General features: G+C 54.3%; 55 protein-coding genes, 1 tRNA gene and 1 other RNA gene (2 of these 57 cut by a window edge). 43 read left to right on the top strand and 14 right to left on the bottom strand.

The window, feature by feature from the left end:
• The 4 genes from yqgG to speB form a co-directional block, all read left to right on the top strand.
• A protein-coding gene (gene yqgG, locus OGV67_RS14220) for a small protein YqgG (RefSeq protein ID WP_269475138.1) crosses the window boundary here: on the top strand, window positions 1–72 show its 3' portion. Its footprint begins 66 nt before the window's first position; only the last 72 of its 138 coding nucleotides appear in the window; its start codon lies beyond the left edge, outside the window; it ends in the stop codon at window positions 70–72.
• Window positions 73–169: 97 nt separating this feature from the next.
• The gene (gene yqgB / locus OGV67_RS14215) at window positions 170–301 is read left to right on the top strand and encodes an acid stress response protein YqgB (protein ID WP_047463939.1); all 132 of its coding nucleotides are present in this window, start codon (window positions 170–172) and stop codon (window positions 299–301) included.
• An 8-nt stretch (window positions 302–309) separates the two neighbouring features.
• Window positions 310–2,286: a biosynthetic arginine decarboxylase gene (gene speA / locus OGV67_RS14210; RefSeq protein WP_024130934.1), complete on the top strand. Its 1,977-nt coding sequence runs from the start codon at window positions 310–312 to the stop codon at window positions 2,284–2,286.
• A gap of 230 nt (window positions 2,287–2,516) precedes the next feature.
• Window positions 2,517–3,437, top strand: coding sequence for an agmatinase (speB, locus tag OGV67_RS14205; protein ID WP_012135054.1), 921 nt, complete (start codon window positions 2,517–2,519; stop codon window positions 3,435–3,437).
• Window positions 3,438–3,476: 39 nt separating this feature from the next.
• Here the strand turns inward: speB and OGV67_RS14200 are convergent, their stop codons facing one another.
• The gene (locus OGV67_RS14200) at window positions 3,477–4,745 is read right to left on the bottom strand and encodes an OprD family outer membrane porin (protein ID WP_012135053.1); all 1,269 of its coding nucleotides are present in this window, start codon (window positions 4,743–4,745) and stop codon (window positions 3,477–3,479) included.
• 321 nt (window positions 4,746–5,066) lie between these two features.
• On the opposite strand from OGV67_RS14200, the gene OGV67_RS14195 reads away from it, so the two are divergent.
• Window positions 5,067–5,486, top strand: a complete 420-nt coding sequence (locus OGV67_RS14195) for a hypothetical protein (protein ID WP_286465665.1) — start codon at window positions 5,067–5,069, stop codon at window positions 5,484–5,486.
• Window positions 5,487–5,735: 249 nt separating this feature from the next.
• Here OGV67_RS14195 and loiP read toward each other — a convergent pair whose 3' ends face one another.
• The gene (gene loiP, locus OGV67_RS14190) at window positions 5,736–6,494 is read right to left on the bottom strand and encodes a metalloprotease LoiP (RefSeq protein WP_049010274.1); all 759 of its coding nucleotides are present in this window, start codon (window positions 6,492–6,494) and stop codon (window positions 5,736–5,738) included.
• A 277-nt stretch (window positions 6,495–6,771) separates the two neighbouring features.
• Here loiP and tkt point away from each other — a divergent pair, with 277 nt between their 5' ends.
• From tkt to fbaA, 10 genes are all read left to right on the top strand, one after another.
• Window positions 6,772–8,763: a transketolase gene (gene tkt, locus OGV67_RS14185; RefSeq protein ID WP_024130933.1), complete on the top strand. Its 1,992-nt coding sequence runs from the start codon at window positions 6,772–6,774 to the stop codon at window positions 8,761–8,763.
• Between the two features lie 313 nt (window positions 8,764–9,076).
• The gene (cmtB, locus tag OGV67_RS14180; RefSeq protein ID WP_115614427.1) at window positions 9,077–9,517 is read left to right on the top strand and encodes a PTS mannitol transporter subunit IIA; all 441 of its coding nucleotides are present in this window, start codon (window positions 9,077–9,079) and stop codon (window positions 9,515–9,517) included.
• Window positions 9,518–9,544: 27 nt separating this feature from the next.
• Window positions 9,545–10,927: a PTS mannitol transporter subunit IIBC gene (locus OGV67_RS14175; protein WP_012135047.1), complete on the top strand. Its 1,383-nt coding sequence runs from the start codon at window positions 9,545–9,547 to the stop codon at window positions 10,925–10,927.
• A 24-nt stretch (window positions 10,928–10,951) separates the two neighbouring features.
• Window positions 10,952–12,229: a zinc-binding dehydrogenase gene (locus OGV67_RS14170; protein ID WP_012135046.1), complete on the top strand. Its 1,278-nt coding sequence runs from the start codon at window positions 10,952–10,954 to the stop codon at window positions 12,227–12,229.
• Window positions 12,226–13,197 (top strand): class II fructose-bisphosphatase, encoded by a 972-nt coding sequence (gene glpX, locus OGV67_RS14165; RefSeq protein WP_115614428.1) that lies wholly within the window; start codon window positions 12,226–12,228, stop codon window positions 13,195–13,197. Before OGV67_RS14170 ends, glpX begins: the two co-directional genes overlap by 4 nt.
• A 15-nt stretch (window positions 13,198–13,212) precedes the next feature.
• The gene (locus OGV67_RS14160) at window positions 13,213–13,722 is read left to right on the top strand and encodes an MltR family transcriptional regulator (protein WP_047461374.1); all 510 of its coding nucleotides are present in this window, start codon (window positions 13,213–13,215) and stop codon (window positions 13,720–13,722) included.
• On the top strand, window positions 13,719–14,471 hold the full coding sequence (locus OGV67_RS14155; RefSeq protein ID WP_115614429.1) for a nucleoside/nucleotide kinase family protein: 753 nt from the start codon (window positions 13,719–13,721) through the stop codon (window positions 14,469–14,471). The genes OGV67_RS14160 and OGV67_RS14155 overlap by 4 nt, the downstream gene beginning before the upstream one ends.
• A gap of 289 nt (window positions 14,472–14,760) precedes the next feature.
• A complete protein-coding gene (gene epd, locus OGV67_RS14150) occupies window positions 14,761–15,780 on the top strand; it encodes an erythrose-4-phosphate dehydrogenase (RefSeq protein ID WP_012135037.1) in 1,020 nt (339 codons plus the stop codon).
• 81 nt (window positions 15,781–15,861) lie between these two features.
• Entirely contained in the window at window positions 15,862–17,025 is a 1,164-nt protein-coding gene (gene pgk, locus OGV67_RS14145; RefSeq protein ID WP_024130932.1) for a phosphoglycerate kinase, read from the top strand.
• Between the two features lie 100 nt (window positions 17,026–17,125).
• Complete coding sequence (fbaA, locus tag OGV67_RS14140; protein ID WP_012135034.1) at window positions 17,126–18,205, top strand: class II fructose-bisphosphate aldolase; 1,080 nt, start codon at window positions 17,126–17,128, stop codon at window positions 18,203–18,205.
• 132 nt (window positions 18,206–18,337) lie between these two features.
• On the opposite strand, the gene OGV67_RS14135 is transcribed toward fbaA, so the two are convergent.
• A complete protein-coding gene (locus OGV67_RS14135; RefSeq protein WP_115614430.1) occupies window positions 18,338–19,243 on the bottom strand; it encodes a carbamate kinase in 906 nt (301 codons plus the stop codon).
• A gap of 337 nt (window positions 19,244–19,580) precedes the next feature.
• On the opposite strand from OGV67_RS14135, the gene OGV67_RS14130 reads away from it, so the two are divergent.
• The 8 genes from OGV67_RS14130 (at window position 19,581) to OGV67_RS14095 (ending at window position 28,216) form a co-directional block, all read left to right on the top strand.
• Window positions 19,581–20,804, top strand: coding sequence for an MFS transporter (locus tag OGV67_RS14130; protein WP_115614431.1), 1,224 nt, complete (start codon window positions 19,581–19,583; stop codon window positions 20,802–20,804).
• A gap of 13 nt (window positions 20,805–20,817) precedes the next feature.
• A complete protein-coding gene (locus OGV67_RS14125; protein ID WP_286465660.1) occupies window positions 20,818–22,479 on the top strand; it encodes an acyl-CoA synthetase FdrA in 1,662 nt (553 codons plus the stop codon).
• Between the two features lie 16 nt (window positions 22,480–22,495).
• A complete protein-coding gene (locus OGV67_RS14120) occupies window positions 22,496–23,758 on the top strand; it encodes a YlbE family protein (protein ID WP_071257870.1) in 1,263 nt (420 codons plus the stop codon).
• 94 nt (window positions 23,759–23,852) lie between these two features.
• Window positions 23,853–24,725 carry an oxamate carbamoyltransferase subunit AllH family protein gene (locus tag OGV67_RS14115; RefSeq protein ID WP_115614433.1) on the top strand — a complete coding sequence of 291 codons (873 nt, stop codon included), beginning with the start codon at window positions 23,853–23,855 and terminating at the stop codon, window positions 24,723–24,725.
• Window positions 24,643–25,575, top strand: a complete 933-nt coding sequence (gene allS, locus OGV67_RS14110) for an HTH-type transcriptional activator AllS (RefSeq protein ID WP_047461391.1) — start codon at window positions 24,643–24,645, stop codon at window positions 25,573–25,575. The genes OGV67_RS14115 and allS overlap by 83 nt, the downstream gene beginning before the upstream one ends.
• A 129-nt stretch (window positions 25,576–25,704) precedes the next feature.
• Window positions 25,705–26,562: a small-conductance mechanosensitive channel MscS gene (locus tag OGV67_RS14105; RefSeq protein WP_200003679.1), complete on the top strand. Its 858-nt coding sequence runs from the start codon at window positions 25,705–25,707 to the stop codon at window positions 26,560–26,562.
• Window positions 26,563–26,758: 196 nt separating this feature from the next.
• Entirely contained in the window at window positions 26,759–27,394 is a 636-nt protein-coding gene (gene argO, locus OGV67_RS14100; protein WP_071257872.1) for an arginine exporter ArgO, read from the top strand.
• Window positions 27,395–27,487: 93 nt separating this feature from the next.
• Window positions 27,488–28,216 (top strand): oxidative stress defense protein, encoded by a 729-nt coding sequence (locus tag OGV67_RS14095; protein ID WP_012135022.1) that lies wholly within the window; start codon window positions 27,488–27,490, stop codon window positions 28,214–28,216.
• A 154-nt stretch (window positions 28,217–28,370) separates the two neighbouring features.
• Here the strand turns inward: OGV67_RS14095 and argP are convergent, their stop codons facing one another.
• Window positions 28,371–29,264: a DNA-binding transcriptional regulator ArgP gene (gene argP / locus OGV67_RS14090; protein WP_012135021.1), complete on the bottom strand. Its 894-nt coding sequence runs from the start codon at window positions 29,262–29,264 to the stop codon at window positions 28,371–28,373.
• A 158-nt stretch (window positions 29,265–29,422) separates the two neighbouring features.
• On the opposite strand from argP, the gene rpiA reads away from it, so the two are divergent.
• Both rpiA and serA read left to right on the top strand, forming a co-directional pair.
• Window positions 29,423–30,082: a ribose-5-phosphate isomerase RpiA gene (gene rpiA / locus OGV67_RS14085; protein WP_024130929.1), complete on the top strand. Its 660-nt coding sequence runs from the start codon at window positions 29,423–29,425 to the stop codon at window positions 30,080–30,082.
• A 268-nt stretch (window positions 30,083–30,350) separates the two neighbouring features.
• Complete coding sequence (gene serA, locus OGV67_RS14080) at window positions 30,351–31,583, top strand: phosphoglycerate dehydrogenase (protein ID WP_286465659.1); 1,233 nt, start codon at window positions 30,351–30,353, stop codon at window positions 31,581–31,583.
• Between the two features lie 88 nt (window positions 31,584–31,671).
• Here serA and OGV67_RS14075 read toward each other — a convergent pair whose 3' ends face one another.
• From OGV67_RS14075 to zapA, 3 genes are all read right to left on the bottom strand, one after another.
• On the bottom strand, window positions 31,672–32,274 hold the full coding sequence (locus OGV67_RS14075) for a 5-formyltetrahydrofolate cyclo-ligase (RefSeq protein WP_047461402.1): 603 nt from the start codon (window positions 32,272–32,274) through the stop codon (window positions 31,672–31,674).
• A gap of 20 nt (window positions 32,275–32,294) precedes the next feature.
• Window positions 32,295–32,478: non-coding RNA, 6S RNA (ssrS, locus tag OGV67_RS14070), on the bottom strand.
• Between the two features lie 41 nt (window positions 32,479–32,519).
• The gene (gene zapA / locus OGV67_RS14065) at window positions 32,520–32,849 is read right to left on the bottom strand and encodes a cell division protein ZapA (RefSeq protein WP_006686880.1); all 330 of its coding nucleotides are present in this window, start codon (window positions 32,847–32,849) and stop codon (window positions 32,520–32,522) included.
• A gap of 166 nt (window positions 32,850–33,015) precedes the next feature.
• Between zapA and ygfB the strand changes: the two genes are divergently transcribed.
• From ygfB to gcvP, 7 genes are all read left to right on the top strand, one after another.
• Complete coding sequence (ygfB, locus tag OGV67_RS14060) at window positions 33,016–33,594, top strand: UPF0149 family protein YgfB (protein WP_147294118.1); 579 nt, start codon at window positions 33,016–33,018, stop codon at window positions 33,592–33,594.
• A 25-nt stretch (window positions 33,595–33,619) separates the two neighbouring features.
• Window positions 33,620–34,945: a Xaa-Pro aminopeptidase gene (pepP, locus tag OGV67_RS14055; RefSeq protein ID WP_115614437.1), complete on the top strand. Its 1,326-nt coding sequence runs from the start codon at window positions 33,620–33,622 to the stop codon at window positions 34,943–34,945.
• Window positions 34,942–36,120 carry a 2-octaprenyl-6-methoxyphenyl hydroxylase gene (gene ubiH, locus OGV67_RS14050; RefSeq protein WP_115614438.1) on the top strand — a complete coding sequence of 393 codons (1,179 nt, stop codon included), beginning with the start codon at window positions 34,942–34,944 and terminating at the stop codon, window positions 36,118–36,120. The genes pepP and ubiH overlap by 4 nt, the downstream gene beginning before the upstream one ends.
• A 142-nt stretch (window positions 36,121–36,262) precedes the next feature.
• On the top strand, window positions 36,263–37,465 hold the full coding sequence (ubiI, locus tag OGV67_RS14045) for an FAD-dependent 2-octaprenylphenol hydroxylase (RefSeq protein ID WP_024130924.1): 1,203 nt from the start codon (window positions 36,263–36,265) through the stop codon (window positions 37,463–37,465).
• 451 nt (window positions 37,466–37,916) lie between these two features.
• Window positions 37,917–39,011 (top strand): glycine cleavage system aminomethyltransferase GcvT, encoded by a 1,095-nt coding sequence (gene gcvT / locus OGV67_RS14040; RefSeq protein WP_012135011.1) that lies wholly within the window; start codon window positions 37,917–37,919, stop codon window positions 39,009–39,011.
• 25 nt (window positions 39,012–39,036) lie between these two features.
• Window positions 39,037–39,426: a glycine cleavage system protein GcvH gene (gene gcvH, locus OGV67_RS14035; protein ID WP_012135010.1), complete on the top strand. Its 390-nt coding sequence runs from the start codon at window positions 39,037–39,039 to the stop codon at window positions 39,424–39,426.
• Window positions 39,427–39,647: 221 nt separating this feature from the next.
• Complete coding sequence (gene gcvP / locus OGV67_RS14030; RefSeq protein ID WP_115614439.1) at window positions 39,648–42,521, top strand: aminomethyl-transferring glycine dehydrogenase; 2,874 nt, start codon at window positions 39,648–39,650, stop codon at window positions 42,519–42,521.
• A gap of 110 nt (window positions 42,522–42,631) precedes the next feature.
• Here gcvP and bglA read toward each other — a convergent pair whose 3' ends face one another.
• Both bglA and OGV67_RS14020 read right to left on the bottom strand, forming a co-directional pair.
• Window positions 42,632–44,065: a 6-phospho-beta-glucosidase BglA gene (bglA, locus tag OGV67_RS14025; protein WP_115614440.1), complete on the bottom strand. Its 1,434-nt coding sequence runs from the start codon at window positions 44,063–44,065 to the stop codon at window positions 42,632–42,634.
• A gap of 120 nt (window positions 44,066–44,185) precedes the next feature.
• Window positions 44,186–44,914, bottom strand: coding sequence for a MurR/RpiR family transcriptional regulator (locus tag OGV67_RS14020; RefSeq protein WP_012135006.1), 729 nt, complete (start codon window positions 44,912–44,914; stop codon window positions 44,186–44,188).
• Window positions 44,915–44,966: 52 nt separating this feature from the next.
• Between OGV67_RS14020 and yqfB the strand changes: the two genes are divergently transcribed.
• On the top strand, window positions 44,967–45,278 hold the full coding sequence (gene yqfB / locus OGV67_RS14015) for a N(4)-acetylcytidine aminohydrolase (RefSeq protein ID WP_047461422.1): 312 nt from the start codon (window positions 44,967–44,969) through the stop codon (window positions 45,276–45,278).
• A 161-nt stretch (window positions 45,279–45,439) separates the two neighbouring features.
• The gene (gene trhA / locus OGV67_RS14010; protein WP_012135004.1) at window positions 45,440–46,099 is read left to right on the top strand and encodes a PAQR family membrane homeostasis protein TrhA; all 660 of its coding nucleotides are present in this window, start codon (window positions 45,440–45,442) and stop codon (window positions 46,097–46,099) included.
• A gap of 154 nt (window positions 46,100–46,253) precedes the next feature.
• Here trhA and ygfZ read toward each other — a convergent pair whose 3' ends face one another.
• The gene (gene ygfZ, locus OGV67_RS14005) at window positions 46,254–47,234 is read right to left on the bottom strand and encodes a tRNA-modifying protein YgfZ (RefSeq protein WP_286465656.1); all 981 of its coding nucleotides are present in this window, start codon (window positions 47,232–47,234) and stop codon (window positions 46,254–46,256) included.
• 256 nt (window positions 47,235–47,490) lie between these two features.
• On the opposite strand from ygfZ, the gene sdhE reads away from it, so the two are divergent.
• Window positions 47,491–47,757: an FAD assembly factor SdhE gene (gene sdhE, locus OGV67_RS14000; RefSeq protein ID WP_024130922.1), complete on the top strand. Its 267-nt coding sequence runs from the start codon at window positions 47,491–47,493 to the stop codon at window positions 47,755–47,757.
• Window positions 47,738–48,145, top strand: coding sequence for a protein YgfX (locus tag OGV67_RS13995; RefSeq protein ID WP_024130921.1), 408 nt, complete (start codon window positions 47,738–47,740; stop codon window positions 48,143–48,145). Before sdhE ends, OGV67_RS13995 begins: the two co-directional genes overlap by 20 nt.
• Before the next feature lie 97 nt (window positions 48,146–48,242).
• Here the strand turns inward: OGV67_RS13995 and fldB are convergent, their stop codons facing one another.
• Entirely contained in the window at window positions 48,243–48,767 is a 525-nt protein-coding gene (fldB, locus tag OGV67_RS13990) for a flavodoxin FldB (protein ID WP_012134999.1), read from the bottom strand.
• A 103-nt stretch (window positions 48,768–48,870) separates the two neighbouring features.
• Here fldB and xerD point away from each other — a divergent pair, with 103 nt between their 5' ends.
• From xerD to lysS, 5 genes are all read left to right on the top strand, one after another.
• Complete coding sequence (xerD, locus tag OGV67_RS13985) at window positions 48,871–49,767, top strand: site-specific tyrosine recombinase XerD (RefSeq protein ID WP_115614442.1); 897 nt, start codon at window positions 48,871–48,873, stop codon at window positions 49,765–49,767.
• Window positions 49,768–49,790: 23 nt separating this feature from the next.
• Window positions 49,791–50,504, top strand: a complete 714-nt coding sequence (gene dsbC / locus OGV67_RS13980; protein ID WP_115614443.1) for a bifunctional protein-disulfide isomerase/oxidoreductase DsbC — start codon at window positions 49,791–49,793, stop codon at window positions 50,502–50,504.
• Between the two features lie 5 nt (window positions 50,505–50,509).
• The gene (gene recJ, locus OGV67_RS13975; protein ID WP_049008966.1) at window positions 50,510–52,243 is read left to right on the top strand and encodes a single-stranded-DNA-specific exonuclease RecJ; all 1,734 of its coding nucleotides are present in this window, start codon (window positions 50,510–50,512) and stop codon (window positions 52,241–52,243) included.
• 86 nt (window positions 52,244–52,329) lie between these two features.
• Window positions 52,330–53,428, top strand: a protein-coding gene (gene prfB, locus OGV67_RS13970; RefSeq protein WP_096753903.1) for a peptide chain release factor 2 whose coding sequence is annotated in 2 segments (ribosomal slippage) — window positions 52,330–52,404 and window positions 52,406–53,428 — 1,098 coding nt in all. Because the reading frame shifts where the segments join, the coding sequence is not laid out codon by codon here.
• 9 nt (window positions 53,429–53,437) lie between these two features.
• A complete protein-coding gene (gene lysS / locus OGV67_RS13965; RefSeq protein WP_012134993.1) occupies window positions 53,438–54,955 on the top strand; it encodes a lysine--tRNA ligase in 1,518 nt (505 codons plus the stop codon).
• A 179-nt stretch (window positions 54,956–55,134) separates the two neighbouring features.
• On the opposite strand, the gene idi is transcribed toward lysS, so the two are convergent.
• Complete coding sequence (gene idi / locus OGV67_RS13960) at window positions 55,135–55,680, bottom strand: isopentenyl-diphosphate Delta-isomerase (protein ID WP_012134992.1); 546 nt, start codon at window positions 55,678–55,680, stop codon at window positions 55,135–55,137.
• A 200-nt stretch (window positions 55,681–55,880) separates the two neighbouring features.
• Between idi and actS the strand changes: the two genes are divergently transcribed.
• Both actS and OGV67_RS13950 read left to right on the top strand, forming a co-directional pair.
• A complete protein-coding gene (gene actS, locus OGV67_RS13955) occupies window positions 55,881–56,627 on the top strand; it encodes an amidase activator ActS (RefSeq protein ID WP_058668057.1) in 747 nt (248 codons plus the stop codon).
• A 79-nt stretch (window positions 56,628–56,706) separates the two neighbouring features.
• Window positions 56,707–56,780 (top strand) — tRNA-Gly (locus OGV67_RS13950).
• Window positions 56,781–56,876: 96 nt separating this feature from the next.
• Here the strand turns inward: OGV67_RS13950 and OGV67_RS13945 are convergent.
• Together OGV67_RS13945 and OGV67_RS13940 are read right to left on the bottom strand one after the other, a co-directional pair.
• A complete protein-coding gene (locus tag OGV67_RS13945; RefSeq protein WP_047461449.1) occupies window positions 56,877–57,572 on the bottom strand; it encodes a LutC/YkgG family protein in 696 nt (231 codons plus the stop codon).
• Window positions 57,565–57,671, bottom strand: the 3' end of a protein-coding gene (locus tag OGV67_RS13940) for a LutB/LldF family L-lactate oxidation iron-sulfur protein (protein WP_047461453.1). 1,321 nt of this gene lie beyond the right edge of the window; the window shows 107 of its 1,428 coding nt (coding positions 1,322–1,428); its start codon lies beyond the right edge, outside the window; the stop codon is at window positions 57,565–57,567. Before OGV67_RS13940 ends, OGV67_RS13945 begins: the two co-directional genes overlap by 8 nt.

Here is a 57,671-nt window from a genome sequence, read left to right as displayed (position 1 = left end):
ATCTCTGCTTTGCATACCTGCCGATGTTATACCCATCTCGGCGCTTCTCAGGACTCCAGAGCCGGTCGGTAACGGAAGACTGAACAAGGGCGCTCTTGTTGAAACAAGAGTTTTCTCGTGGTTTCGCCGAACCGTCATACTTAAGTTCGGTTACGTGTTTTACAATGATATGAAAAAGAAACCGGTCGCGCAGGCGGAGCGTCAGCACTATCTGCTGGAAAATACGTCTGTTTATGGGTTGTTATCGCGTCTACGGATTGCGATAGTAGTCAACTGTTTTACACTTGTTAATAAAATTTGAGGTTCGCTATGTCTGACGACATGTCTATGGGTTCGCCTTCGTCAGCAGGCGAACAGGGTGTACTACGCTCCATGCAGGAGGTTGCAATGAGCTCCCAGGAAGCCAGCAAGATGCTGCGTACTTACAATATTGCCTGGTGGGGCAATAACTACTACGACGTCAACGAACTGGGACACATCAGCGTGTGCCCGGACCCTGACGTACCTCAGGCGCGCGTCGATCTCGCCAAACTGGTGAAAGCTCGCGAAGCGCAAGGCCAGCGTCTACCTGCGTTGTTCTGCTTCCCGCAGATCCTGCAACACCGTCTGCGCTCCATTAACGCGGCGTTTAAACGCGCGCGTGAATCCTACGGTTATAACGGCGACTACTTCCTCGTTTATCCGATCAAGGTCAACCAGCACCGTCGGGTGATTGAATCGCTGATTCACTCCGGCGAACCGCTGGGGCTGGAAGCCGGTTCGAAGGCGGAGCTGATGGCGGTTCTGGCGCACGCCGGAATGACCCGCAGCGTGATCGTCTGTAACGGCTACAAAGACCGTGAATACATCCGTCTGGCGCTGATCGGCGAAAAGATGGGCCACAAGGTCTACCTGGTCATCGAGAAGATGTCAGAAATCGCGATCGTGCTGGATGAAGCCGAGCGTCTGAACGTGATCCCGCGCCTGGGCGTGCGTGCGCGTCTGGCCTCGCAGGGTTCCGGTAAATGGCAGTCTTCCGGCGGCGAAAAATCCAAATTCGGCCTGGCGGCGACGCAGGTGCTGCAACTGGTTGAAACCCTGCGTGAAGCCGGGCGACTGGACAGCCTGCAACTGCTGCATTTCCACCTCGGTTCGCAGATGGCGAATATCCGCGACATTGCCACCGGCGTGCGCGAATCCGCCCGTTTCTACGTTGAATTGCATAAGCTGGGCGTCAACATTCAGTGTTTCGACGTCGGCGGCGGTCTGGGCGTGGATTACGAAGGAACCCGCTCGCAGTCTGATTGCTCCGTGAACTACGGCCTGAACGAATACGCCAACAACATCATCTGGGCGATTGGCGATGCGTGTGAAGAACACGGTCTGCCGCACCCAACGGTGATCACCGAGTCTGGCCGTGCGGTAACTGCGCACCATACCGTGCTGGTATCGAACATCATCGGCGTGGAGCGTAACGAATATACGGTGCCCACCGCGCCTGCCGACGACGCGCCGCGCGCGTTGCAGAGCATGTGGGAAACCTGGCAGGAGATGCACGAGCCGGGCACCCGTCGCTCGCTGCGTGAATGGCTGCACGACAGCCAGATGGACCTGCACGACATTCACATTGGCTACTCTTCCGGGACGTTCAGCTTGCAGGAACGCGCCTGGGCGGAACAGCTCTACCTGAGCATGTGCCACGAAGTACAGAAACAGCTGGACCCGCAGAACCGTGCGCATCGTCCGATCATCGATGAGTTGCAGGAGCGTATGGCGGACAAAATGTACGTCAACTTCTCGCTGTTCCAGTCAATGCCGGATGCGTGGGGTATAGATCAACTGTTCCCGGTGCTGCCGCTGGAAGGGCTGGATCAGGTGCCTGAGCGCCGCGCGGTGCTGCTGGACATCACCTGTGATTCCGATGGCGCGATCGATCACTACATCGACGGTGACGGTATCGCCACCACCATGCCGATGCCGGAGTACGATCCAGAGAACCCGCCGATGCTCGGTTTCTTTATGGTCGGCGCCTATCAGGAGATCCTTGGCAACATGCACAACCTGTTCGGCGACACCGAAGCGGTTGACGTGTTTGTCTTCCCGGATGGCAGCGTGGAAGTTGAGCTGTCTGACGAAGGGGACACCGTGGCGGATATGCTGCAATACGTACAGCTCGATCCGAACACGCTGCTGACCCACTTCCGCGATCAGGTGAAACAGACCGGTCTGGACGATGCGCTGCAACAGCAGTTCCTCGAAGAGTTTGAGACGGGGCTGTACGGGTACACTTACCTGGAAGACGAGTAGCCGCTGATGCCCGGTGGCGCTGCGCTTACCGGGCCTACGAATATAGGCCGGATACGGCGAAGCCGCCATCCGGCAGAATGCTATACTCACTTGAACCCGTATGAATTAACGGCGATAATTCGCCCCAATAAGCGATTTACGAATCAATCCCTTCCTCGTCGGGTTTAACGACGCGGAGGGGATTTTTTTTCATCTGTTTTTAATGTATCGACTTTAAAAGAGGTCAGGACATGAGCACTTTAGGTCATCAGTACGATAACTCCCTGGTTTCCAACGCCTTTGGCTTTCTGCGTCTGCCGCTGAATTTCCAGCCTTATGACAGCGACGCCGACTGGGTGATCACCGGCGTACCGTTTGATATGGCGACTTCCGGTCGTGCGGGCGGCCGCCACGGCCCGGCGGCAATCCGTCAGGTTTCCACTAACCTGGCCTGGGAGCACAACCGCTTCCCGTGGAACTTCGACATGCGCGAGCGTCTGAACGTTGTGGACTGCGGTGACCTGGTCTATGCGTTTGGCGACGCGCGCGAGATGAGTGAAAAATTGCAGGCGCATGCGGAGAAACTGCTGTCAGCCGGTAAACGTATGCTCTCCTTCGGCGGCGACCACTTCGTGACCCTGCCGCTGCTGCGCGCTCATGCAAAGCACTTTGGCAAAATGGCGCTGGTGCATTTTGACGCGCATACCGACACCTACGCGAACGGTTGCGAGTTTGACCACGGCACCATGTTCTACACTGCGCCGAAAGAGGGGTTGATTGACCCGAACCACTCCGTGCAGATTGGTATTCGTACTGAATTTGATAAAGACAACGGTTTCACCGTGCTGGATGCCTGCCAGGTGAACGATCGCGGCGTGGATGACATCATCGCGCAGGTTAATCAGATCGTTGGCGATATGCCGGTCTACCTGACCTTTGATATCGACTGTCTGGACCCGGCGTTCGCACCGGGCACAGGGACACCGGTGATCGGCGGCCTGACTTCCGATCGTGCCATTAAACTGGTGCGCGGTCTGAAAGATCTGAACATCGTCGGGATGGATGTGGTGGAAGTGGCTCCGGCTTATGACCAGTCCGAAATCACCGCGCTGGCTGCGGCGACCCTGGCGCTGGAAATGCTCTACATTCAGGCGGCGAAAAAAGGCGAATAAGTGCTTCCCCCTCTCCGTCATCAGGAGAGGGGGTTTAACTTAAAAGATGTTAAACGGATATTCCACGTAAGCGCGAATCTCGTTGCCGCTGACGTTATAGTCGCTGGCGTTGCTGGACACGCGTAATACGGAATAGCGCAGCTTCAGTTTCAGGTCTTTTGCCATGCCGTCCTGAACCTGGTATTGCACCTGGTTGAACCACTCGTGCTCTTTGCCGTTGCTGGTTGCCGATGTTTTGATGTTATCGCCGCGAACATAAGCGGTTGTCCAGCTCAGCCCAGGTAAACCGAGACCGGCAAAATCCAGTCCATATGACGCCTGCCAGGAACGTTCGTCTTCACCGTTAAAATCAGACCAGTAAGAGTTCGCCAGCCAGATGGTGTTGCCGCCATCGCCGACGCCGCCCTGATCGCGATAGCTGCCGTAGTGATAACCGGTGCTGCCGCTGCTTTGCTGATACGCCACTTTAAAGGTATGAATATCCCAGATATAACTTGCCGCCAGGCTCCAGATGCTGTTGCTGCGGCCAGTATTCAGGCTATCGGCGTAACCGGAATCCAGACGTGAGTTGTAGCCGTTAAAGTCCAGCACCAGCTGCTGTCCGGTGCTGAAAGGCTGTTTGAAGTTCAGTCCCAGATACTGTTTGTTCAGCACATCTTCGACGTGCGAGGCATACAGGGCGCCGCTGAACTGATCGTTAAACTGGTAGCTCGCGCCGCCGAAAGAGAGGCTTTTCAGGCCGCTGTTGTGGCGGTCGTCGCTTTTGCGCTGCTCGTCGGTGAAATAACCGGCATTAATCTCCAGACCGTCGATCTCTCTGGAGGTCAACATGGTGCCGGTGAAGCTTTCAAACAGCAGACGGGAATCGTCGGCGTAGACGATGGGGAGCTGCGGACGCTGGTTGCCGTAGCTCAGGACGGTGTTGGAGATGCGCATTTTGGCGGTTGCGCCAAATTTTGCCAGATCGGATTTCGCGCGGCCGTCGCTGTCTTGTTTGAAGAAGTCGATACCGCCTGCGCCACTGCGGCCACGGCCGCCGTCCAGACGCACGCCATACTGCGCAATACCGTCAACGCCAAAGCCGATCAGACCTTCGGTATAGCCAGATTCAAAGGTGGCGACAATGCCCTGGCCCCATTCGGCTTTGTCCTGTACGCCACCCTGATAGTCGCGGTTAATCCAGGCGTTGCGTAAAAAGAGATTTAAATGGCTGTCATTAACAAAACCCTGGCTGTCGGATTGTTGGCTGGCAATGGCAGGCAATGCGGCGAATAAACTTAATGCGATTAACGATATTTCTTTTTTCACTGAGGGAACTTCTCTTTATGGATAATATCAAATTGAATTGCTGCGTTACGGATAGTTACCTGAATAATTATTGATTGCAAACATTTTGTGACAAAGGCTTACAGCCGTTGGCGTGCCGGCCATATTGGGGCTGGACTATTTTATATTTTGTCTGCGGCGTTAAAAGAAGTGATAAAACATGCCGGGGAATATAAATACTAAAATAATCCTCTATCAGAGAATAAAACGTCGAATATATCGCTACTGTTTATATTTTGATATTTAACGTTCTGTGCGCTTAAGTTATCAATTTATGCGTTATAAGAATGGGGTAATTACCATTTGAGCGCTATTCTGTCTGCCGGGAGAATATTTAGCCAGGAAGATTGTTTCCGTTCACCTGATGTTCAACATTACTCTGAAAACTCAGTACTCGTGAACGTGCAAGGGAGGCTCGCCGCCGCCTCCCTTGCAACCCAGGCTCTCCGGCAAGGAAAATCGCCGCTGCGCGGTTCATTCGCCTTATTCCGTCTGCCTTTCGGGTCGGGGCCGAGCCTGCGTCCCGGCAGGCCGTCCCCTCCGCCCGCGTCCTTGCGGGCGGACCCGGTCAGCCGTCAACGTCTCATCGATTTTCAGCCGGAACAGGGGCATTGCTGCAATGCTCTGATTTTCAGCCGCACCGGTTTTGCTGTTAAAAAACAAACCGCAGAAATGGTCAGGTGTGGGCAGGTCCGGCTGAAAATTGCCGACGTGTTTCCGTAAGGCCGGAGGAACCCGCATGGATGCGGGTTCAGGGCGCGTTTTGCAGGGACGCTACCTCGCGCCCGCCCCGGTAGCCTGGAGGAATAAGCGGAGGGTATTGCGAAGCAACAATTTTTCCGCCGGGAGCCAGGATTGTTAAGGAGGCGGCGACGAGCCTCCTTAACACGTTCGCAAATGCTATGGTTTCAGACAGGTAACGAACATAAGGCGAACGGAACAGCTAACAAGAGCTACATGTTGCTCTCGTTTTTATTTAATACCGTCTGCCGCCATTCGGTCGCGAATATGCTGGGCACGTTCGGCGGAGGCCGGGTGATCGTCAAACATGGAGCTTTGACGTCCCGCTTCCAGCTTCGCCAGTTTCTCAAAACTGGTTGCCAGACCAGCCGGACTGATGCCGCGTTTGCGCAACAAGTCATAGGAGTAATCATCCGCTTCGGACTCCTGGCGCTGGGAGAACTGTGAGTTCACCAGTTTCTCGCCAAGATCGCCCAACTGCGACTGCGACAGACTGCCGACAATACCGCCAGCGGAAGCGGCTGCGGCGCGAACCGCGTTAGTCCCCAGCGCAACCTGCATCCCTTTCTTCACATGGCCGAGCGCAACGTGTCCCATTTCGTGGCCGATGACCGCCTCCACTTCGTTATCGGTCATGATGTCCATCAGGCCGCTATAGACGCGGATACAGCCGTTCGCCATTGCAAACGCGTTAACGTCTTTCGCCACATAGACTTTGTAATTCACCGGCTGGCCGTTGATATTGTCGCCGAGCGCAGAGGCGATTTTGCTCAGTCGCTTCGCGTATTCGCTGCTGGCCGGGGCGATTGTCGCCTTGCTGTCCATTTCCGTACATGCCTGGTCGCTGAGCGCTTTTACTTGCTCATCACTGAGGCTGTAAGCCTGAAAAGCGCCTGCACCTGAAGCGAGCAGTCCATTGGAGTCCATATTCTGGCAACCGGTCAGAACCGTCGCCATGCTCATAGCAAGCAGTAAAGCGCGAATTTTCATGTTTTCTCTTCCGCACGAAATCAGGATTGTTCTAAAAGTGCGCCTTGTGTCGATGAACCAGCGCCACGCTAAGTATAAAGAAAAGAACGACAAGGGGGTGAGCAGATTGCGCAACATGCGAACACGATCCGGAGATTTCTGAAGCGGCGAAAGGATGCTCCATGTACATGGCTCGCGGCTTGGGTTACATTGTTGGCACTTTTTTCCGGCGTAGCCCAAAACGCGCTGTCGTCAAGTCGTTAAGGGCATGGCCTTCATCATCCGATCTGGAGTCAAAATGTCCTCACGTAAAGAGCTTGCCAATGCTATTCGTGCGCTGAGCATGGACGCAGTACAGAAAGCCAAATCCGGTCACCCGGGTGCCCCTATGGGTATGGCTGACATTGCCGAAGTCCTGTGGCGTGATTTCCTGAACCACAACCCGCAGAACCCTTCCTGGGCTGACCGTGACCGCTTCGTGCTGTCTAACGGCCACGGCTCCATGCTGATCTACAGCCTGCTGCACCTCACCGGCTATGACCTGCCGATGTCTGAGCTGCAAAACTTCCGTCAGCTGCACTCCAAAACGCCGGGCCACCCGGAAGTGGGTTACACCGCAGGTGTTGAAACCACCACCGGCCCGCTGGGCCAGGGGATTGCGAACGCGGTCGGTATGGCGATTGCGGAAAAAACACTGGCGGCGCAGTTCAACCGTCCAGGCCACGATATCGTGGATCACTTCACCTATGCCTTCATGGGCGATGGCTGCATGATGGAAGGTATCTCCCATGAAGTCTGCTCTCTGGCAGGAACGCTGAAGCTGGGCAAACTGATCGCGTTCTACGATGACAACGGTATCTCTATCGATGGCCACGTTGAAGGCTGGTTCACTGATGACACCGCTAAACGTTTCGAAGCCTACGGCTGGCACGTTGTGCGCGGTATCGACGGTCACGATGCTGAAGCGATTAAACGCGCGGTTGAAGAAGCGCGCGCCGTTACTGACAAACCGTCCCTGCTGATGTGCAAAACCATCATCGGTTTCGGTTCCCCGAACAAAGCGGGTACGCACGACTCTCACGGCGCGCCGCTGGGCGATGCTGAAATCGCACTGACCCGCGAACAGCTGGGCTGGAAATACGCGCCGTTCGAAATCCCGTCTGAAATCTATGCGCAGTGGGATGCGAAAGAAGCCGGTCAGGCAAAAGAAGCGGCCTGGAATGAGAAATTCGCCGCCTATGCAAAAGCCTTCCCGCAGGAAGCCGCTGAATTTACCCGTCGTATGAAAGGCGAAATGCCGTCTGACTTCGATGCGAAAGCGAATGAATTTATCGCTAAGTTGCAGGCTAATCCGGCGAAAATCGCCAGCCGTAAAGCGTCTCAGAATGCGATTGAAGCGTTTGGGCCGCTGCTGCCTGAGTTCCTCGGCGGTTCCGCTGACCTGGCGCCAAGCAACCTGACCCTGTGGTCGGGTTCTAAAGCCATCAACGAAGATGCTGCGGGTAACTACATCCATTACGGCGTGCGCGAGTTCGGTATGACCGCCATCGCTAACGGTATCTCCCTGCACGGTGGTTTCCTGCCGTACACCTCGACCTTCCTGATGTTCGTGGAATATGCCCGTAACGCGGTGCGTATGGCTGCGCTGATGAAACAGCGTCAGGTGATGGTCTACACCCACGACTCCATCGGTCTGGGCGAAGATGGCCCGACTCACCAGCCGGTAGAGCAGGTGGCTTCTCTGCGCGTAACGCCGAACATGAGCACCTGGCGTCCGTGTGACCAGGTTGAATCCGCAGTGGCGTGGAAATACGGCGTTGAGCGTCAGGACGGCCCGACCGCGCTGATCCTCTCCCGTCAGAATCTGGCGCAGCAGGAACGTACCGAAGAGCAGCTGGCGAACATCGCGCGCGGTGGTTATGTGCTGAAAGATTGCGCCGGTCAGCCGGAACTGATCTTCATCGCAACCGGTTCTGAGGTTGAGCTGGCCGTTGCCGCATGGGACAAACTGTCTGCCGAAGGCGTGAAAGCGCGCGTGGTCTCCATGCCGTCTACCGACGCGTTCGACAAGCAGGATGCCGCTTACCGTGAAGCCGTACTGCCGAAAGCGGTTTCTGCTCGCGTGGCAGTGGAAGCGGGTATCGCTGACTACTGGTTCAAATACGTGGGCCTGAATGGCGCTATCGTCGGCATGACCACCTTCGGTGAGTCTGCGCCTGCTGAGCTGCTGTTCGAAGAGTTCGGCTTTACCGTTGATAACGTTGTCGCGAAAGCAAAAGAACTGCTGTAATCACGATACAACACCGAACGGGTCGCTCAGGCGGCCCGTTTTTTATAAATGGATTATAAATAATTTCGTTCAGACAAGTGGCTATATGCGATCTAATTCACATATTTGATATTTAGTGATTTGATGTAATTGTGATGAATGGCACATAAATACAGTTGCTTTTTATTTTTATGTTTTTAACTGTCTGTTTTTATTGAGTTCTAAAAAAACACTTTCTCCTTCTTCGCATTTTTCCCCTCGATTGATTTCGCTTTGCCGCGCGAGTATTTTGTTTTTAACGATAAGCAGTACCCTATATAAATAAGGATAATTTATGCGGCTGATTGATTATTTCCCTGAATCGTCAATAGCAATAAAAAATGCAGCGACTGACTGGCGCGAAGCAATTGATTTTTCCATGTCCTCTCTGCTTTCTCATGATTATGTTAACTCACGGTATATTCAGGCCATTAAAGAGTCCACATTAACCAATGGACCTTATTATATTCTGACGCCAGGCGTCGCAATGCCGCATGCGCGCCCTGAATGTGGTGCTTTAAAAACGGGGATGTCGTTAACACTCCTCCGGCAAGAAGTGAAGTTTACAGAAGATGATCCGATCAAATTATTAATCGGTTTATCCGCCGCAGATGCGGACTCTCACATTGGCGCTATTCAGGCGTTAAGTGAATTATTATGTGAAGATGAAATTCTTACTGAGTTGTTAACAGCGACATCTGAAAAACAGCTAGCGGATATTATTGCTCGCGCATAATTAATTTCTCCTCTACAGGATATTATTATGGAACACAAGTCTGCTCGTGCAAAGGTCCAGGCTTTTGGGGGCTTTTTGACTGCAATGGTCATTCCCAATATCGGCGCATTTATTGCCTGGGGGTTTATTACTGCCTTATTTATTCCAACCGGTTGGCTACCGAATGAACATTTCGCCAAAATAGTTGGCCCTATGATCACCTATTTGCTGCCAGTAATGATCGGTTCCACTGGCGGCCATCTGGTGGGTGGGAAACGAGGCGCGGTGATGGGGGGAATTGGTACGATTGGCGTCATTATCGGCGCGGATATTCCTATGTTCCTCGGCTCAATGATCATGGGGCCACTTGGTGGGCTGGTGATTAAACATATCGACCGACTGCTGGACAAGCGTATTCCCGCTGGCTTTGAGATGGTGATTAATAACTTCTCTCTGGGTATTGCCGGGATGCTCCTGTGCCTGCTGGGGTTTGAGGTGATTGGCCCGGCAGTGCTCATCGCGAATAATTTTGTGAAAGAGTGTATTGAATCGCTGGTGCATGCCGGTTATCTGCCGCTGCTGTCGCTTATTAACGAACCCGCGAAAATTCTCTTTCTGAATAACGCGATTGATCAGGGCGTCTATTACCCGTTGGGGATGCAACAGGCGTCGGAGACGGGGAAATCGATTTTCTTCATGGTGGCCTCTAACCCTGGCCCGGGATTAGGGCTGCTGCTGGGCTTTACCTTCTTTGGCCGTGGTATGAGCAAAAAGTCCGCGCCGGGAGCGATGATCATCCACTTCCTGGGGGGGATTCACGAGCTGTACTTCCCGTATGTACTGATGAAACCGTTAACGCTGATTGCGATGATCGCTGGCGGGATGACGGGAACCTGGGTGTTTAATCTGTTAGGCGGTGGACTGGTTGCAGGCCCAAGTCCGGGTTCGATTTTCGCGTACCTTGCGCTGACGCCGAAAGGATCTTTCCTGGCTACGATCGCGGGTGTAACGGCGGGAACGCTGGTGACCTTCATCGTGACTTCGATCATCCTGAAAATGGAAAAGAGCGTTGAAACGGAGAATGAAGAAGACCATTTCGCAGAGTCTGCGAAAGCCGTGAAGGCAATGAAACAGGAAGGCGCATTTTCTTATAAGAATATTAAACGTATCGCTTTTGTCTGCGATGCTGGAATGGGTTCCAGCGCGATGGGAGCAACGACATTCCGTAAGCGTCTGGAGAAAGCCGGTCTGGTGATTGCGGTGGCTCATCATGCTATCGAAAATGTTCCTGATGACGCCGATATTATCGTGACGCATGCCAGCCTTGAGGGCCGCGTTAAGCGTGTGAGTAATAAGCCCACGGTGTTAATTAAAAATTACATCGGTGACCCACTGCTGGATGAATTATTTAAAAAACTCATCGCGGATTAGCATCATCAATTTTTCGGAGTAACTATGAAGACCAAAGTAGCTGCTATTTATGGTAAGCAGGATGTTCGCATCCGCGAGTTTGAATTGCCTGAAATTACAGATAATGAACTGTTAGTGAGTGTAATATCAGACAGCGTATGTTTATCAACATGGAAAGCCGCCACGTTAGGTAGCGAGCATAAACGTGTGCCTGATGACTTAGAGAATCACCCGGTTATTACTGGTCATGAGTGCGCAGGTATTATTGTTGAGGTGGGGAAAAACCTGACCGATAAATATAAAAAGGGACAACGTTTTGTGTTGCAACCGGCGATGGGGTTGCCCAGCGGATATTCAGCGGGATATAGCTATGAATATTTTGGCGGCAATGCGACGTATATGATTATTCCTGAGCTGGCGATTAATCTCGGCTGTGTTTTACCGTATCACGGCTCCTATTTCGCGGCGGCGTCACTGGCAGAACCCATGTGCTGTATTATCGGCGCATACAATGCGAACTACCACACGACGCCTTATGTTTATGAGCACCGCATGGGGGTGAAACCCGGCGGTAATATTGCGCTTCTGGCGTGTGCCGGGCCGATGGGGATCGGCGCCATTGATTATGCCATCAACGGTGGTATCCAGCCTTCGCGAGTGGTGGTGGTCGATATTGATGAAGCCCGTCTGTCACAAGCGAAAAAACTGCTGCCGGTCGAGCTGGCGGCGGCGAAGGGGATTGAGCTTGTTTATGTGAATACCTGCGGCATGGAAAACCCGACGGCAAAACTGCGTGCGCTAACGGAAGATGCGGGTTTCGATGACGTTTTCGTTTACGCCGCCGTCCCGGCGGTGGTGGAAATGGCCGATACACTGCTGGCTGAAGACGGTTGTCTGAACTTTTTCGCGGGCCCAACGGATAAAGATTTTAAGGTTCCGTTTAACTTCTACAACGTGCATTACAACAGTACCCATGTTGTGGGAACGTCCGGCGGTTCGACCGATGACATGAAAGAGGCCATTGCGTTGAGCGCCACAGGGCAACTACAGCCTTCATTTATGGTAACGCACATTGGCGGGCTGGATGCCGTCCCGGAAACGGTGCTTAACCTGCCCAATATTCCGGGCGGGAAAAAACTCATTTATAACGGTGTGACTATGCCGCTGACCGCTATCGCCGATTTTGCCGAAAAAGGAAAAACCGACCCGTTATTCAAAGCGCTGGCGCGTCTGGTTGAAGAGACGCACGGCATCTGGAATGAAAACGCGGAGAGATATTTGCTGGCGCAGTTTGGCGTAGATATTGGGGAGGCGGCGGCATGATGTCTCTGGCGTGGCCGCTTTTTCGGATTACGGAACAGGCAGCGCTTGCTGCCTGGCCGCAAACCGGATGCGGCGATAAAAACAAAATCGATGGACTGGCGGTGACAGCCATGCGTCAGTCATTAAATGAAGTCGTCATGCGGGGCAAAATTGTTATCGGCGAAGGCGAAATCGACCATGCGCCGATGTTGTATATCGGTGAGGAGGTCGGAACCGGGACAGGGCCGAGCGTGGATATCGCCGTCGACCCGATTGAGGGAACGCGCATGGTGGCGATGGGGCAGAATAATGCGTTGTCCGTGATGGCGCTGGCGCCGCAGGGGAGCCTGCTGCATGCGCCTGACATGTATATGCGCAAACTGGTGGTTAACCGTCAGGCGAAAGGGGCGATTAACCTCGCGTTATCGCTGGAAGAGAACCTGCGTAATATTGCTGCTGCGCTGAATAAGCCGCTCACGTCGTTGCGTATGGCGACGCTGGATAAACCGCGCCATCAGGCGGTTATTCAGCAGGCCGCGCGGCTTGGCGTTAAGGTGTTTGCTTTGCCGGACGGCGATGTCGCCGCCAGTGTATTAACCTGCCAGCAGCATCATCCGTTCGATGTGATGTACGCTATTGGCGGCGCGCCGGAAGGGGTGATATCAGCCTGTGCCGTGAAGGCGCTTGATGGTGATATGCAGGCTGAGTTGATTGACTTTTGTCAGGCGAAAGGTGAAACGGCGGAACACCGATTGATCGCGAACGATGAGTTACGCCGCTGTAAGCAAATGGGTGTCGCGGTGAACCGGGTTTATACGCTGGATGAACTTGTGGGAAGCCAGGATATTCTGTTTTCAGCAACGGGCGTAACGGGAGGCGATCTGTTACATGGCGTGCAGAAAACGGAAAATGGCGTCAGTACGCAAACATTACTGATCGGCGGCATCGATCGAACGTGTAATATAATAGACTCTCTGCATTGCTGGTGATTTATCGAGAAACGCATGACGACGTTGACAGAAGATGATGTACTTGAGCAACTGGACGCTCAGGATAATTTACTTTCGTTTATGGCAACCGCAAATGACATCCTGTTGCAGGCCATCAAAAATTTTCTGCCGTCATTATTCGTCAATAACGATGAAGAAATCGTCGAATATGCAGTGAAGCCGTTACTGGCTCAAAGCGGCCCGCTTGATGACATTGATGTGGCAATACGTTTGATTTATGCGTTGGGAAAAATGGATAAATGGCTGTATGCCGATGTGATTCACTTCTCTCAGTTTTATCAGTATTTACGTGAACAGCGTGAAATCCCCCGTTTTTCTGATGATATCACCTGGGATTTTATGAGTAACGTCAATAGCATAACGACGAATGCCACACTCTACAATTCGTTGAAATCAATGAAGTTTGCAGATTTCGCCATCTATTCAGAAATACGTTTTGTCACCATGATCAAAACCGGGCTGGCTTTAGCGGTAACGACGATATTAAGGGAATTAACACCGTGAAAATATCGCTCCAGATTAATGGGCTGATGACCGACGCCTGGTATGATGACGATGAAGTAGAAAATGTCCATAAACCGCTGTTACGGCATCTGGCAACATTAAACGCGAAAACACCTGAGCGCCGCACCGTTATTTTTCTGAGCGCCCCGCCAGGAACAGGAAAGTCAACGCTCACCACCTTCTGGGAATATCTGTCGCGTAACGATCCAGAATTACCGACGATCCAGACGCTGCCGATGGATGGCTTCCATCATTATAATCGCTGGCTGGATGAGCATGAACTGCGCGCCGCTAAAGGTGCGCCTGAAACCTTTAACGTTGAAAAACTGGCGAGTAATTTACGTCAGCTCCATGAGCAGAATGCAACCTGGCCTCAATATGATCGCCAGCTGCATGACCCTGTCGAAAATGCCATTCAGGTGACGGCGCCTGTCGTTATTATTGAAGGAAACTGGCTGTTGTATAACGCGCCGTCCTGGCGCGAGCTACGGCAGTATTGCGATTATTCACTGTTTATCCGCGCGCCTGCCGATGTGCTGCGCGGCCGTTTAATCGCACGTAAACAGGCAGGAGGACTGAGCGAAGAGCAGGCGCAGATATTTTTTGACCGTACCGACGGGCCTAACGTTTGTCGGGTGCTGGAAAACAGCTTACCTGCGAGTCTTACGTTAGAGATGACGGCAAAGGGCGAGTATCGTCTTGCACAGGCGCTGGCTCACGTACTTCCTGATATAAATCAGGATTTGTGACGCGGCAACGAAAAGATATTGCTACGCTTATTCGCCATTCTGGAATATGGAATAAATTGGGCGCTGAAGGGGACGAAAGTGTGATGCAGGTCAGATAACTGGCTTCTTTGACTGGACAATCATTCCTTTTATTCCTCGTTTCGCTTATTCTAGCTGAAGCGTTTCAGTCGATTAAATGTTCGACAAATAATCAATCAGTCGCAGTTTGCGACAGGTAAGGTTTTCCTCGACGATTTGCTGGATTACTCTGTCAGCCTCATCTGAATCGGGATAGCCTTGCAGGAGACCTATGACCGTACGCGTAGCGATTAATGGCTTTGGTCGCATCGGGCGTAACGTGGTTCGTGCTTTGTATGAATCAGGACGCCGGGCGGAAATCAGCGTGGTGGCAATCAACGAACTTGCGGATGCCGCGGGCATGGCGCATTTGTTGAAATATGACACCAGCCATGGACGTTTTGCATGGGATGTTCGCCAGGAGCGCGAGCAGCTCATCGTCGGCGACGACACGATTCGCATTTTGCACGAGCGAACGCTGGATGCGCTCCCCTGGCGCGAACTGAGTATTGATGTCGTGCTGGATTGCACGGGCGTGTACGGTAATCGTGAGCACGGCGAGGCGCATCTTGCCGCTGGCGCGAAAAAAGTGCTCTTTTCACATCCCGGCAGCCACGATCTTGACGCCACCGTCGTGTTTGGCGTGAACCAGGAGCAATTGCGTGCGGAACACCGCATCGTATCGAATGCGTCCTGTACCACGAATTGCATCATCCCCGTCATTAAATTGTTAGATGATGCATACGGCATTGAGTCGGGAACCGTCACGACGATCCACTCCGCTATGCACGATCAGCAGGTGATCGACGCGTACCATTCCGATCTGCGACGCACCCGCGCCGCCAGCCAGTCGATTATTCCGGTTGATACCAAACTGGCGGCGGGCATTACGCGAATTTTCCCGCAGTTCAACGACCGTTTTGAGGCGATTGCGGTACGCGTACCGACCATAAATGTGACGGCGATCGACTTAAGCGTGACGGTGAAAAAGCCGGTAAAAGCCAATGAAGTCAACCAGTTGCTGCAAAAAGCAGCACATGGGGCATTTCATGGTATAGTTGACTATACGGAATTGCCGTTGGTCTCGATAGATTTCAACCACGACCCGCATAGCGCCATCGTTGATGGCACCCAGACCCGGGTCAGTGGCGCCCACCTGATCAAGACATTGGTCTGGTGCGATAATGAATGGGGCTTTGCTAACCGAATGCTCGACACGACGTTAGCGATGGCCGCAGTTGGTTTCAAGTAGGACATTCCATGCGCAAAATCCTTCAAAAGGATGAAGCGCATGACGTCTGCAAAACTTTATGAATCAATGAGAGGATTCACCATGTCTGTAATTAAGATGACCGATCTGGATCTTGCTGGTAAACGTGTTTTTATCCGTGCGGATCTGAACGTTCCAGTTAAAGAAGGGAAAGTAACCAGCGACGCGCGTATTCGCGCTTCCCTGCCGACCATCGAACTGGCCCTGAAACAGGGTGCGAAAGTGATGGTTACTTCCCACCTGGGTCGTCCTACCGAAGGCGAGTACAACGAAGAATTCTCTCTGCTGCCGGTTGTTAACTACCTGAAAGACAAACTGTCCAATCCGGTTCGCCTGGTAAAAGATTACCTGGACGGCGTTGAAGTGGCCGCCGGTGAACTGGTGGTTCTGGAAAACGTTCGTTTTAACAAAGGCGAGAAGAAAGATGACGAAGCCCTGTCTAAGAAATACGCTGCGCTGTGCGACGTATTCGTGATGGACGCTTTCGGTACCGCGCACCGCGCTCAGGCTTCTACCCACGGTATCGGTAAATTTGCCGACGTCGCTTGCGCAGGTCCGCTGCTGGCGGCAGAACTGGATGCGCTGGGTAAAGCGCTGAAAGAACCGGCTCGCCCGATGGTGGCTATCGTTGGCGGTTCTAAAGTGTCTACCAAACTGACCGTTCTGGACTCCCTGTCCAAAATCGCTGACCAGCTGATCGTTGGCGGCGGCATCGCAAACACCTTCGTTGCCGCTCAGGGCCACAATGTGGGCAAATCCCTGTACGAAGCTGACCTGGTTGACGAAGCGAAACGTCTGCTGACCACCTGTGATATCCCGGTTCCAACTGACGTACGCGTAGCAACCGAGTTCTCCGAAACCGCTACCGCGACCCTGAAATCTGTTAACGATATCAAAGATGACGAGCAGATTCTGGATCTGGGCGATACCTCCGCTGAGAAACTGGCTGACATCCTGAAGAATGCGAAAACTATTCTGTGGAACGGCCCGGTTGGCGTGTTCGAATTCCCGAACTTCCGTAAAGGCACCGAAATTGTTGCCAACGCGATCGCAGACAGCGAAGCGTTCTCCATCGCAGGCGGCGGCGACACTCTGGCGGCAATCGACCTGTTCGGCATTGCTGACAAAATCTCCTACATCTCCACTGGCGGTGGCGCATTCCTCGAATTCGTGGAAGGCAAAGTGCTGCCAGCAGTAGCAATGCTCGAAGAGCGCGCTAAGAAGTAATCGTTACGGGCAGGGATTCCTGCCCGTTGATTTATTGCCGTGCTGACATTCAGGGCGGCCCGTGTTTTTTCTAAGGCCCGACGATACAGGACAACGAAACATGTCTAAAATTTTTGATTTCGTAAAACCAGGCGTAATTACTGGTGATGACGTACAGAAAGTGTTCCAGGTAGCAAAAGAAAACAACTTTGCTCTGCCAGCAGTTAACTGCGTGGGCACCGATTCCATCAACGCCGTTCTGGAAACCGCTGCGAAAGTTAAAGCGCCGGTCATCGTCCAGTTCTCCAACGGTGGCGCTTCCTTTATCGCGGGTAAAGGCGTGAAAACCGACGTTCCTCAGGGCTCGGCAATCCTGGGCGCTATCTCTGGCGCGCATCACGTTCACCAGATGGCTGAACACTACGGTGTTCCGGTAATTCTGCACACCGACCACTGCGCGAAGAAACTGCTGCCGTGGATCGACGGTCTGCTGGATGCGGGTGAAAAACATTTCGCTGCGACCGGTAAGCCGCTGTTCTCTTCTCACATGATCGACCTGTCTGAAGAGTCTCTGGAAGAGAACATCGAAATCTGCTCCAAATACCTGGCGCGCATGGCCAAAATGGGCATGACTCTGGAAATCGAACTGGGTTGCACCGGTGGTGAAGAAGACGGCGTGGACAACAGCCACATGGACGCTTCTGCACTGTACACCCAGCCGGAAGACGTTGATTACGCATACACTGAGCTGAGCAAAATCAGCCCGCGTTTCACCATCGCGGCTTCCTTCGGTAACGTACACGGTGTTTACAAACCGGGTAACGTGGTTCTGACCCCGACCATCCTGCGCGACTCTCAGGAATATGTTTCTAAGAAACACAACCTGCCGCACAACAGCCTGAACTTCGTATTCCACGGTGGTTCCGGTTCTACCGCTCAGGAAATCAAAGACTCCGTAAGCTACGGCGTAATCAAAATGAACATCGATACCGATACCCAATGGGCGACCTGGGAAGGTGTTCTGAAGTATTACAAAGATAACGAAGCGTATCTTCAGGGTCAGCTGGGCAACCCGAAAGGCGAAGATCAGCCGAACAAGAAATACTACGATCCGCGCGTATGGCTGCGTGCTGGCCAGACTTCCATGATCGCGCGTCTGGAACAGGCTTTCAAAGAACTGAACGCGATTGACGTTCTGTAATTCAGCCTGCTGATTGTAAAAATGGCTTCCTTCGGGAAGCCATTTTTTTTGCCGGATGGCGACTACGATTGGCAACCGTGCTTCCCGTAGGCCGGATAAGACGCTTTCGCGTCGCCATCCGGCAAAAAAAGTTTACCGCGTCACACAGGTGCCTTTTCCCCCCGCCAGAATCTGTGGCGCATCTTTTAGCGCGCCGATAAACGCAGTGTTCCCGGTCTGCTTAACAAACTGCATCACCGCTGCGGCTTTGGGGCCCATCGCACCATCGGGGGCGGCAAACGGCGCCAGTTCTTCTACCGTTGCATGGCGTAGCGCGCGCGCCTGTGGTGTTCCCCAGTTCTCATACACAGCGTCCGCATCCGTCAGGATCAACAGATGATCGGCGTGGAGAGACTGCGCCAGCACCGAGGCCGTTAAATCTTTATCAATGACCGCTTCGACTCCCTGATATCCCTCGTCTTGTGCGATAACCGGAATGCCGCCGCCACCGCAGCAAATTACCGTATGTCCGGCATCTATCAACGTTTGTATTGCGTCACTGTCGAGAATTTTTAATGGCGTTGGAGAGGGAACAACCCGACGAATATAGTTGCCATCGGCTTTCATCAGCCAGCCGTAGCGTGCTTCCAGCTCCGCCTGCTGCGCCGGTTGATATACCGGGCCGATATACTTACCGGGTGTTGCAAAGGCGTCATCCCGCGGATCGACCGCCACGCGGGTCATCAGCGTTGTGACGGGCGCGCCGCCGGTACATGACGCCAGTTCCTGAGCGATAGCAAAACCGATCATTCCCTGGCTTTCGGCGACCAGAATATCCAGCGGCCAGGCGGGGGAGTCTGTACAGGCCGCATTCTGTAACGCCAGCAGACCCACCTGCGGGCCGTTGCCGTGAACAATCACCAGTTGATAATCCCGGGCCAGTACGGATGCCATTCTGGCGAATACCTGAATGCTACGCTGCTGATTTTCCGCGCTAAGAATTTCTCCGCGCTGTAATAACGCATTGCCGCCAAGGGCAATGACGATTTTCTTTTTCATGATGACCTCATTGTGCGAAATATCTCGCGGTAAAAATATCGTCTCGTTATTTTCATAATGTGATGTAACCGACAGCTCATTTACCCACAAAAATATCTCGCTAATCCTTAGCATTTTTATCTCTTTTATTTAAATTGTTTTAAAAATGATTATTAGACTTTTTTTAATAATGCAGCGGTCAGTTCCCAGGAATTTATAACAATGGATTTTGTGTGATTTTGTTCAAATGAAATGGATTTTTCCCCCGATAAGGTAGCCTCAGTTAAAACATCAAACCTCATGTATCATGTCAGATAGCATGAGGTGTTCAGCGGTAAATATTACCGGGAGATTGCTTATGTCTGGATCATATGAAGTGACTGAGGTCACGAATAAAAGAGGAATACCGGCCTGGTGGGTCACCGTTTTCCTGTTCTGGTTAGGGTGGATTTTTATGTACGCTGACCGCACGATACTCAATCCGGTAATGGGAGAACTGGAAAAAGAATTTGGCTTAAGTGGTACGCAATTAGGTATTCTTAATTCAGTTTTCTATTTTTCTTATGCTTTGCTTCAGGTTCCGGCAGGCATTCTGGGCGATAAGATTGGCAAAAAGAAAGTGCTGGTGCCGGGGTTTATTCTTTTTGGCGTATTCACCGCCGTCACCGGTTGGGCGAAAAGCTGGTATACGCTGCTGTTTGCCCGCGTGGTAACGGGAGCGGGAGAAGGGACTTACTATGGCCCGCAGTATGGCTTGTCTTCCGAGCAGATCCCCAAAAAATACCGTTCGCTGGGCAGCGCAATCATCAATAGCGGGATGGCCTTCGGTATTGCGCTGGGCCTGATGACCTCCAGTTGGCTGGTGTACGACCAGGGGTATTCGTGGCGTATGCCATTTTACACGATGGCGATCCCCTCCGTGCTGGTTGGGATTGCGATCTGGTTGTTTGTGAAAGAGAAGAAGCGAACTGCCGAAGCCGATGGCAAACCGGTAAAAAAAGGGAATTTCAGCGACCTTCTGAAAAACCGTAATTTAATTATCACCTATATTATGGTGTTCTGTAGCCTGTTTGGTTTCTTCGTTATTCTGACCTGGCTTCCCTATTATCTGCAAAGTGAACGTGGCATCGCGGGCAGTGAAACCGGATTTATTTCTTCGCTGGTGGCGTGGATTTCAATTCCTGGCGCGCTGTTATTCTCCAGTCTGTCTGACAAACTGGGTAAGCGTAAACCATTAATTATGTTCCTGGTGCCCGTTGCCATTCTCAGCATGCTGTCAATTATCTGGATGCCAAATATGACCGGCGTCATTATCGCTCTGTGCGTTTATGGCCTTGTCGGAAAACTGGCGCTGGACCCGGTACTGGTCGCTCTGGTGGCGGATAGCGTCGATGAAAATAATTACAGTACGGCATTTGGCTTATTTAATTTTATCGGCATGAGTTCATCCATTCTGGCACCCATTATTGCAGGCGCGGCGCGTGATATCACCGGAAGTCTGGCTTCCAGTTTCTATGTTTCAGCCGCGCTGCTGGCTGTCGGTTTATTCGCCATGTTGTTTTTAAAAGAAAAACGCACATAAAGAGGTAGCGGTAATGATTTACGCCTTTATTAAAAAGGGAAGTTTTCAGGACTCCGTCAGCCTGATGATTATTTCCCGAAAACTCAGTGAACGCCCGGAAGTTGATCAGGTCTCGGTGATGATGGGCACGCCAGCGAATAAGTCGATGCTGGATTCAACCGGGTTCTGGCATGACGATTTTGCCGATGCCACGCCAAACGATATTTGCGTGGCGGTGCGAACCGAAAGCGAACAGCCCGGCATTCTGGATTTGATTCGTGAGCAACTGGAGAAAGAACTGAATGCGATGACGAATGCCTCGGGCAGCTCGCACCAGTTGATTAAAGCGCGCCGCTGGGAGAGCGCATGTCAAAAATTACCCCAGGCCAATCTGCTGTTAGTTTCCGTTGCCGGGGAATATGCCGCATCGGTTGCCAGAGAGGGGCTGCTGGCGAATAAAAACGTGATGCTGTTTTCCGATAACGTGCCGCTGGAACAGGAAGTCGAGCTGAAAACAATGGCGCGCGAGCGGGGGCTGATTGTGATGGGGCCTGACTGCGGCACGGCGATGATTGCCGGAAGTCCGCTGGCGTTTGCCAACGTACTGCCTGAAGGCGGGATTGGCGTAATTGGCGCATCGGGGACGGGGATTCAGGAAGTGACGTCGCAGATTGCGCTGCATCAGCAGGGCATCAGCCATGCGATAGGTCTGGGCGGGCGCGACCTGAGCGCGGAAGTGGGCGGCATCAGCGCACTAACCGCGCTCGACATGCTGGCTGCGGATGACGCCACGCGGGTGATTGCTTTTGTCTCCAAACCGCCGTCGCCGCAGGTGCGAACCCGCATCATTGCGGCAATGCAAAACGTGGGGAAACCGGTGGTCGCGTTGTTCCTCGGGCGTCAACCGGAACAGCGCCGTGAAGGTAACGTCTGGCTGGCGAACTCCTTGTCGGATGCCGCCCAGTTGGCGGTGCTGCTGATGCGCGTGGCGCAACAGCGACGGATTCAGCCGGAAGTGGCGGGGAAAGGTATTTATGGCCTGTACGCCGGGGGCACGCTGGCAGCCGAAGCCGCCATGCTGCTCTCCGCCGGGCTGGGCGTTCCCGTCAGCGAAAGCCACGACCAGGGCGTGATGCTGGAGGCTGGCGGTCATCGCATTGTCGACCTCGGTGATGACAGTTACACCCTGGGCAGACCTCATCCGATGATTGATCCAACTACCCGCAGTATTGAAATTGAAAAACTGACCGCAATGCCGGCAGTGGGCGTGCTGCTGCTGGATGTGGTGCTGGGCTATGGCGCTTGTGCCGACCCGGCGGGAGCGGTCGTCGAGGCGATAGAGCAAGTACGCGCCAAACGCGCCGCGCCGCTGGTGGTGATTGCCACCCTGACCGGTACTGATGCCGACCCGCAGGGACGCAGCGGGCAGGCGGAAAAACTTCGCGAGGCCGGGATTGCGGTGGTGGAAACGCTGGAAGAAGCCGTCCTGCTCGCCATCAGTCTTACACGCTATCAGGAGCGCGGCATACCGCAAGCACATAGCGCGCTTCTTGATGGTGTGCAGGTCATCAACGCCGGGTTGCGCAGCTTCGCGCTGGATCTGCAAAGCAGCGGTACGCCGGTTGTGCATTATCAGTGGGCGCCCGTTGCCGGTGGCAACGCCCGTCTCGCCAGTCTACTCAAACAGTTACATTAAGTTCAGAGGTATGGATATGTATTCATCTATTGCACAGGCCAACGAAGCCATTATTGAACGAATCAAAGCCGCGCGCCCACATTGGGTTGCGGTACGCCCGGCGAAAGACGCGGTGGCCGAATTAGCGTCTGGACGTAAATTACTGCACGCCGGCCCGCCGATCGCCTGGGAAGAGATGACCGGCCCGATGCGCGGTGCCTGTATCGGCGCGTCGCTGTTTGAAGGCTGGGCGGCCAGCGAGGAAGAAGCCGTACGCATGCTGGAACAAGGTGAGGTGGCGTTTATTCCTTGTCATCATGTGGGCGCGGTGGGGCCGATGGGCGGTATCACCTCCGCCAGTATGCCGGTGCTGGTGGTACGTGACGTGGTGCATGGCAACTCGTCCTGCTGCAACCTTAATGAAGGGATCGGCAAAGTGATGCGTTTCGGCGCTTACGGCGATGACGTCCAGAAACGCCTGCGCTGGATGCGTGATGTGCTGGCGCCGGTGTTGCAGGAAGCGCTCTCGCGGATGGAAAACGGCGTCGATCTGACGGCGCTGATGGCGCAGGCGATCACTATGGGGGATGAGTTCCACCAGCGTAATATTGCCGCCTCTTCTTTGCTGCTGCGCACGTTGTCGCCGGTGATCGCCGGACTGGATCGTCCGAAGGCTGAAATCATTGACGTGCTGCAATTCCTCAGTGTCACCGACCAGTTCTTCCTCAACCTGGCGATGGCCTACAGTAAAGCGGTGATGGATGCGGCGGCGGAAATTAAAGCCGGATCGGTCGTTACGGCCATGACGCGTAACGGTCGCGACTTTGGTATTCGCGTAAGCGGCACCGGCGACCGTTGGTTTACCGCGCCGGTGAATACGCCGCAGGGGCTGTTTTTTACCGGTTACAGCCAGGCCGATGCGAACCCGGATATTGGCGACAGCGCCATCACGGAAACGCTGGGGATCGGCGGCGCGGCAATGATTGCCGCGCCTGGCGTAACGCGTTTTGTCGGCGCAGGCGGTATGGGGGCGGCGCTGGAAACGTCGGAAGAGATGGCTGAAATCTATCTGTCCAGCAATCCGCTGTTCCAGATTCCGTCCTGGGATTTCAGGGGAGCCTGCCTGGGGCTGGATATTCGCCGCGTTGTTGAAACGGGGATCACGCCGCTGATTAATACCGGTATTGCCCATCGTGAAGCGGGAATTGGGCAGGTGGGGGCGGGAACCGTACGCGCTCCGCTGCTTTGCTTTGAAAAAGCGCTGGAAGCGCTGGCGGAGTTGCATCACATCACGGCGTAATCGCTTTGCCCGGTGGCGCTACGCTTACCGGGCCTACGGTCTGGCAATGCTGTAAAGGCGTTTACGCCGCCATCCGGCATACTGGAGTGTACCGATGAGCATTATCAATCCCCTGGCCTGTGCCGGACTTTATCGACTTCCCGATGGTGAGTGGTCGTTACACAGCCGCTTCTCGCAGGCGATTAACTTTTGCCATTCCGGTGGCGAGCTGCTGACGCTGTTTCGCTATGGGAAAGGTATGGGGCCGACGGGCGTGTTACTGAGCACCGCGCAGTTTTCCCGCGTGTCCCATGTTGAACGACTTATCAAACAGGGGAACACCCTGTGGGGGCAGGGCATAATGCTTGACCCTCGTCGCATACTTCGTGTGTCGCTGAACTCTGCTGCTGTCGCTCCTGTCGATCTCTCATTCTGTACGCAACGTAGCGGCTTCTCCGGGGCGTTAAATCAACCGCTGACGGCTATGCCGCACTATCCTGAAATAATTAAGCAGCTTGCATGCTGGCATCATGGCATGATGCCAGACTGGCGCTGGCTTATCGGGTGCGGGCCAGGACTGACGCCCAGCGGCGATGATATGCTGACGGGTATGCTTGCCGTGCTGTATGCCGCCGGGTTTTCTGCACGGCTGAGGCATTTCTTACCTCCGGCGGATCAGCTTGCGCAACTTACAACGTCGGTAAGTTGCAGTTATCTGAACAGCGCCAGAATGGGGGAGTTTTCAATACCGGTGCTGAAGGTGATGCGCCGTTTACAGTCAGGGCGCGACCCGCAGCCCGCGATTCAGCGTTTGCTCGCGGTTGGACACACTTCAGGCGCCGATACATTACTGGGGATAGCAATAGCGCAACGGTGGTTACAGATGGTCGACTCAAGGGGAAGGCATGCTCGATCAGGAAACAATACGCACATTTATTCGGGTTGCGGAGACGGAGAGCTTTTCCCGCGCGGCCAGCTCGCTACATAAAACGCCAGCGGCGATCAGCTATCGCATAAAAACGCTGGAGGAGCAGGTGGGAACGCAGCTCTTTTTACGCACGACTCGATCGGTCAGCCTGACCCTTGCCGGGCAGCACCTGCTTGAGCATTGCCGCCAGTGGCTTAACTGGCTGGATGCAATGCCGGACGAGCTTCAGCAGATCAATGCAGGCGTTGAGCGGCAGGTAAATATTGTTATCAATAACCTGCTGTATCAGCCGCAGACCACGGCGGACTTACTGACGTGGTTACATCAACAGTTTCCGTTTACCCGTTTTCAAATTTCTCGTCAGGTCTACATGGGCGTGTGGGATTCGCTTTTGTATGACGACTTCCAGTTAGCGATTGGCGTGACGGGCTCGGAGTCGCTCTCCAATAACATCTCTCTGCTGCCGCTGGGGGATATCAGCTGGCAGTTTGTGGTGGCGCAAAGTCATCCTTTGGCGAGCCATCCTGCACCGGTATTGTCTGACGATATGCTGCGCCGTTACCCCGCCATTAATATTGAAGATACTTCGCGAACGCTGACGCGCCGTGTTGCCTGGCTGCTGAGCGGACAAAAAGAGATCAAGGTTCCAGATCTCAGCACCAAGCTGGCCTGCCATTTAAGCGGCCTCGGTGTCGGTTTTTTACCGGAGCGATTGTGCCGTCCGTATGTCGAGTCCGGGGCGCTGGTTGCCCGCTCAGTGGTCAATCCACGCCAGCCTTCGCCGCTTTCTATCGCCTGGAAGAATGCGGGCAGCGGAAAAGTGGTGAGTGAAATCGCCGACGTCTTTAAGCAGAAAAGTGCATTAGTGAGCGGATTTATCAGAATGGTCGATCGACCTGCGGAGTATTAACGCTGCGCGTTTCCTTGATGGGATCATGTTGAAAAATGGCATATTCGACTGTTTTTGTTTACCTTTAAAAGGTCGTTTTCGTGAGAATGATCTCATTTGCGTTTTTTTGATATGACCAAGGAATATTGAATGGAAGATTTGAATGTTGTCGACAGCATAAATGGTGCGGGCACCTGGCTGGTGCGCAACCAGGAGCTGCTGCTGAGTTATGCGGTTAACATCGTTGCGGCTATCTCTATCATCATCATCGGGATGATCGTGGCGCGTATTGTTTCCAATACCGTTAATCGCCTGATGCTGGCACGCCATATTGATGCGACCGTGGCTGACTTCCTGTCTGCGCTGGTGCGTTACGGCATTATTGCCTTCACGCTGATTGCCGCTCTGGGGCGCGTTGGCGTACAAACGGCTTCCGTTATCGCTGTGTTGGGTGCCGCCGGTTTAGCGGTCGGTCTGGCCTTACAAGGCTCTTTGTCTAACCTCGCGGCAGGCGTACTGTTGGTGATGTTCCGTCCTTTCCGCGCGGGAGAATATGTCGATCTCGGCGGCGTCGCGGGTACGGTACTGAACGTACAAATTTTTTCGACCACCATGCGTACCGTGGACGGCAAAATTGTGGTGATCCCGAATGGCAAGATTATTGCCGGAAATATCATTAACTTTTCCCGCGAACCGGTGCGTCGTAACGAATTTATCATTGGCGTGGCGTATGACTCTGATATCGACCAGGTGAAAAAAATCCTGACCGATATTATCCAGTCCGACGAGCGTATTCTGAAAGACCGTGAAATGACGGTGCGCCTGAATGAGCTGGGCGCCTCCTCCATTAATTTCGTGGTGCGCGCATGGAGTAAAAGCGGCGATCTGCAAAATGTTTATTGGGATGTGCTGGAACGCATTAAACGTGAGTTCGATGCCGCAGGCATCAGCTTCCCGTATCCGCAGATGGACGTGAATTTCAAACGAGTGAAAGAGAACGCGGAATAAGCCGTTTCGCCCGGTGGCGCTGTCGCTTACCGGGCCTACAGGTTGTTTTGTAGGCCGGATAAGGCGTTAGCCGCCATCCGGCATTTCCTTCCCCCTTTATTAATTCCCCTAATCTGCGATTAAAATTATCAATTTCCGCTAATGATTCTCTCGCGCTATAGTCTGCGCTTAAGAGAAACAGTTCGGAATAATTATCGTGATATCTTATTATTTTCAAGGTCTTGCGCTTGGCGCGGCCATGATCCTGCCGCTCGGCCCGCAGAATGCGTTTGTGATGAATCAGGGGATTCGTCGGCAGTATCACATCATGATTGCGCTGCTTTGCGCGATCAGCGATTTAGTGCTTATCTGCGCAGGCATCTTTGGCGGCAGCGCATTGCTCATGCAGTCCCCTTGGCTGATGGCGTTAGTGACCTGGGGCGGTGTGGCGTTTTTATTGTGGTACGGTTTTGGCGCGTTAAAAACGGCAATGAGCAGCAACCTGGAACTGGCCAGCGCCGAGGTGATGAAGCAGGGGCGCTGGAAAATCATCGCCACGATGCTGGCGGTGACGTGGCTGAATCCGCACGTTTATCTGGATACTTTCGTGGTGCTGGGTAGCCTGGGCGGGCAACTGGAGATGGAGCCGAAGCGTTGGTTCGCTTTGGGAACCGTCAGCGCCTCTTTCTTGTGGTTCTTCGGTCTGGCACTGCTGGCCGCCTGGCTGGCGCCGCGACTGCGTACCGCCAAAGCCCAGCGTATCATCAATACTCTGGTAGGGCTGGTGATGTGGTTTATCGCTTTTCAACTGGCAAAAGAAGGGGTTGCACACGTTCACGCATTGTTCAACTAAGCGTTGTCTGATGGACAACGCGCAGATACCCGCTAAGCTTGCCTGCATGCGCCCTGAGTTTCAGGGCGATTAACGTAACATGGAGGAGCGACAGTGAAGTTCAAAGTGATGGCCCTTGCGGCATTAGTCGGATTTAGCGCAATCCCGGTACAGGCAAATGAGTTGCCGAATGGACCGCACATCGTGACTTCCGGGACGGCAAGCGTGGATGCGACGCCTGACATCGCCACCCTGGCGATTGAAGTCAACGTGTCGGCAAAGGATGCCGCTTCCGCCAAGAAACAGGCCGATGAGCGTGTTGCGCAATACCTTTCTTTCCTTGAACAAAATCAGATTGCCAAGAAAGACATCAGCTCTGCAAACCTGCGCACTCAGCCGGACTATGACTACCAGAATGGTAAAAGTGTGCTGAAAGGCTACCGCGCGGTGCGAACCGTTGAAGTTACGCTGCGCCAGCTGGACAAACTCAACTCTCTGCTGGATGGCGCGCTGAAAGCGGGTCTGAATGAGATCCGGTCGGTGTCATTAGGCGTTGCGCAACCGGATGCCTATAAAGATAAAGCGCGTAAAGCGGCGATTGACGACGCGGTTCACCAGGCTGAGCAACTGGCAGCGGGCTTTAACAGCAAGCTGGGGCCGGTTTATAGCGTGCGTTACCACGTTTCTAATTATCAGCCGAGCCCGGTGGTGCGAATGATGAAAGCGGACGCGGCGCCTGCGGTGTCGGCCCAGGAAACCTATGAGCAGCCGACAATTCAGTTTGCTGATCAGGTCGATGTGGTGTTCCAGTTAGAACCAGCAGCAGAGACGAAAGCACAGTAAGCGTTGTTGAAACGTCTTATCCGGCCTACAAACCATCGTAGGCCCGGCAAGCGCAGCGCCCCGGGCAAATTGCCGGATGGCGGCGTAAACGCCTTATCCGGCCTACAAAATAACCTGTAGGCCTGATAAGCGTAGCGCCATCAGGCACGGCGCGTTAATCCTGTCTTAAAACCTTATGCCCATACTCCAGCAGCGCGTCAGTCACGTTGCGCATCATACGGCTTTCCGGCGCAAAACGGTGCCAGTAGAGCATCCGACGCTGGAACAGGCCAGGCGTTAAATCGATCAGCTCACCGCTCTCCAGCTCTTTCTCGATCTGCAAATGCGGGATCATACAGCAGGTGGTACCCTGACGCGCGAGCTGTACGAAGGCTTCGGAAGAGTTAACGATATGGCACGGCACGCTGCCCGGCGGTAAATCGAAGTTCTGCTGTAAAAAGGCCTGGTGCATGTCGTCCAGATGGTCAAACGCCACTGCGGGCGCTTTCAGCAGCGCGGAACGGGTGACGCCGTTGGGGAAGTAGCGCTCGGCGAAGGGTTTTGATCCCACGAACAGATAGTCGAGCGCGCCAAGTTTGTCTACCAGGCAGCTTGGCAGCGCCTGGTGCTGAATACTCACCGCGCCAACCACTTCGCCGCGACGCAGACGTTCCTGGGTGCGGGTTTCATCTTCCACCTGCAAATTGAGGCGAATAGGCGAGTCGGCCAGAACCGGCGCCAGCGCCGGAAGCAGCCAGGTCGCCAGACTGTCGGCGTTGACCGCCAGCGACAGCAGCAGCGGCGTGGAGCCGGTTTGCTCATCGCCAAGCCACTCATCTTCCAGTAGCTCTACCTGACGCAGCAGCGCCAGCAATTTTTGTCCTTGTTCGGTAGGACGCGGCGGAACGGTACGTACCAGCAGCGGTTGCCCAAACATATTCTCAAGCTGTTTTATGCGTTGTGAGACAGCGGATTGTGTGATGCACAACTTCTGTGCGGCGCGTTCAAATCCCCGTTCACGAATCACCGCATCCAGCGCTTGTAGTGTTCTGTAGTCTGGACGTTTCATTGCTCTGAGGTACTCCTGAAATTTTTCTTATCCCGCACTATGACATAAATTTCACTCAGGTACAGACGAAATCCGCTGCTTGCGAGCGGGGCCGGAGGGATTTTTTCGTACAATGATCTATAATGCGCCTGAATTTTCACACCACAGGCGAAACGATCATGACGCAGGATGAACTGAAAAAAGCAGTAGGATGGGCGGCACTTCAGTATGTACAGCCCGGCACCATTGTGGGCGTAGGTACCGGTTCAACAGCCGCGCACTTTATTGATGCGCTGGGCACAATGAAAGGTCAGATTGAAGGGGCGGTGTCCAGCTCGGATGCATCTACTGAAAAACTCAAGAGCCTCGGCATTACCGTTTTCGATCTGAACGAAGTGGACAGCCTGGGCGTCTATGTTGATGGCGCGGATGAGATCAACGGCCACATGCAGATGATTAAAGGCGGCGGCGCGGCGCTGACGCGTGAGAAAATCATTGCTTCGGTGGCGAAGAAATTCATCTGCATCGCGGATGCCTCCAAAGAGGTCGATATTCTGGGTAAATTCCCGCTGCCGGTGGAAGTGATCCCGATGGCGCGCAGCGCTGTCGCACGCCAGTTAGTGAAGCTGGGCGGTCGTCCTGAGTACCGTCAGGGCGTAGTCACTGATAACGGCAATGTGATCCTCGACGTATACGGCATGGAAATTCTTGATCCGATCGCGATGGAAAACGCGATTAACGCCATTCCGGGCGTCGTGACCGTCGGCCTGTTCGCCAACCGTGGCGCGGATGTGGCGCTGATTGGTACGGCAGACGGCGTAAAAACTATCGTAAAATGATCTGGCGAGGGTGATTCATCCCGCGTTAAAAAAATTTGGCAGGGCAAATTTGGTGACTTGTGTCACGTTTTGGATGTTGCCCTGCCGATCTCTCCAAAGAAAATCTTATCCCCAGCATTTTCCTCTGCCATTTCACGCTGAATGATATTTCTTCAGAGTGGCGACGCAAACGTTCATATTGCCGCAATAGTTTTTTTTGATATGTTGAAAGGCGGATACAAATCCACATACAACACATCAGTTTCGATAAAAAGACAGGGTCGGGGAAATGGCAAAGGTATCACTGGAGAAAGACAAGATTAAATTTCTGCTGGTTGAAGGTGTGCACCAAAAGGCACTCGAAAACCTTCGCGCGGCAGGTTATACCAACATCGAATTTCACAAAGGCGCTCTGGATACTGAGCAGTTGAAAGAGTCCATCCGTGATGCCCATTTCATTGGCCTGCGATCCCGAACCCATCTGACCGAAGATGTGATTGACGCCGCAGAGAAACTGGTGGCGATTGGATGTTTCTGCATCGGCACCAACCAGGTTGATCTGAGCGCAGCGGCAAAACGCGGAATCCCCGTGTTTAACGCGCCGTTCTCCAACACGCGTTCTGTTGCGGAGCTGGTGATTGGCGAGCTGCTGCTACTGCTTCGCGGCGTGCCGGAAGCGAACGCGAAAGCGCACCGTGGCGTGTGGAACAAACTGGCGGCCGGTTCGTTTGAAGCGCGCGGCAAAAAGCTGGGGATCATTGGTTACGGCCACATTGGCACGCAGTTGGGCATTCTGGCGGAATCGCTGGGCATGCACGTTTTCTTCTACGATATTGAAAATAAACTGCCGCTGGGCAACGCGACCCAGGTACAGCATCTTTCCGATCTGCTGAACATGAGCGACGTTGTGAGCCTGCATGTGCCGGAAAACGCCTCCACCAAAAATATGATGGGCGCGACGGAAATCGCACTGATGAAACCGGGCGCGCTGCTGATCAACGCGTCTCGCGGTACGGTGGTGGACATCCCGGCGCTGTGCGATGCGCTGGCGAGCAAACACCTGGCGGGCGCAGCTATCAACGTATTCCCGACGGAACCTGCGACCAACAGCGATCCGTTTACTTCTCCGCTATGTGAATTCGACAATGTGCTTCTGACGCCGCATATCGGCGGCTCTACCCAGGAAGCGCAGGAGAACATCGGCCTTGAAGTGGCGGGCAAACTGACGAAGTATTCTGATAACGGCTCTACGCTATCTGCGGTGAACTTCCCGGAAGTCTCCCTGCCGCTGCACGGCGGTCGTCGTCTGATGCATATCCATGAAAATCGTCCGGGCGTGCTGACCGCGCTTAACCAGATTTTTGCCGAGCAGGGCGTTAACATCGCCGCGCAGTATCTGCAAACGTCTGCCCAGGTCGGTTACGTGGTGATTGATATCGAAGCGGATGAAGATGTGGCGGAGAAAGCCCTGCTGGCGATGAAAGCGCTACCGGGTACGATTCGCGCTCGTCTGCTGTACTAATTTGTATACTGTGCCGGGTGGCGGCTATGCCTCACCCGGCCTGTGAGATCGGTTCGTAGGCCGGGTAAGCGTAGCGCCATCAGGCAATTCACTGCGGCCACTCCCACACTTTTGACGGCGTCACCACCGCAGGCAGCGGGATATCCCACTCTTCGACAGGCAACTTTTCCACTAACTGACAATCGTGCGCATAACCCACCGGTTGGATCTTATGCTGTCGCCAGTTCTGCAACGTTCTGTCGTAGAACCCGCCGCCCATTCCCAGACGCTGGCCGTCTTCGTCGAAAGCGACTAACGGTGTAACCAGCACATCTAACTGAGAGAGCGGCAGCACGTCGCGCACATCCAGCTTCGGTTCCTGAATTTTCAGACGATTCATCACCAGCGAGCTTTGCGGATGATAATGCAGAAACAGCAAATTGCCGGGGCTGAACGGATGGAGAACCGGTAAATACACGCGTTTTCCCGCGCGCCAGAGCTGCTCAATCAAGGGTTGCGTGTCCAGCTCGCCATCAAATGAAAGAAACACCGCGACGGTGTGGGCAAGAACCACGGGAGGATAAGCAAGCATTCTGGTGGCGGCCTGTTGACCGAACGCGGTTTGCTGTTGAGACGTCAGCGTACGGCGACGTTGCCGAATCATCTGGCGGATTTCTTGTCGGGATAAAAGAAGTTCAGGAAGTTGCGTCATGGCTGTCGCCAGGTAGAAGGGGAATCTCCGAGATGCCGCCGCAGGCTGTAACCCTTGAACCCTTGGTTCAAGGTGAATGCGTCGTCACGGTTTTAAGGCTTCTCGGACTAGCCGAGCATGCTCACCAACCATGGAGCGCCACATTCTTGTGGTATGAAATATCGGCTCAGGGGACTGGCCCGCTTGCAAACATCTCAGAGAAATTTTGTCTTCACGGTCACTCTACCATAGTAAACCGAAAAGTGTTATTCAAAGTTTTGGCCCGTTTTTTCGGTTATGCGACCCTGATCAAGCAACGCCTGTTCAATGGTCTGTTGAAGCATCCGAATTCGTTGTTCCATGCTCGCCGCGTAGTCGCGGGTCTTCGCTTTTTCCTGAGTTAATTCATAGCTGATGTTCAATGCGGCAATGAAAACCAGCTGCTCAGTATTTGTGACTCTAGTGCGAACTTTTAGATCTTGCAACCGCTGATTCAGATCGTCCGCAGCCTGATTCAACGCATCCCTTTGTTCAGGCGGGCAATTCACGCGGAGTGAACGGCCAAAAATTTGGATATCGACGGGTTGTGCAGACATGCCACCTTCCTGCTGATTGACTGCGCTGCCTTCGCCTCCAGACCCTGGGTCGGCGAAGGGGCGACACTATAGCTACCCCGGTGTGAAGATACAAGCCCTTTTCTGGTTCACCAGGGTCCAAAGTGGTAGCATATCATGAATATCCTCCCTTTGATGACGAATGCTTATGTCTATACAGAACGAAATGCCTGGTTACAACGAAATGAACCAGTTTTTGAACCAACAGGGGACGGGGTTAACCCCGTCCGAAATGCACGGTTTGATCAGTGGGATGATTTGCGGCGGCAACAACGACAGCTCATGGCAGCCGCTGTTGCACGACCTGACGAACGAGGGGCTGGCCTTTGGTCACGAACTGGCGCAGGCGCTGCGTAAAATGCACGCGGCAACCAGCGACGCGCTGGAAGACGACGGCTTCCTTTTTCAGCTTTTTCTGCCTGAAGGCGACGACGTGAGCGTGTTCGATCGCGCTGATGCGCTGGCCGGCTGGGTTAACCACTTTTTACTGGGGCTTGGCGTCACGCAGCCTAAGCTGGATAAAGTGACCGGCGAAACCGGTGAAGCCATTGACGATCTGCGCAACATCGCCCAGCTCGGTTATGACGAAGACGAAGATCAGGAAGAGCTGGAGATGTCGCTCGAAGAGATCATCGAATATGTGCGGGTTGCGGCGCTGCTGTGCCACGACACCTTTACGCGTCAGCAGCCGACGGCGCCGGAAGTCCAGAAACCGACTCTGCACTAAGAACGTAAACGCAATGGAGAGTGTTATGAGCGATATATCTCAGCAGGAGTATCAGCGTCGCCGCCAGGCATTACTGGCGCAAATGCAGCCGGGCAGCGCCGCGTTGATTTTTGCAGCTCAGGAAGCCACGCGCAGCGCGGACAGTGAATATCCGTATCGCCAGAGCAGTGATTTCTGGTATTTCACCGGTTTTAACGAGCCGGAAGCGGTGCTGGTGCTGATTAAAAGCGATGACACTCATAACCACAGCGTTTTGTTTAACCGCGTTCGCGATCTGACGGCGGAGATCTGGTTTGGCCGCCGCCTGGGGCAGGACGCCGCGCCGGAAACACTGGGCGTGGACCGCGCGCTGGCGTTCAGCGAAATCAACCAGCAGCTTTATCAGCTACTCAATGGCCTTGACGTGGTTTACCACGCGCAGGGCGAATATGCGTATGCCGACGAGATTGTTTTCGCCGCGCTGGATAAACTGCGTAAAGGTTCCCGACAGAACCTGACTGCACCAGCGACGATGACCGACTGGCGGCCAATGGTGCACGAGATGCGCCTGTTTAAATCGCCGGAAGAGATTGCCGTCATGCGTCGCGCGGGCGAGATCAGCGCGCTGGCGCATACCCGCGCAATGAAAAAATGCCGTCCGGGGATGTTCGAATATCAACTGGAAGGTGAAATTCACCACGAATTTAACCGTCACGGCGCGCGCTATCCGTCTTATAACACCATTGTTGGCAGCGGTGAGAACGGCTGCATCCTCCACTACACCGAAAATGAAAGCGAAATGCGCGACGGCGATCTGGTGTTGATCGACGCCGGATGCGAATACAAAGGTTATGCTGGCGACATTACGCGTACTTTCCCGGTGAACGGCAAATTTACGCCCGCTCAGCGCGAAATCTACGATATCGTGCTGGCGTCGCTGGAAACCAGCTTACGCCTGTTTCGCCCGGGAACGTCTATCCAGGAGGTCACGGGAGAAGTGGTGCGCATCATGATCGCGGGGCTGGTGAATCTGGGCATTTTGCAGGGCGACGTGGAGCAGTTGATCGCGGAAAACGCCCATCGTCCATTCTTTATGCATGGTCTTAGCCACTGGCTGGGGCTGGATGTACACGATGTTGGCGTTTACGGGCAGGATCGCTCCCGCGTGCTGGAGCCGGGCATGGTGCTCACCGTTGAGCCGGGTCTGTACATTGCGCCGGACGCCGACGTGCCGGAAGCGTATCGCGGCATCGGTATCCGTATTGAAGATGACATCGTCATTACGGAAACGGGCAACGAAAACCTGACCGCCAGCGTGGTGAAAAAAGCGGACGATATTGAAGCCTTAATGGCGGCGGCGCGTCAGCTATGAGCGTGATTATTGTTGGCGGCGGTATGGTGGGCGCGACGCTGGCGCTGGCCCTTTCTCAGCTTAGCCACGGCAAACTGGCCGTGCACCTGATTGAAGCGAGCGCGCCTGAAGCCGCCGCGCATCCCGGGTTCGACGCCCGGGCGATCGCGCTGGCGGCAGGCACCTGTCAGCAACTGGCGCGGATTGGCGTCTGGCAGGCGATTGCTGATTGCGCAACGGCGATCAACACGGTATATGTCAGCGATCGCGGCCATGCCGGTTTTGTCACTCTGGACGCGCAGGATTACAGCATCGCTGCGTTGGGGCAGGTTGTGGAGCTGCATGATGTCGGTCAGCGACTGTTTGCGCTGTTGCGCAAAGCGCCGGGCGTGACGCTGCATTGCCCGGATCGCGTTGCCAGCGTGGCGCGGACGCAAGAAAAGGTGAATGTCACTCTGGAAAACGGCGACGTGATTTCTGGTCATGTCGTGGTGGCGGCCGACGGTACGCACTCCGCCCTGGCGACCGCCTGCGGCGTGGACTGGCAGCAGCAGCCTTATGAACAACTGGCGGTGATTGCCAATGTTGCGACTGCTATCGCGCATGATGGACGTGCGTTTGAACGCTTTACCCAACACGGCCCGCTGGCGATGTTGCCGATGTCCGAAGGTCGCTGTTCGCTGGTGTGGTGCCATCCGCTTGAACAGCGCGATGAGATCATGCGCTGGTCGGATGAACGTTTTTGCCATGAGCTACAGTCGGCGTTTGGCTGGCGGCTGGGACGAATCACCCATGCGGGTAAGCGCAGCGCTTATCCGTTAGCGCTCACCACGGCGGCCAAAGCGATAACCCATCGCACCGTGCTGGTCGGCAATGCGGCGCAGACGCTGCATCCTATCGCCGGGCAAGGGTTTAACCTGGGGCTGCGCGATGTGATGAGCCTTGCCGAAACGCTGGTGCAGGCGCATGAGTCTGGGGCGGACGTCGGCGAGTACGGCGTGCTTTCTGAGTACCAGTCGCGCCGTCAGGCTGACAGAGAGGCGACGGTTGGCATAACGGATAGCCTGGTGCATCTGTTTGCTAACCGCTGGGCGCCGCTGGTTGCCGGGCGCAACGTCGGCTTAATGGCGATGGAGTTATTGCCTCCCCTTCGCGACACGTTGGCAAAACGGACGTTGGGCTGGGTCGCACGATAATTTACCGGTAGGTCGGAATAAAGAAGTAGGCCTGATTAGCGCAGCGCCATCAGGCAATGCCGCGGAAGTAATGTAATGCCGGATGGTGGCTTTGCCTTATCCGGCCTACGGTTTTTGATTGTCCTATTTTCAGGAGTACACAGTGCAAAGTGTTGATGTAGCCATTGTTGGCGGAGGCATGGTAGGCCTGGCTGTCGCCTGCGGTTTGCAGGGCAGCGGTTTACGCGTGGCCGTTCTGGAACAGCGCGTTCCACAGCCGCTGGCGAGCGACGCTCCCCCGGCATTACGCGTGTCGGCTATCAATGCCGCCAGTGAAAAACTGCTTACGCGTCTTGGGGTCTGGTCAGACATTCTTGCTCGCCGCGCAAGCTGCTATCACGGTATGGAAGTCTGGGATAAAGACAGCTTTGGCCGCATCGAGTTTGATGACAAAAGCATGGGATACAGCCACCTGGGGCACATCATTGAAAATTCGGTGATCCACTACGCGCTATGGCAAAAGGCGCAGCAGTCAGCGGATATTACCCTGATGGCGCCGGCTGAATTGCAGCAGGTCGCCTGGGGAGAAAATGAAACCTTCCTGACCCTGAAAGATGGCGCGATGCTGACGGCAAGGCTGGTGATTGGCGCAGACGGCGCGAACTCCTGGCTGCGCAACAAAGCGGATATTCCGCTGACCTTCTGGGATTACCGTCATCATGCGCTGGTGGCGACCATCCGCACCGAAGAGGCGCACGGCGCCGTTGCGCGTCAGGCGTTTCATGGCGAAGGCATCCTGGCGTTCCTGCCATTAAGCGATCCGCATCTGTGTTCCATTGTCTGGTCGCTGTCTCCGCAGGACGCTGAGCATATGCAGCAGGCGAGTGAGGATGCGTTCAATCGGGCGCTGAACGTCGCGTTTGATAACCGCCTCGGCTTATGCCTCGTTGAGAGCGAACGCCAGGTGTTCCCGCTGACGGGACGCTATGCGCGTCAGTTTGCCGCACACCGGCTGGCGCTGGTGGGCGACGCCGCACATACCATCCATCCGCTGGCGGGGCAGGGGGTGAACCTCGGCTTTATGGACGCCGCAGAGTTGATCGATGAACTCAAACGTCTGCAACGCCAGGGCAAAGACATTGGTCAATACCTCTATTTGCGTCGCTACGAGCGCAGCCGTAAGCACAGCGCCGCGATGATGCTGGCAGGTATGCAAGGTTTTCGCGAACTGTTTGCCGGAGAGAACCCGGCGAAGAAATTGCTGCGCGATATTGGTCTGAAACTGGCCGATACTCTTCCGGGCGTAAAACCGCAACTGATTCGTCAGGCGATGGGATTGAACGATCTGCCTGAGTGGCTCCGCTAAGCATTTCCCTCCTGCTTCTGAGAGTTTGAAACCCGTCACATTTTCCTCTCCCGGCCTTCGCGCCGGGACGCTTTCCTCATTTGAAATAATCTAATTTCACCTCTCTTTTCGCATTAGTTTTTTTAATATTACGATTTTCAACTATCGTCATTTTTGACATTTTTTCCACATTTAATATGGGTGTGTGCGGGATGGTTACGTATTTTATTATCGTTTATGGAGGTGGTTTGTTTATTTTGTGGTTTTTTATGCTGAGGTGGGTTTGGCGTTTTTTGGTCATAAGCTAATGTGATGGTTAATTTTGCCTTATGGTTTAGCGTCTGCTTCGGTGGTAAGTTCAGGTAAAAGAGAACGTTTGCGTCGAAGCCCTGGAGTGGCTGCGACGCCGGGTTTCGTGGCGAAGATTTCACCATGAAATGGTTGTAAGCCCCGCTTATTCAATGAGGACAAGATGGCTCAACAGACTCCTTTATACGAACAACACACGCTTTGTGGCGCGCGCATGGTGGATTTCCATGGCTGGATGATGCCGCTGCACTATGGTTCTCAACTTGATGAGCACCATGCAGTTCGCACTGATGCCGGTATGTTTGATGTGTCGCATATGACCATCGTCGATCTACGCGGCAGCCGCACCCGGGAGTTTTTGCGTTATCTGCTGGCGAATGACGTGGCGAAACTCACAAAGACCGGTAAAGCCCTCTACTCTGGCATGCTCAATGCCTCGGGCGGCGTGATAGATGACCTGATTGTCTATTACTTCACTGAAGATTTCTTCCGCCTCGTTGTAAACTCCGCCACCCGCGAAAAAGACCTCTCCTGGATTACCCAACACGCCGAACCTTACGCCATCGACATCACCGTTCGTGACGACCTGTCGCTGATTGCGGTACAGGGGCCGAATGCGCAGGCGAAAGCGGCCACGCTGTTTACTGAAGAACAGCGCAAGGCGGTGGAAGGCATGAAACCGTTCTTTGGCGTGCAGGCGGGCGATCTGTTTATTGCAACAACCGGTTATACCGGCGAAGCAGGCTATGAAATTGCGATGCCAAACGAAAAGGCGGCGGATTTCTGGCGTGCGCTGGTGGAATCCGGCGTGAAGCCGTGTGGCCTGGGCGCGCGTGATACGCTGCGTCTGGAAGCGGGTATGAACCTGTATGGTCAGGAGATGGATGAAGGCGTCTCTCCGCTGGCGGCGAACATGGGCTGGACCATCGCCTGGGAACCGGCCGATCGCGATTTTATTGGTCGCGAAGCGCTGGAAGTCCAGCGTGAAAAAGGCACCGAACAACTGGTGGGTCTGGTTATGACCGAGAAAGGCGTACTGCGTAACGAACTGCCGGTACGCTTTACCGATGCCCAGGGGAATCAGCTGGAAGGCGTTATCACCAGCGGCACTTTCTCTCCAACGCTGGGCTATAGCATTGCGCTGGCGCGCGTTCCGGCGGGTATTGGCGAGACGGCGATCGTGCAGATCCGCAACCGCGAAATGCCAGTAAAAGTCACTAAACCTGTTTTTGTGCGTAACGGCAAAGCCGTCGCGTGATTCATCCTTTTTTGGAGATTTATTGATGAGCAACGTACCTGTAGAACTGAAATACAGCAAAGAACACGAATGGCTGCGCAAAGAAGCAGACGGTACTTACACGGTTGGCATCACGGAACACGCTCAGGAATTGCTGGGCGATATGGTTTTTGTCGATCTGCCAGACGTCGGCGCCACCGTTGCGGCGGGCGATGACTGCGCGGTAGCAGAATCGGTAAAAGCCGCTTCTGATATTTATGCGCCGGTGAGCGGTGAGATTGTGGCGGTAAACGACGCGCTCAGCGACTCCCCTGAACTGGTCAACAGCGAGCCGTATGCGGGTGGCTGGATCTTCAAAATCAAAGCCAGCGACGAAAGCGAAATCGACTCGCTGCTGGATGCAACCGCATACGAAGCATTGTTAGAAGACGAATAAATACGCTTCATCCTTCACGCAGCAGGTGTGTTGGCTTCCTCGCTCACCCCAGTCACTTACTTATGTAAGCTCCTGGGGGTTCTCTGCGTCTCCGCCGTCCTGCAACGTGAATGATTTTGCGTATTCGTTTTCGCACGCGTAGGCCCGGTAAGCGTTAGCGCCACCGGGCAATTGAGCCAGAGACAATCACGATTCACAGCACGTTTCAGGAACCATCGCCCATGACACAGACGCTAAGCCAGCTTGAAAACAGCGGCGCTTTCATTGAACGCCACATTGGACCGGACGCCGCACAGCAGCAAGAGATGCTGAATACCGTTGGCGCCGAGTCGTTAAACGCGCTGATCGGCCAGATTGTGCCGAAAGACATTCAGCTTGCCACGCCGCCGCAGGTAGGTGAAGCGGCGACGGAATACGCCGCGCTGGCCGAATTAAAAGCGATTGCCGGTCGCAACAAGCGCTTCACGTCTTACATTGGCATGGGTTATACCGCGGTGCAGCTGCCGCCGGTTATCCTGCGCAATATGCTGGAAAATCCGGGCTGGTACACCGCGTATACGCCTTATCAGCCGGAAGTTTCGCAGGGGCGTCTGGAAGCGCTGCTGAATTTCCAGCAGGTGACGCTGGATCTGACCGGGCTGGATATGGCCTCCGCTTCGTTGCTGGATGAAGCAACCGCTGCCGCAGAAGCGATGGCGATGGCAAAACGCATCAGCAAACTGAAAAACGCCAACCGTTTCTTTGTCGCCTCTGACGTTCACCCGCAAACGCTGGACGTCGTGCGCACCCGCGCGGAGACCTTCGGTTTTGATGTGATCGTCGATGACGCGGAAAAAGTGCTGGATCACCAGGATGTGTTCGGCGTGCTGTTGCAGCAGGTTGGCACCACCGGTGAAGTCCACGACTACAGCGCGCTGATTAGCGAACTGAAATCACGTAAAGTTATCGTCAGCGTAGCCGCCGATTTTATGGCGCTGGTGCTGCTGACGGCACCGGGTAAACAGGGCGCGGACATTGTGTTCGGCTCTGCGCAACGCTTCGGCGTACCGATGGGCTACGGCGGCCCACACGCGGCGTTCTTTGCCGCCAAAGATGAATTCAAACGTTCCATGCCGGGCCGTATTATCGGCGTATCGAAAGATGCGGCGGGCAATACCGCACTGCGCATGGCGATGCAGACTCGCGAGCAGCATATCCGTCGCGAGAAAGCGAACTCCAATATTTGTACTTCGCAGGTGCTGCTGGCCAACATTGCCAGCCTGTATGCCGTTTATCACGGTCCGGTTGGGCTGAAGCGCATTGCTAATCGCATTCACCGCCTGACCGACATTCTGGCGGCGGGCCTGCAACAAAAAGGGCTGAAACTGCGCCATGCGCATTACTTCGACACCCTGTGCGTAGAGGTGGCCGATAAAGCCGCCGTCCTGGCGCGCGCGGAGGCCGCAGAGATCAACCTGCGCAGCGACATCCACAACGCTGTTGGCATCACGCTGGATGAAACGACAACCCGCGAAAACGTGCTGCAACTGTTCTCTGTACTGCTGGGTGACGACCACGGTCTGAACATTGATACGCTGGATAAAGACGTGGCGCACGATAGCCGCTCTATCCAGGAGAGTATGCTGCGTGATGACGCGATCCTGACGCACCCGGTGTTCAACCGTTACCACAGCGAAACGGAGATGATGCGCTACATGCACTCGCTGGAGCGTAAAGATCTGGCGCTGAACCAGGCAATGATCCCGCTGGGTTCCTGTACCATGAAGCTGAACGCGGCGGCGGAGATGATCCCCATCACCTGGCCGGAATTTGCGGAACTGCATCCGTTCTGCCCGGCAGATCAGGCGGAAGGGTATCATCAGATGATCAACCAGCTTTCTGACTGGCTGGTGAAACTGACGGGCTATGACGCCGTGTGTATGCAGCCGAACTCCGGCGCGCAGGGCGAATACGCGGGCCTGCTGGCGATTCGTCATTATCATGAAAGCCGCAACGACGGGCATCGCGATATCTGTCTGATCCCGGCCTCCGCTCACGGCACCAACCCGGCTTCCGCACAGATGGCGGGTATGCAGGTGGTGGTGGTCGCATGCGATAAGAACGGCAACATCGATCTGGCGGATCTGCGCGCTAAAGCCGAGCAGGCGGGTGACAATCTCTCCTGCATCATGGTGACTTACCCATCCACCCACGGCGTGTACGAAGAAACCATTCGTGAAGTGTGCGAGATCGTGCATCAGTTCGGCGGCCAGGTATACCTCGATGGCGCAAACATGAACGCGCAGGTTGGCATTACCTCTCCGGGCTTCATCGGCGCGGATGTTTCACACCTCAACCTGCATAAAACCTTCTGCATTCCGCACGGCGGCGGCGGCCCTGGTATGGGGCCGATCGGCGTGAAATCACATCTGGCACCGTTTGTTCCGGGTCACAGCGTGGTGCAGATCGAAGGGATGCTGACCCGTCAGGGCGCGGTGTCCGCCGCACCGTTCGGCAGCGCATCCATTCTGCCGATCAGCTGGATGTACATCCGCATGATGGGCGCGGAAGGGCTGAAGCAGGCGAGCCAGGTGGCGATTCTGAACGCCAACTATATCGCCAGCCGCCTGAAAGACGCGTATCCGGTGCTGTATACCGGTCGCGATGGCCGCGTGGCGCACGAGTGTATTCTCGACATCCGCCCGCTGAAAGAAGAAACCGGCATCAGCGAGCTGGATATTGCCAAGCGTTTGATCGACTACGGTTTCCACGCGCCGACCATGTCGTTCCCGGTGGCGGGAACGTTGATGGTTGAACCGACGGAATCTGAAAGCAAGATGGAACTGGATCGCTTTATCAATGCGATGCTGGCGATTCGCGCGGAAATCGATCGCGTGAAAGCCAGTGAGTGGCCGCTGGAGGATAACCCGCTGGTTAACGCGCCGCACACGCAGAATGAGCTGGTCGCGGAGTGGAACCACGGATACAGCCGTGAAGTCGCGGTGTTCCCGGCGGGGGTAGCGAACAAGTACTGGCCGACCGTGAAACGCCTTGATGACGTTTACGGCGACCGTAACCTGTTCTGCTCCTGCGTACCGATGAGCGAATATCAGTAATCTCTCTGCCATGCTGTAGGCCGGGTAAGCGCAAGCGCTACCCGGCTTTTTTTTATTCGGAGACAGAACTTGTCGGCCGGATAAGGTATTAGCCGCCACCCGGCAAAAAATTACAGCTTCTCGCCGTTGCTGGCGATAACCTCTTTATACCAGGTAAAACTTTTCTTCCGCGAGCGCGCCATATCGCCGCTGCCGTCGTCATGCTTGTTCACGTAAATAAAACCGTAACGCTTGCTGTATTGCCCGGTCGTGAATGACACGCAATCGATGCAGCCCCACGGCGTATAGCCCATCAGATCCACGCCATCATACGTCACCGCTTTCATCATCTCTTCTACGTGAGCACGCAGATAGTCGATGCGGTAATCGTCGTTGATGCTGCCGTCTTCTTCCACTTTGTCATAGGCGCCAAACCCATTTTCCACAATAAACAGCGGTTTCTGATAGCGTTCATACAGCTCGCACAGGGAATAACGCAGGCCGACCGGGTCAATCTGCCAGCCCCAGTCGGAAGCTTTGACGTGCGGATTCGGCACGCTGCCCTCGAAGCCGGAAATGGCATCGCCGCTACCGCCTTCTGCTTTTACTGCGTTAGTCATGTAATAGCTGAAGCCAAGGTAATCGCAGGTGCCTTCGCGCAGAATCTCCGCGTCGCCAGCGTCCATGTTGATGTTAAAGCCGCGACGTTCCCATTCGTTCAGTACGTAAGACGGGTAGTAGCCGCGTAGCTGAACGTCGGTAAACACATAGCGCTCACGCATGGATTCCTGCGCGAACATGACATCTTCCGGCTTACAGGAAAACGGATAGAGCGCGACCATCGCCAGCATACAGCCGACCTTCATCTCCGGGTTGATGCGGCGTGCCGCCTTCACCGCCAGCGCGCTGGCGACAAACTGGTGATGCAGCACCTGATACATGGTTTCTTCCGGGTTTTCATGCTCGGTATACACCACGCCGGAACAGCAGTAGCCAAACAGCGGCGCACGCCAGTTGCGCTGGTTGTTGATCTCGTTGAAGGTCATCCAGTATTTGACTTTGTGCTTGTAGCGCTCAAATACCACCTCCGCGAAGCGGACGAAGAAATCCACCACTTTACGGTTGGTCCAGCCGCCGTATTGCTGTACCAGATGCAGCGGCATTTCAAAGTGGGAGAGGGTGATGACTGGTTCGATGTTGTATCTGAGCAACTCATCGAACATATCATCGTAGAATTTCAGCCCTTCTTCGTTCGGTTGCGTCTCGTCACCCTGCGGGAAAATGCGGGTCCAGGCGATGGAGGTGCGAAAGCATTTAAACCCCATCTCGGCGAGCAGCTTAATGTCTTCTTTATAGTGACCGTAAAAATCGACCGCTTCATGGTTCGGATAATATTTACCTGCTACGACTTGTCGGGTGATTTCACGCGGTACGCCATGTGCTCCGCCGGTCAGCACATCACAGATGCTCGGCCCTTTGCCGCCTTTGTTCCAGCCGCCTTCAACCTGATGAGCGGCAACTGCGCCGCCCCATAAGAAATCTTTTGGTAAGGTGAGTTTTTTCATTGTTGCTCAATCTCAAATTAATACAATCTGATTTTGAGTCTAACAAAGGAAGGCAAAAAGTCACGATATAACAAAATAGCGCTGGTGTAATTTGTTACGTCCAAAAAACAAATTGTTTTTTTACGCTAATTTTTTCGCCAGCTTACGGCCTAATGATTCAAGAATATAGATAACGGGGATCTGCGTTGTAATATCATAAACGCCAGCAATACGGGTTTGTGGTACATGCCAGGAGAGATTAAAATCAGCCAGCTTTGCCAGCGCCGAGTGTTCATGGCTGGTAATCGACAGCACTTTGCAGTTGTGCAGGCTGAACTGGCTGGCAAAACGCAGGATCTCCGCAGTCTCTCCCGATACTGAAAGCACAATCGCCAGCGCGTTTTTTGCCATATCGTTGGTGACCGGAAAATAAGGATCGTCAATATGATTACTGAATTTCCCGACGTTAGAGAAAAAACGTGCGCCATATTTTGCCAGCGCGCCGGAAGTTCCTGCGCCGACAAATATAATACGTTCGGAAGATAAAATGATATCGACAGCCTGATCGAGTAATTTATCAAACTCATCGTTATTGACGCTTTTAAAGAAACTGATAATTTCGCTGGCGCCAAAATTAGCCTGTTGCGGCTCATCCTGCTCTAAATATAATTTAAAGCGCACGCGGAATTCAGAGTAGCCGTCACAGTGAAGTTTGCGACAAAAGCGCAGCACGGTGGTGGTGGAAACGCCCACGGCATCAGCCAGTTCGCGAATGGTCATGTACATGACTTTGTCACGGTTTTTGATGACATAGTTGTAGACCAGCATCTCAAGATTGTTGAGACTGGCGATGGCAGCGTGGGAGAACATACTCACAATGGCAAAACTCACTCATCAGACTTCATCTACAGGGAATAATAACATGCAGCCAAATGACATCACTTTTTTTCAGCGTTTCCAGGATGACATTCTGGCCGGACGCAAAACTATCACCATTCGTGACGAGTCCGAATCACACTTCAAAGCCGGGGATATTCTACGGGTTGGACGCTTCGAAGATGAGGGTTACTTCTGCACAATTGAGGTTGTTGGCACTTCAACCGTCACGCTGGACACGCTAACGGAAAAACATGCCCGGCAGGAAAACATGACGCTTGAAGAGCTTAAACATGTGATTGCCGGGATTTACCCGGATCAGACGCAATTTTATGTGATTGATTTTAAATGCCTTTGATTTTAATGAACAACTGTTAGTTGAAAAATAAGTTTCAACATCATGATTTACAAAGATTAATCTTAAGTTGATATTTATTTTAGCTAACAGGTGTTCACTGGAACCATTCTCAGTTACGCTAGGAACGCTATCACGATTGTGAACGTTCTTTGGAGTAAGCTATGGTGCAGAAACCATTAATCGCACAGGGATATTCGCTGGCAGAGGAAATTGCCAATAGCATCAGCCACGGTATTGGGTTGGTGTTTGGTATTGTCGGTCTGGTGCTGTTACTGGTTCAGGCGGTAGACGCGAATGCCAGTGCAACGGCCATTACCAGCTACAGCCTGTACGGCGGCAGCATGATCCTGCTGTTTCTTGCTTCAACCCTCTACCACGCGATTCCGCATCAGCGGGCGAAGATCTGGCTGAAAAAATTCGACCACTGCGCTATCTATCTGCTGATTGCCGGAACCTATACGCCGTTTTTGCTGGTGGGGCTGGATTCGCCGCTGGCGCGTGGGCTGATGATTGTCATCTGGAGCCTGGCGCTGCTCGGTATTTTATTCAAGCTGACTATTGCCCACCGGTTTAAGGTTCTCTCGCTGGTAACGTATTTAACGATGGGGTGGCTGTCGCTGATTGTGGTTTATCAACTGGCGATCAAACTGGCGGCGGGAGGCGTGACGCTGCTGGCGGTCGGCGGCGTGGTCTATTCGCTAGGCGTGATTTTCTACGTCTGCAAACGCATTCCCTATAACCATGCAATCTGGCACGGGTTCGTGCTGGGCGGCAGCGTGTGCCACTTTCTGGCGATCTATCTGTACGTAGGGCAGGTCTGACACACTGTTGCCGGATGGCGGCTACGCCTTATCCGGCCTACGAGGGATGGGGCCTGAAACCCAACTGCCGGATGGCGGCTAATACCTTATCCGGCCTGCATGGCGCACTGAACCGTAGGCCTGATAAGCGCAGCGCCATCAGGCGTTATTCTTTTTACTCTTCCAGCGAATAGGGCAGCGGTACGATGTGCAGAGTATTCGCATCATCGCGTACGCGAAATACGCTGTCAGCTTCCATATCGTTGTTCATGACCACCTGCACCAGAACCTGGCCGTCATCCAGTTGCACTGCCGCAAGAACGGTGCCGGTACGACGCCAGTTCTCACCCATCTGCAACTCCAGATCTTCTCCGGCTTCCGGTACGCGGCTGGCTTTACCCGCCAGAGACCAGAGCGCGCGTTTGTTCGCACCGCGGAATTTTGCCCGGGCGACCATCTCCTGCCCGCTGTAGCAGCCTTTCTTAAAGCTGATACCGCCCAGCGCCTGTAGGTTGGTTGCCTGCGGTATAAATTGCCCGCTGTTCGCGGAGTCAATGACCGGAATGCCCGCTTCAATATCCAGCGCCAGCCACTGCTGGCTGTTGTTCAGCGCCGCTTCGCCACGCAGTTTTTCAGTCAGGGATTCAGCCGTGGCGACATCCGTAATCAACAGAAAACGTTCCACCGGATGTTCAAACCAAAGCAGGGTAGACGCCCCTTCGCTCACGACCTGTTTTTCGCTGTTCGGTAACTCGCTAAAGATATTCGCCAGCGCTGCGCGAGCCTGAAAACCAGCGATACCGAGCAGAACACGCTCATCGTCAGGTGTGATCGCGACTTTAGAGAACACGGCGTATTTTTTCAGCTCGGTCAGTTGGGCCTCGCGCAGACTGCGGCGTTCAATCCAGGCAAAACCGTCGCCGTCGCGGAACAGACGCAGGTTGCTCCACATCTTCCCTTTTGCATCGCAATGGGCGACCAGTAAGTGTTGCTGTTCGGTAAGCTGGTTGACGTCCGCGGTGACCTGACCTTGCATATACTTCTCGCTGTCGGCGCCGGTGATCGAGGCCAGCGCCCAGTCATCGAGAGTGATCAGCGTCAGAGGCAAACGGGCTGACGCGGACGGTTGACGAGGAGGAAAAGGTGTAAAAGCCATAATAATGTCCTGATTTGCTTAACGCAGTAATAGTGACTAATGGTAAAAGAGCTATAGCCCATTGCAAGCGGTTTAAACATCCCATTTGTGCCTTATCGCCCGCTTTGCGAGGCGCGATGCAAAATCGATGAACCCTTTGACTTAATGTGGTTTTATTTGCCGATCATGCTTCCGTTTATGGAGATTCCCGTAAAAGAACATGAAAAACACGTTACAATAGCCGGGTACTTCATTTTCGCGAGACAGGAAGAAGAACATGGATATTAATAACAAAGCACGTATTCATTGGGCATGCCGTCGCGGTATGCGTGAGCTCGACATTTCTATCATGCCGTTTTTCGAACATGAGTACGATAACTTAAGCGATGAAGAAAAATGCATCTTTGTTCGTTTGCTGGAATGCGACGATCCTGATTTATTTAACTGGTTGATGAACCACGGTAAACCGGGTGATGCAGAGCTGGAACAAATGGTGAAACTCATCCAGACACGGAATCGGGAACGTGGTCCTGTGGCAATCTGATTTACGCGTCTCCTGGCGCGCACAATGGCTCTCTTTGCTCATTCATGGGCTTGTCGCCGCATTGGTTTTATTGATGCCCTGGCCATTGAGCTACACGCCGCTCTGGCTGATATTGCTTTCGCTGGTGGTGTTCGACTGTGTGCGCAGTCAGCGGCGGATTAATACCCGACAGGGCGAAATTAAATTGCTGATGGATGGGCGTTTACGTTGGCAAGGGCAAGACTGGACGATTCAGGGCCCGCCCTGGATGCTTAAAACTGGCATGATGCTGCGTTTGCGCGCCGACAGCGGGAAGCGTCAGCACTTGTGGCTGGCGGCGGACAGCATGGATGACGCAGAGTGGCGGGATTTACGGCGGTTAATGCTGCAACAGGCGACGCAGGGGTAACGCTGACGAAGGCCTGATGGCGCGCAGCTTTAAGGCCTACGGTTCGGTGCGCCATGCAGGCCGGACAGGGCGTTCACGCCGCCATCCGGCAAAACGGTCAGCAGGAATAGTGCTCTGCCATCTCACCGAGAATTTGCTCGCACCAGGCCTGGATGCGCTCATCGCTGAGATCGTACTGGTTGGTTTCATCCAGCGCCAGGCCGACAAAAAGTTGCCCATCGGCAATGACCGGTTTCGGGCTGGTGAACTCATAGCCTTCGGTAGGCCAGTAGCCGACAAATTTAACGCCTTTGGTGACAAGTTTGTCATGCAGCATACCCAGCGCATCCAGGAACCACTCGCCGTAGCCCAACTGGTCGCCCATGCCGTAGAGCGCGACAATTTTGCCTTCCAGCTTGAGATCGTCCAGTTGATTCCAGACGGCTTCCCAGTCTTCCTGTATTTCACCAAAATCCCAGGTCGGAATGCCTAAAATGAGCACATCGTACTGCTCCATTAAGGTCGGAGAGTCATCCTTGAGGTTGTGTAATGTGACCAGTTCCGGGCCAATAATGTCGCGAATTTTTTCCGCTGCCATTTCGGTATAGCAGGTGCTGGAACCATAAAAAAGGCCGATATTCATGACGTACTGCTCTCGATTCTTGCGATGACGATGCGGCTAGTGTACCAGAAAGGCGTCGGCTTCAGGCATAATGGCGTTGATTTAACACGCAGAGGGGCCCGAGATGGATAAGGATCTGGCGCGTATCGAGCAGTTTCTCGATGCCCTGTGGCTGGAGCGTAATCTGGCGGAAAATACGCTGAGCGCGTATCGGCGCGACTTGTCGATGGTGGTTGAATGGTTGCATCATCGTGGAAAAACGCTGGCGACGGTGCAGAGCGATGATTTGCAAACGCTGCTGGCGGAACGTATGGATGGCGGGTATAAAGCCACCAGTTCCGCACGGTTGTTGAGCGCCACGCGGCGCTTCTTTCAGTATCTGTACCGTGAAAAATTTCGTGAGGACGATCCGAGCGCGCAGCTCGCGTCGCCCAAACTTCCGCAGCGTTTGCCAAAAGATCTCAGCGAAGCACAAGTTGAGAGATTATTACAGTCGCCAGTTGTTGACCAACCGCTGGAATTACGCGACAAAGCAATGCTGGAAGTGCTGTATGCGACGGGCCTGCGCGTTTCTGAGCTGGTCGGGCTGACCATGAGCGATATCAGCCTGCGCCAGGGCGTCGTGCGGGTTATCGGTAAAGGCAATAAAGAACGTCTGGTGCCGTTGGGCGAAGAGGCGGTGTACTGGCTGGAGACGTATCTGGAGCACGGGCGCCCGTGGCTGTTGAACGGCGTGTCGATTGACGTTTTATTTCCCAGCCAGCGGGCGCAACAAATGACGCGTCAGACCTTCTGGCACCGCATTAAACACTATGCCGTGCTGGCGGGAATCGACAGCGAAAAGCTGTCGCCGCACGTTTTGCGTCACGCTTTCGCCACCCATTTGCTGAATCATGGCGCTGACTTACGCGTTGTACAGATGCTGCTTGGGCATAGCGATCTCTCGACCACACAAATTTATACTCATGTCGCAACGGAGCGCTTGCGTCAACTTCATCAACAGCATCACCCGCGAGCGTGAGTGCTGACAGGAAAGGATAGGTTATGAAAAAACGTTTTATGATGTTCACCCTGCTGGCGGCGGCATTTTCGGGAATGGTTCATGCGGACGATGCAGCCATTAGCCAGTCGCTGACTAAGCTGGGCGTGCAGAGCACGGAAATTCAGCCCGCGCCGGTTGCAGGCATGAAAACCGTGCTGACCAACAGCGGCGTGCTGTACGTCACCGACGATGGTAAGCATATTATTCAGGGGCCGATGTATGACGTCAGCGGCGCGTCGCCGGTAAATGTCACCAATCAGTTGCTGATGAAACACCTGAATGCGCTGGAAAAAGAGATGATTGTTTACAAAGCGCCGCAGGAAAAACACGTCATCACCATCTTTACCGACATCACCTGCGGATACTGTCACAAGCTGCATGAAGAGATGAAAGACTATAACGCGCTGGGGATTACCGTGCGTTATCTGGCCTTCCCGCGCCAGGGGCTGGAAAGCCAGGCCGAGCAGGATATGAAGTCCATCTGGTGCGCGAAAGACCGAAACAAAGCCTTTGATGAGGCGATGGCGGGCAAAGGCGTGAAAGCCGCCACCTGCGATATCGATATCGCCAATCATTATGCGCTGGGTGTGCAGTTCGGCGTGAGCGGCACGCCAGCGATTGTGCTGAGCAACGGCTATGTGGTGCCTGGCTATCAGGGGCCGAAAGAGATGAAGGCGTTCCTTGACGCGCACCAGAAACAGACCAGCGGTAAATAATTCGCGTGAAACAACAGATACAACTTCGTCGGCGTGAGGCCGACGAGACAGCTGAGCTGCCTGCTGACCTGCCGCCGCTGCTGCGCCGTTTATACGCCAGCCGGGGCGTACGCAGCGCGCAGGAGCTGGAGCGCAGCGTAAAAGGGATGCTGCCGTGGCAGCAGCTTAGCGGCGTCGAAAAGGCGGTTGAGATCCTCTATAACGCGTTTCGCGAGGGGACTCGCATCGTCGTCGTGGGCGATTTTGACGCGGATGGCGCCACCAGTACGGCGCTTAGCGTCCTCGGTATGCGTTCGCTGGGCTGTAACAATATCAGCTACCTGGTGCCAAACCGTTTTGAAGACGGCTACGGATTAAGCCCGGAAGTGGTCGATCAGGCGCATGCTCGCGGCGCGCAGCTGATTGTGACGGTGGATAACGGTATCTCTTCTCATACCGGTGTGGAACATGCCAGAGCGTTGGGGATTCCGGTGGTAGTGACCGATCACCACCTGCCGGGCGATACGCTACCTGACGCAGAAGCCATCATTAACCCGAATCTGCGAGATTGCGATTTCCCGTCGAAGTCGCTGGCAGGCGTTGGCGTGGCGTTCTATCTGATGCTGGCGCTGCGCACTTTCCTGCGTGATAAAGGCTGGTTTGATGAGCGTGGCATTACGCCGCCGAATCTGGCGGAACTGCTCGACCTGGTCGCGTTAGGCACGGTGGCGGACGTGGTGCCGCTGGACGCCAATAACCGCATCCTGACGTGGCAGGGGTTGAGCCGTATCCGCGCCGGAAAATGTCGCCCAGGCATTAAGGCGCTGCTTGAGGTGTCGAACCGCGATCCGCAGAAGCTGGCGGCCAGCGATTTAGGCTTTGCGCTGGGGCCGCGTCTAAATGCCGCAGGGCGGCTGGATGATATGTCCGTCGGCGTGGCGTTGCTGCTGTGTGATAACATCGGCGAAGCGCGGGTGCTGGCGAATGAGCTGGATGCGCTGAACCAGACGCGTAAAGAGATCGAACAGGGGATGCAGGCGGAAGCGCTAACCCTGTGCGAGAAACTGGAACGCAGCCGTGAAACGCTGCCTGGCGGCCTGGCGATGTATCATCCAGAATGGCATCAGGGCGTGGTCGGCATTCTGGCTTCGCGCATTAAAGAGCGCTTCCATCGCCCGGTGATTGCTTTTGCGCCCGCCGGTGACGGTACGCTGAAAGGTTCCGGTCGTTCCATTCAGGGGCTGCATATGCGCGATGCGCTGGAGCGTCTGGATACGCTGTATCCGGGGATGATGCTCAAATTCGGCGGCCATGCGATGGCGGCAGGATTGTCACTGGAAGAGGCGCAGTTTGAACATTTCCAGCAGCGTTTTGGCGAGCTGGTGACCGAGTGGCTCGACCCATCTCTGCTACAGGGCGAAGTAGTTTCTGACGGCCCGCTGAGCGTGGCTGAGATGACGATGGAAGTGGCGCAACTGCTGCGTGACGCGGGGCCGTGGGGGCAGATGTTCCCGGAACCGCTGTTTGACGGACGTTTTCGCCTGTTGCAGCAGCGGCTGGTCGGCGAACGCCACCTGAAAGTGATGGTCGAACCGGTTGGCGGCGGCCCGCTGCTGGACGGCATTGCGTTTAACGTTGATACCGCCTGCTGGCCGGATAACGGCGTACGCGAAGTTCAGCTTGCCTATAAGCTGGATATCAATGAGTTTCGCGGCAACCGTAGCCTACAGCTGATCATTGATCACCTCTGGCCAAATTGACAACAGTATATTAATGAGAGCGCGAATCCGGTAGAATTCCGCTCTTATCACTGCATTTTGACTAGTCCAATAAAAGAAATCAGACCATGTTTGAAATTAACCCGGTAAATAACCGCATTCAGGACCTCACGGAACGCTCTGACGTTCTTAGGGGGTATCTTTGACTATGATGCCAAGAAAGAGCGTCTGGAAGAAGTAAACGCCGAGCTGGAACAGCCGGATGTCTGGAACGAACCCGAACGCGCGCAGGCGCTGGGCAAAGAGCGTTCCTCCCTTGAAGCGATTGTCGACACCCTCGACCAAATGACTCAGGGTCTGGAAGATGTTTCCGGGCTGCTGGAGCTGGCTGTAGAAGCCGACGACGAAGAAACCTTTAACGAAGCCGTAGCTGAACTCGATACGCTGGAAGAAAAGCTGGCGCAGCTGGAATTCCGTCGTATGTTCTCCGGTGAGTATGACAGCGCGGATTGCTACCTCGATATTCAGGCAGGTTCCGGCGGTACTGAAGCGCAGGACTGGGCAAGCATGCTGGAGCGTATGTATCTGCGCTGGGCAGAAGCGCGCGGCTTTAAAACCGAAATTATTGAAGAGTCTGAAGGTGAAGTCGCGGGGATCAAATCCGTCACCATCAAGATTTCCGGCGAATACGCCTATGGCTGGCTGCGTACCGAAACCGGCGTTCATCGCCTGGTGCGTAAGAGCCCGTTCGATTCCGGCGGTCGTCGTCATACCTCGTTCAGCTCCGCGTTCGTCTACCCGGAAGTTGACGATGATATTGATATCGAGATCAACCCGGCAGACCTGCGTATCGACGTTTATCGCGCATCCGGCGCGGGCGGTCAGCACGTTAACCGTACAGAATCTGCGGTACGTATTACGCACATCCCGACCGGGATTGTGACGCAGTGCCAGAACGACCGTTCCCAGCACAAAAACAAAGACCAGGCCATGAAGCAGATGAAAGCGAAGCTTTATGAACTGGAGATGCAGAAGAAAAATGCCGAGAAACAGGCGATGGAAGATAACAAATCCGACATCGGCTGGGGCAGCCAGATTCGTTCTTATGTCCTTGATGACTCCCGCATTAAAGACTTGCGTACCGGGGTTGAGACCCGCAACACGCAGGCGGTGCTGGATGGCAGCCTGGATCAATTTATCGAAGCAAGTTTGAAAGCAGGGTTATGAGGAACCAACATGTCTGAACAACACGCACAGGGCGCTGACGCGGTAACCGATCTTAACAACGAACTGAAAACGCGCCGCGAGAAGCTGGCTAGCCTGCGCGAGCAGGGTATCCCGTTCCCGAATGATTTCCGTCGCGATCACACCTCAGACCAACTGCACGCTGACTTCGACGCGAAAGAGAACGAAGAACTGGAAGCGCTGAACATCGAAGTGTCCGTTGCGGGCCGTATGATGACCCGTCGCATTATGGGTAAAGCGTCTTTCGTTACGTTGCAGGATGTCGGCGGCCGTATTCAGCTGTACGTTGCCCGTGACGATCTGCCGGAAGGCGTTTACAACGAGCAGTTCAAAAAATGGGATCTGGGCGATATCCTCGGCGCGAAAGGGAAGCTGTTCAAGACCAAAACCGGTGAGCTGTCCATCCACTGCACCGAACTGCGTCTGCTGACCAAAGCGCTGCGTCCGCTGCCGGATAAATTCCACGGCTTGCAGGATCAGGAAGCGCGCTATCGCCAGCGTTACCTGGATCTCATCTCTAACGATGAATCCCGTAACACCTTTAAAGTCCGTTCACAGATTATGGCGGGTATTCGTCAGTTCATGGTGGGCCGCGGCTTTATGGAAGTGGAAACTCCGATGATGCAGGTGATTCCTGGCGGTGCGGCAGCTCGTCCGTTTATCACCCATCACAATGCGCTGGATCTGGACATGTACCTGCGTATCGCGCCGGAACTGTACCTGAAGCGTCTGGTGGTTGGCGGCTTCGAGCGCGTGTTCGAAATCAACCGCAACTTCCGTAACGAAGGGATCTCCGTTCGTCATAACCCAGAGTTCACCATGATGGAACTCTATATGGCGTATGCGGACTATAAAGACCTGATCGAACTGACCGAATCGCTGTTCCGTACGCTGGCGCAGGATATCCTGGGCAAAACTGAAGTGCCTTACGGCGATGAAGTGTTCGACTTCGGCAAGCCGTTCGAAAAACTGACCATGCGCGAGGCTATCAAGAAATACCGTCCTGAAACGGATATGGCCGATCTGGATAACTTCGACTCCGCCAAAGCGATCGCTGAATCTATCGGCATCAAGGTTGAGAAAAGCTGGGGCCTGGGCCGCATCGTAACTGAGATCTTCGAAGAAGTGGCGGAAGCGCACCTGATTCAGCCGACCTTCATCACCGAATATCCGGCAGAGGTTTCTCCGCTGGCGCGCCGTAACGACGTGAACCCGGAAATCACCGACCGCTTTGAATTCTTCATCGGCGGCCGTGAAATCGGTAACGGCTTTAGCGAGCTGAACGATGCAGAAGATCAGGCGCAGCGTTTCCAGGATCAGGTTAACGCGAAAGAAGCCGGTGACGACGAAGCGATGTTCTACGACGAAGACTACGTTACCGCTCTGGAGCACGGTCTGCCGCCGACAGCGGGTCTGGGAATTGGTATCGACCGCATGGTAATGCTGTTCACCAACAGCCACACCATCCGCGACGTGATTCTGTTCCCGGCGATGCGTCCGGTGAAATAAGACGTGAGATGCCGGATGGCGGCTTCGCCTTATCCGGCCTACGTTTTGCACCTCTGTAGGCCCGGTAAGCGTAGCGCCACCGGGCACAAAGCCGGATGGCGGCTTCGCCTTATCCGGCCTATGTTTTGCACCTCTGTAGGCCCGGTAAGCGTAGCGCCACCGGGCACAAAGCCAGTAAATTAACCCTGGTTATACTCCCGCAACAACTCACGCGCCTTGTCGTCAGACGCCTGCAACACCATCCACGGACTGAACGCCCACGGCGCCGCGCTCAATGCTTGCAGTACGGTTTCCAGGCCGCTCCACTGGTAGTCCATCACTTCATCCGGGTTTACCTGTAGCGCGCTGGTCACCTGCGCGGCGTATACCGGACAGACCTCATTTTCCACGATGCCATTCGGGTCAGTTGCCCGATAGCGAAAATCTGGATAGACGGGCGTCAGGTTGGTAATTTCGACGCCAAGCTCAAAACGGCTGCGTCGGATAATTGCCGCTTCAGTGCTTTCTCCCTGCTGTGGGTGCCCGCATACTGAGTTGGTCCAGACTCCCGGCCACGCTTTTTTACTGAGCGAGCGGCGAGTGACCAGCAATTGCCCCTGCGCGTTAAACAACCAGCATGAGAAGGCGAGATGTAAAAGGGTATCAGAGGTATGAGCCGCATATTTCTCCAGTATGCCGTCAGGATTACCCTGCTCATCCAGCAATATGACATGTTCCCCGGTCATAAAAACTCCTGAATACGAAAATAGCTGCATACTGCTGCAAGCCATATACTCTGGCAACTAGCGTAGTCTATATAGGGTGGAAAGGCATTACCAAAAGTAGCGGTGGCAAGAAGGAGATATCGTGGCACCGATGGCAATACATTGGGCATCTGGCTTTTGGCTGCTATGATAAGGCGTTTGAAATGTTGCGAGGAATAGTTTTGAGTGCAGGACGCCTGAACAACAAGAGCCTGAGTATTGTGATGCTGCTTTGTGCAGGCTTGCTTTTAGCGGGCTGCTCCAGCAATCAATCTTCTGATTCGGGTTCCGTCTATACCGTTAAGCGGGGAGATACGCTCTACCGCATTTCGCGCACGACGGGAACCAGCGTGAAAGAACTTGCCCGCCTGAACGGTATTTCCCCGCCTTACACCATTGAGGTAGGGCAAAAACTGAAACTGGGCGGCGGGGCGAAGCGTTCCGGTTCATCGCGTGCGACCACGGCGAAATCCTCTACGAAAACGGCGGCAGTCAGACCATCCTCTTCTGTGCCGCAATCTTCCTGGCCTCCGGTAGGGCAACGTTGTTGGCGCTGGCCTGCCAGCGGCAAAGTCATTTTGCCTTATTCAACGGCGGAAGGCGGCAACAAAGGCATTGATATTTCCGCCGCGCGCGGTACGCCGATTTATGCGGCAGGGGCAGGGAAGGTGGTCTATGTCGGCAACCAGTTACGCGGTTACGGGAACCTCATCATGATTAAACATAATGAGGATTACATCACCGCTTATGCCCACAACGACACGCTGTTAGTTAACAACGGGCAGAGCGTGAAAGCCGGGCAGAAAATTGCCACAATGGGGAGCACTGATGCGGATTCCGTTCGCTTGCACTTCCAGATTCGCTACCGCGCAACAGCGATTGATCCGCTGCGTTATTTACCGCCGCAGGGGAGCAAACCAAAATGCTGACGGTGAATTAATCGCCAGTCAGTGGGCAAGCACCTTGTCAATAAGAGCGTAAGGTTTATAATGCCTTACGCATCTCGAAGCGGGCGTAGTTCAATGGTAGAACGAGAGCTTCCCAAGCTCTATACGAGGGTTCGATTCCCTTCGCCCGCTCCAGCTTCAAGTTTCCTGAACTCCGCATTCAACTCCCAACAGGATTAACTGCCCGCTATTATGGCATCCGTGCCAGTAGTGCGGTCATTAACAGTCGTATCAACAATCTTCAATAATCAGATATACCGCCTTAACCGGGCCATGCACGCCGACCACCTTGATCAGTTCGATATCCGCCGTTGAGCTGGGGCCACTGATGATGTTAATACACGATGGCATGCGTTCACCGGCCTGCGCTTTCTGATGCAGTTTTTCCGCCAGTTGCGCCACGCGTGGCAGGATGGTGCTCTTGCGTAGCACGAAAATCGAGGACTCCGGCAGCAGGCTTAATGAACGCCCGCGCTCAGGCGCGGAAAACAGCACCACGCCGCCCGATTCCGTTAAGCCGTATTCGGCATACACTACGCCGACTTTCGCTTGTTCGGCCTGGGTAACATTCTCTGCTCCTCGGGCCGGGGCCCAGACCACGGCGTTGCATTCCTGTTGCAAGCGTTCGGTGATGCCCAGTTCAACCAGTCGGCTATCGCCGCTGAGCACCACCGATTTATGCCCCAGTTCTTCACACAGGCGTAACGCCGCTTCCGGCGCCTGCGCTTCGCTGGTCAGTTCGCAGCGTACCAGCATGACATCGCTCGCAAACTGGATAAACGCGTCGCAGCGCTGCTGCTGGCTAAGTTCGGTCAGTCGCTCGTTCGCATAGTTGTTAACCGGCAGCGTATCTGCCTGCGGTTCGAATCGCAGCGGGCGGCCCAGCGCCTGGGCGATGGTGTTTAAAAACGCGCTACGGTTATCCATTCTTTTTCTCCTCTGCCTGATGTTTCTTAAACCAGCTACGGAAACTCTCTCCGTCAGCATCAGGGAGATCTCGCGCCTCCATCCAGTCACCAATAGCGC

The organism is Citrobacter sp. CK188 (assembly GCF_030333525.1).
GTDB lineage: Bacteria > Pseudomonadota > Gammaproteobacteria > Enterobacterales > Enterobacteriaceae > Citrobacter_B > Citrobacter_B koseri.
Note: the sequence above shows the minus strand (reverse complement) of the source record. Positions and strands in the feature narration are given on the sequence as shown.

Coding starts and splice junctions, on each gene's coding strand:
- yqgB (WP_047463939.1), top strand. CDS start 170: ATGAAAAAGAAACCGGTCGCGCAGGCGGAGCGTCAGCACTATCTGCTG.
- speA (WP_024130934.1), top strand. CDS start 310: ATGTCTGACGACATGTCTATGGGTTCGCCTTCGTCAGCAGGCGAACAG.
- speB (WP_012135054.1), top strand. CDS start 2,517: ATGAGCACTTTAGGTCATCAGTACGATAACTCCCTGGTTTCCAACGCC.
- loiP (WP_049010274.1), bottom strand. CDS start 6,494: ATGAAAATTCGCGCTTTACTGCTTGCTATGAGCATGGCGACGGTTCTG.
- tkt (WP_024130933.1), top strand. CDS start 6,772: ATGTCCTCACGTAAAGAGCTTGCCAATGCTATTCGTGCGCTGAGCATG.
- cmtB (WP_115614427.1), top strand. CDS start 9,077: ATGCGGCTGATTGATTATTTCCCTGAATCGTCAATAGCAATAAAAAAT.
- OGV67_RS14175 (WP_012135047.1), top strand. CDS start 9,545: ATGGAACACAAGTCTGCTCGTGCAAAGGTCCAGGCTTTTGGGGGCTTT.
- OGV67_RS14170 (WP_012135046.1), top strand. CDS start 10,952: ATGAAGACCAAAGTAGCTGCTATTTATGGTAAGCAGGATGTTCGCATC.
- glpX (WP_115614428.1), top strand. CDS start 12,226: ATGATGTCTCTGGCGTGGCCGCTTTTTCGGATTACGGAACAGGCAGCG.
- OGV67_RS14160 (WP_047461374.1), top strand. CDS start 13,213: ATGACGACGTTGACAGAAGATGATGTACTTGAGCAACTGGACGCTCAG.
- epd (WP_012135037.1), top strand. CDS start 14,761: ATGACCGTACGCGTAGCGATTAATGGCTTTGGTCGCATCGGGCGTAAC.
- pgk (WP_024130932.1), top strand. CDS start 15,862: ATGTCTGTAATTAAGATGACCGATCTGGATCTTGCTGGTAAACGTGTT.
- fbaA (WP_012135034.1), top strand. CDS start 17,126: ATGTCTAAAATTTTTGATTTCGTAAAACCAGGCGTAATTACTGGTGAT.
- OGV67_RS14135 (WP_115614430.1), bottom strand. CDS start 19,243: ATGAAAAAGAAAATCGTCATTGCCCTTGGCGGCAATGCGTTATTACAG.
- OGV67_RS14130 (WP_115614431.1), top strand. CDS start 19,581: ATGTCTGGATCATATGAAGTGACTGAGGTCACGAATAAAAGAGGAATA.
- OGV67_RS14125 (WP_286465660.1), top strand. CDS start 20,818: ATGATTTACGCCTTTATTAAAAAGGGAAGTTTTCAGGACTCCGTCAGC.
- OGV67_RS14120 (WP_071257870.1), top strand. CDS start 22,496: ATGTATTCATCTATTGCACAGGCCAACGAAGCCATTATTGAACGAATC.
- OGV67_RS14115 (WP_115614433.1), top strand. CDS start 23,853: ATGAGCATTATCAATCCCCTGGCCTGTGCCGGACTTTATCGACTTCCC.
- allS (WP_047461391.1), top strand. CDS start 24,643: ATGCTCGATCAGGAAACAATACGCACATTTATTCGGGTTGCGGAGACG.
- OGV67_RS14105 (WP_200003679.1), top strand. CDS start 25,705: ATGGAAGATTTGAATGTTGTCGACAGCATAAATGGTGCGGGCACCTGG.
- argP (WP_012135021.1), bottom strand. CDS start 29,264: ATGAAACGTCCAGACTACAGAACACTACAAGCGCTGGATGCGGTGATT.
- rpiA (WP_024130929.1), top strand. CDS start 29,423: ATGACGCAGGATGAACTGAAAAAAGCAGTAGGATGGGCGGCACTTCAG.
- serA (WP_286465659.1), top strand. CDS start 30,351: ATGGCAAAGGTATCACTGGAGAAAGACAAGATTAAATTTCTGCTGGTT.
- OGV67_RS14075 (WP_047461402.1), bottom strand. CDS start 32,274: ATGACGCAACTTCCTGAACTTCTTTTATCCCGACAAGAAATCCGCCAG.
- zapA (WP_006686880.1), bottom strand. CDS start 32,849: ATGTCTGCACAACCCGTCGATATCCAAATTTTTGGCCGTTCACTCCGC.
- ygfB (WP_147294118.1), top strand. CDS start 33,016: ATGTCTATACAGAACGAAATGCCTGGTTACAACGAAATGAACCAGTTT.
- pepP (WP_115614437.1), top strand. CDS start 33,620: ATGAGCGATATATCTCAGCAGGAGTATCAGCGTCGCCGCCAGGCATTA.
- ubiH (WP_115614438.1), top strand. CDS start 34,942: ATGAGCGTGATTATTGTTGGCGGCGGTATGGTGGGCGCGACGCTGGCG.
- gcvT (WP_012135011.1), top strand. CDS start 37,917: ATGGCTCAACAGACTCCTTTATACGAACAACACACGCTTTGTGGCGCG.
- gcvH (WP_012135010.1), top strand. CDS start 39,037: ATGAGCAACGTACCTGTAGAACTGAAATACAGCAAAGAACACGAATGG.
- gcvP (WP_115614439.1), top strand. CDS start 39,648: ATGACACAGACGCTAAGCCAGCTTGAAAACAGCGGCGCTTTCATTGAA.
- bglA (WP_115614440.1), bottom strand. CDS start 44,065: ATGAAAAAACTCACCTTACCAAAAGATTTCTTATGGGGCGGCGCAGTT.
- OGV67_RS14020 (WP_012135006.1), bottom strand. CDS start 44,914: ATGTTCTCCCACGCTGCCATCGCCAGTCTCAACAATCTTGAGATGCTG.
- yqfB (WP_047461422.1), top strand. CDS start 44,967: ATGCAGCCAAATGACATCACTTTTTTTCAGCGTTTCCAGGATGACATT.
- trhA (WP_012135004.1), top strand. CDS start 45,440: ATGGTGCAGAAACCATTAATCGCACAGGGATATTCGCTGGCAGAGGAA.
- ygfZ (WP_286465656.1), bottom strand. CDS start 47,234: ATGGCTTTTACACCTTTTCCTCCTCGTCAACCGTCCGCGTCAGCCCGT.
- sdhE (WP_024130922.1), top strand. CDS start 47,491: ATGGATATTAATAACAAAGCACGTATTCATTGGGCATGCCGTCGCGGT.
- fldB (WP_012134999.1), bottom strand. CDS start 48,767: ATGAATATCGGCCTTTTTTATGGTTCCAGCACCTGCTATACCGAAATG.
- xerD (WP_115614442.1), top strand. CDS start 48,871: ATGGATAAGGATCTGGCGCGTATCGAGCAGTTTCTCGATGCCCTGTGG.
- dsbC (WP_115614443.1), top strand. CDS start 49,791: ATGAAAAAACGTTTTATGATGTTCACCCTGCTGGCGGCGGCATTTTCG.
- lysS (WP_012134993.1), top strand. CDS start 53,438: ATGTCTGAACAACACGCACAGGGCGCTGACGCGGTAACCGATCTTAAC.
- idi (WP_012134992.1), bottom strand. CDS start 55,680: ATGACCGGGGAACATGTCATATTGCTGGATGAGCAGGGTAATCCTGAC.
- OGV67_RS13945 (WP_047461449.1), bottom strand. CDS start 57,572: ATGGATAACCGTAGCGCGTTTTTAAACACCATCGCCCAGGCGCTGGGC.